The sequence below is a fragment of the Pseudomonas sp. B5(2017) genome (genome assembly GCF_002112825.1).
In the GTDB taxonomy this organism is placed as follows: domain Bacteria; phylum Pseudomonadota; class Gammaproteobacteria; order Pseudomonadales; family Pseudomonadaceae; genus Aquipseudomonas; species Aquipseudomonas putida_Z.
In genome coordinates, this window is sequence record NZ_NEIR01000009.1 from 114,944 (window position 1) to 172,614 (window position 57,671).

The 57,671-nt window shown below is 64.3% G+C and carries 42 protein-coding genes (2 of these 42 running past the window's edge); 16 read left to right on the plus strand and 26 right to left on the minus strand.

Going from position 1 to position 57,671, the window contains the following annotated elements:
* From CAG00_RS15315 to glgB, 3 genes are all read left to right on the plus strand, one after another.
* Positions 1-1,603 carry the 3' portion of an alpha-1,4-glucan--maltose-1-phosphate maltosyltransferase gene (locus CAG00_RS15315; RefSeq protein WP_085664649.1) on the plus strand. 416 nt of this gene lie to the left of the window's left edge, so 1,603 of the gene's 2,019 nt are visible here — the last part of the coding sequence; the start codon falls outside the window, past its left edge; it ends in the stop codon at positions 1,601-1,603.
* A 171-nt stretch (positions 1,604-1,774) separates the two neighbouring features.
* The gene (gene treS, locus CAG00_RS15320) at positions 1,775-5,092 is read left to right on the plus strand and encodes a maltose alpha-D-glucosyltransferase (RefSeq protein ID WP_085664650.1); all 3,318 of its coding nucleotides are present in this window, start codon (positions 1,775-1,777) and stop codon (positions 5,090-5,092) included.
* Positions 5,093-7,303, plus strand: a complete 2,211-nt coding sequence (gene glgB, locus CAG00_RS15325; protein ID WP_085664651.1) for a 1,4-alpha-glucan branching protein GlgB — start codon at positions 5,093-5,095, stop codon at positions 7,301-7,303. It begins immediately after the preceding gene.
* 117 nt (positions 7,304-7,420) lie between these two features.
* Here glgB and CAG00_RS15330 read toward each other — a convergent pair whose 3' ends face one another.
* The 8 genes from CAG00_RS15330 to glgA all read right to left on the minus strand — a co-directional run bounded on the left by CAG00_RS15330 (position 7,421) and on the right by glgA (position 20,510).
* Complete coding sequence (locus tag CAG00_RS15330; RefSeq protein WP_025339816.1) at positions 7,421-8,497, minus strand: autotransporter outer membrane beta-barrel domain-containing protein; 1,077 nt, start codon at positions 8,495-8,497, stop codon at positions 7,421-7,423.
* A 300-nt stretch (positions 8,498-8,797) separates the two neighbouring features.
* Entirely contained in the window at positions 8,798-9,607 is an 810-nt protein-coding gene (locus CAG00_RS15335) for an endonuclease/exonuclease/phosphatase family protein (protein WP_025339815.1), read from the minus strand.
* A gap of 179 nt (positions 9,608-9,786) precedes the next feature.
* Positions 9,787-11,940, minus strand: a complete 2,154-nt coding sequence (gene glgX / locus CAG00_RS15340) for a glycogen debranching protein GlgX (RefSeq protein ID WP_075045673.1) — start codon at positions 11,938-11,940, stop codon at positions 9,787-9,789.
* A gap of 153 nt (positions 11,941-12,093) precedes the next feature.
* A complete protein-coding gene (locus tag CAG00_RS15345) occupies positions 12,094-12,342 on the minus strand; it encodes a DUF2934 domain-containing protein (protein ID WP_085664652.1) in 249 nt (82 codons plus the stop codon).
* Positions 12,343-12,356: 14 nt separating this feature from the next.
* Positions 12,357-15,131 carry a malto-oligosyltrehalose synthase gene (locus CAG00_RS15350; protein WP_085664653.1) on the minus strand — a complete coding sequence of 925 codons (2,775 nt, stop codon included), beginning with the start codon at positions 15,129-15,131 and terminating at the stop codon, positions 12,357-12,359.
* On the minus strand, positions 15,128-17,197 hold the full coding sequence (gene malQ / locus CAG00_RS15355) for a 4-alpha-glucanotransferase (protein ID WP_085664654.1): 2,070 nt from the start codon (positions 17,195-17,197) through the stop codon (positions 15,128-15,130). The genes CAG00_RS15350 and malQ overlap by 4 nt, the downstream gene beginning before the upstream one ends.
* Positions 17,194-18,936 (minus strand): malto-oligosyltrehalose trehalohydrolase, encoded by a 1,743-nt coding sequence (treZ, locus tag CAG00_RS15360; RefSeq protein WP_085664655.1) that lies wholly within the window; start codon positions 18,934-18,936, stop codon positions 17,194-17,196. Before treZ ends, malQ begins: the two co-directional genes overlap by 4 nt.
* Before the next feature lie 14 nt (positions 18,937-18,950).
* Positions 18,951-20,510 carry a glycogen synthase GlgA gene (gene glgA / locus CAG00_RS15365; protein ID WP_075045668.1) on the minus strand — a complete coding sequence of 520 codons (1,560 nt, stop codon included), beginning with the start codon at positions 20,508-20,510 and terminating at the stop codon, positions 18,951-18,953.
* A 900-nt stretch (positions 20,511-21,410) separates the two neighbouring features.
* Here glgA and CAG00_RS15370 point away from each other — a divergent pair.
* From CAG00_RS15370 to CAG00_RS15390, 5 genes are read left to right on the plus strand one after another with little or no spacing between them, the layout of a single operon-like run.
* Positions 21,411-23,726: a type VI secretion system Vgr family protein gene (locus CAG00_RS15370; RefSeq protein ID WP_085664656.1), complete on the plus strand. Its 2,316-nt coding sequence runs from the start codon at positions 21,411-21,413 to the stop codon at positions 23,724-23,726.
* A complete protein-coding gene (locus CAG00_RS15375; RefSeq protein WP_176240888.1) occupies positions 23,723-25,126 on the plus strand; it encodes a hypothetical protein in 1,404 nt (467 codons plus the stop codon). Before CAG00_RS15370 ends, CAG00_RS15375 begins: the two co-directional genes overlap by 4 nt.
* 9 nt (positions 25,127-25,135) lie before the next feature.
* On the plus strand, positions 25,136-26,092 hold the full coding sequence (locus CAG00_RS15380) for a PoNi-like cognate immunity protein (protein WP_085664657.1): 957 nt from the start codon (positions 25,136-25,138) through the stop codon (positions 26,090-26,092).
* Between the two features lie 15 nt (positions 26,093-26,107).
* The gene (locus tag CAG00_RS15385) at positions 26,108-27,070 is read left to right on the plus strand and encodes a PoNe immunity protein domain-containing protein (protein ID WP_085664658.1); all 963 of its coding nucleotides are present in this window, start codon (positions 26,108-26,110) and stop codon (positions 27,068-27,070) included.
* A 54-nt stretch (positions 27,071-27,124) separates the two neighbouring features.
* Positions 27,125-27,382: a PAAR domain-containing protein gene (locus CAG00_RS15390; RefSeq protein ID WP_176240889.1), complete on the plus strand. Its 258-nt coding sequence runs from the start codon at positions 27,125-27,127 to the stop codon at positions 27,380-27,382.
* Positions 27,383-27,424: 42 nt separating this feature from the next.
* On the opposite strand, the gene CAG00_RS28810 is transcribed toward CAG00_RS15390, so the two are convergent.
* On the minus strand, positions 27,425-27,592 hold the full coding sequence (locus tag CAG00_RS28810) for a DUF6026 family protein (protein ID WP_003258397.1): 168 nt from the start codon (positions 27,590-27,592) through the stop codon (positions 27,425-27,427).
* A 152-nt stretch (positions 27,593-27,744) separates the two neighbouring features.
* Between CAG00_RS28810 and gnd the strand changes: the two genes are divergently transcribed.
* From gnd to CAG00_RS15410, 4 genes are all read left to right on the plus strand, one after another.
* Positions 27,745-28,779 carry a phosphogluconate dehydrogenase (NAD(+)-dependent, decarboxylating) gene (gene gnd / locus CAG00_RS15395; RefSeq protein ID WP_139832786.1) on the plus strand — a complete coding sequence of 345 codons (1,035 nt, stop codon included), beginning with the start codon at positions 27,745-27,747 and terminating at the stop codon, positions 28,777-28,779.
* Positions 28,776-30,281: a glucose-6-phosphate dehydrogenase gene (gene zwf, locus CAG00_RS15400; protein ID WP_085664661.1), complete on the plus strand. Its 1,506-nt coding sequence runs from the start codon at positions 28,776-28,778 to the stop codon at positions 30,279-30,281. Before gnd ends, zwf begins: the two co-directional genes overlap by 4 nt.
* A 145-nt stretch (positions 30,282-30,426) precedes the next feature.
* Entirely contained in the window at positions 30,427-32,241 is a 1,815-nt protein-coding gene (locus CAG00_RS15405; protein WP_085664662.1) for a glycoside hydrolase family 15 protein, read from the plus strand.
* A 218-nt stretch (positions 32,242-32,459) separates the two neighbouring features.
* Complete coding sequence (locus tag CAG00_RS15410) at positions 32,460-33,080, plus strand: TetR/AcrR family transcriptional regulator (protein ID WP_015270992.1); 621 nt, start codon at positions 32,460-32,462, stop codon at positions 33,078-33,080.
* Positions 33,081-33,227: 147 nt separating this feature from the next.
* Here CAG00_RS15410 and preA read toward each other — a convergent pair whose 3' ends face one another.
* From preA to hydA, 3 genes are all read right to left on the minus strand, one after another.
* Positions 33,228-34,502: an NAD-dependent dihydropyrimidine dehydrogenase subunit PreA gene (gene preA, locus CAG00_RS15415; protein WP_085664663.1), complete on the minus strand. Its 1,275-nt coding sequence runs from the start codon at positions 34,500-34,502 to the stop codon at positions 33,228-33,230.
* Positions 34,503-35,870, minus strand: coding sequence for an NAD(P)-dependent oxidoreductase (locus CAG00_RS15420; RefSeq protein ID WP_085664664.1), 1,368 nt, complete (start codon positions 35,868-35,870; stop codon positions 34,503-34,505).
* A 164-nt stretch (positions 35,871-36,034) separates the two neighbouring features.
* Positions 36,035-37,474, minus strand: a complete 1,440-nt coding sequence (hydA, locus tag CAG00_RS15425) for a dihydropyrimidinase (protein ID WP_063912606.1) — start codon at positions 37,472-37,474, stop codon at positions 36,035-36,037.
* Positions 37,475-37,816: 342 nt separating this feature from the next.
* Here hydA and CAG00_RS15430 point away from each other — a divergent pair, with 342 nt between their 5' ends.
* Entirely contained in the window at positions 37,817-39,307 is a 1,491-nt protein-coding gene (locus CAG00_RS15430; protein WP_025339793.1) for an NCS1 family nucleobase:cation symporter-1, read from the plus strand.
* A gap of 137 nt (positions 39,308-39,444) precedes the next feature.
* On the plus strand, positions 39,445-40,728 hold the full coding sequence (locus tag CAG00_RS15435) for a Zn-dependent hydrolase (protein ID WP_085664665.1): 1,284 nt from the start codon (positions 39,445-39,447) through the stop codon (positions 40,726-40,728).
* A gap of 44 nt (positions 40,729-40,772) precedes the next feature.
* Here CAG00_RS15435 and CAG00_RS15440 read toward each other — a convergent pair whose 3' ends face one another.
* The 4 genes from CAG00_RS15440 to nhaB form a co-directional block, all read right to left on the minus strand.
* The gene (locus CAG00_RS15440; protein ID WP_085664666.1) at positions 40,773-41,732 is read right to left on the minus strand and encodes a ribonuclease Z; all 960 of its coding nucleotides are present in this window, start codon (positions 41,730-41,732) and stop codon (positions 40,773-40,775) included.
* A 177-nt stretch (positions 41,733-41,909) separates the two neighbouring features.
* Complete coding sequence (locus CAG00_RS15445) at positions 41,910-42,455, minus strand: lipocalin family protein (protein WP_085664667.1); 546 nt, start codon at positions 42,453-42,455, stop codon at positions 41,910-41,912.
* Positions 42,456-42,535: 80 nt separating this feature from the next.
* Complete coding sequence (locus CAG00_RS15450) at positions 42,536-43,150, minus strand: dihydrofolate reductase family protein (protein ID WP_085664668.1); 615 nt, start codon at positions 43,148-43,150, stop codon at positions 42,536-42,538.
* Positions 43,151-43,352: 202 nt separating this feature from the next.
* Entirely contained in the window at positions 43,353-44,855 is a 1,503-nt protein-coding gene (nhaB, locus tag CAG00_RS15455; RefSeq protein ID WP_085664669.1) for a sodium/proton antiporter NhaB, read from the minus strand.
* A 150-nt stretch (positions 44,856-45,005) separates the two neighbouring features.
* Between nhaB and CAG00_RS15460 the strand changes: the two genes are divergently transcribed.
* Together CAG00_RS15460 and nudC are read left to right on the plus strand one after the other, a co-directional pair.
* Positions 45,006-45,818, plus strand: a complete 813-nt coding sequence (locus CAG00_RS15460; protein WP_039613165.1) for a crotonase/enoyl-CoA hydratase family protein — start codon at positions 45,006-45,008, stop codon at positions 45,816-45,818.
* A gap of 36 nt (positions 45,819-45,854) precedes the next feature.
* A complete protein-coding gene (gene nudC / locus CAG00_RS15465; protein WP_085664670.1) occupies positions 45,855-46,685 on the plus strand; it encodes an NAD(+) diphosphatase in 831 nt (276 codons plus the stop codon).
* Here nudC and CAG00_RS15470 read toward each other — a convergent pair.
* From CAG00_RS15470 to mnmA, 10 genes are all read right to left on the minus strand, one after another.
* On the minus strand, positions 46,653-47,432 hold the full coding sequence (locus CAG00_RS15470; protein WP_013973303.1) for a TSUP family transporter: 780 nt from the start codon (positions 47,430-47,432) through the stop codon (positions 46,653-46,655). The genes nudC and CAG00_RS15470 overlap by 33 nt on opposite strands.
* A gap of 130 nt (positions 47,433-47,562) precedes the next feature.
* The gene (locus tag CAG00_RS15475) at positions 47,563-48,387 is read right to left on the minus strand and encodes an RHS repeat-associated core domain-containing protein (RefSeq protein WP_256578998.1); all 825 of its coding nucleotides are present in this window, start codon (positions 48,385-48,387) and stop codon (positions 47,563-47,565) included.
* A 284-nt stretch (positions 48,388-48,671) separates the two neighbouring features.
* Complete coding sequence (locus tag CAG00_RS15480; protein ID WP_085664672.1) at positions 48,672-49,502, minus strand: alpha/beta fold hydrolase; 831 nt, start codon at positions 49,500-49,502, stop codon at positions 48,672-48,674.
* 239 nt (positions 49,503-49,741) lie between these two features.
* The gene (locus tag CAG00_RS15485) at positions 49,742-51,031 is read right to left on the minus strand and encodes an FAD-binding oxidoreductase (RefSeq protein WP_085664673.1); all 1,290 of its coding nucleotides are present in this window, start codon (positions 51,029-51,031) and stop codon (positions 49,742-49,744) included.
* A 234-nt stretch (positions 51,032-51,265) separates the two neighbouring features.
* Complete coding sequence (locus CAG00_RS15490; protein WP_085664674.1) at positions 51,266-53,209, minus strand: DNA topoisomerase III; 1,944 nt, start codon at positions 53,207-53,209, stop codon at positions 51,266-51,268.
* A 199-nt stretch (positions 53,210-53,408) separates the two neighbouring features.
* A complete protein-coding gene (locus CAG00_RS15495; protein ID WP_003258855.1) occupies positions 53,409-53,837 on the minus strand; it encodes a GNAT family N-acetyltransferase in 429 nt (142 codons plus the stop codon).
* On the minus strand, positions 53,830-54,996 hold the full coding sequence (locus CAG00_RS15500; protein ID WP_013973298.1) for a cupin domain-containing protein: 1,167 nt from the start codon (positions 54,994-54,996) through the stop codon (positions 53,830-53,832). Before CAG00_RS15500 ends, CAG00_RS15495 begins: the two co-directional genes overlap by 8 nt.
* 81 nt (positions 54,997-55,077) lie before the next feature.
* Positions 55,078-56,448 carry an adenylosuccinate lyase gene (gene purB / locus CAG00_RS15505; protein WP_013973297.1) on the minus strand — a complete coding sequence of 457 codons (1,371 nt, stop codon included), beginning with the start codon at positions 56,446-56,448 and terminating at the stop codon, positions 55,078-55,080.
* A 234-nt stretch (positions 56,449-56,682) separates the two neighbouring features.
* On the minus strand, positions 56,683-57,309 hold the full coding sequence (hflD, locus tag CAG00_RS15510; protein WP_015270973.1) for a high frequency lysogenization protein HflD: 627 nt from the start codon (positions 57,307-57,309) through the stop codon (positions 56,683-56,685).
* On the minus strand, positions 57,306-57,671 hold the 3' end of the coding sequence (gene mnmA, locus CAG00_RS15515; RefSeq protein WP_075045646.1) for a tRNA 2-thiouridine(34) synthase MnmA. It continues 759 nt past the right edge of the window; only the last 366 of its 1,125 coding nucleotides appear in the window; its start codon lies off the right edge, out of view; its stop codon occupies positions 57,306-57,308. The genes hflD and mnmA overlap by 4 nt, the downstream gene beginning before the upstream one ends.

Here is a 57,671-nt window from a genome sequence, read left to right on the forward strand (position 1 = left end):
GGAGCTGGAAGAAGGCCGATTGATGCTGGGCAAGGGCATCGAGCTGTGCAACGGTGCCTTGCGCGAGGAGCTCCAGGCCTTGCAGCAGCGCCTGCCCACGCTGAATGCCGATGACCAGGTGGCGCTGTTTCTCGACCCCGCCACCGCCCGCCTGATGAGCGATGCCGAACACCGCAGCTACCTGGCCCGCAGCCGTGAATTCCCCGTCGATGTCGACCGCCCGGCCGCGCAGTTCGCCAGCTGGTACGAGCTGTTCCCGCGCTCGATCACCGACAGCCCCGAGCGCCACGGTACCTTCAATGATGTGCACGAGCGCCTGCCGATGATCCGCGACATGGGCTTCGACGTGCTGTACTTCCCGCCCATCCACCCCATCGGCATGCAGCACCGCAAGGGCCGCAATAATGCCCTCACGGCAGAGCCCGGCGACCCGGGCAGCCCGTATGCCATCGGCAGCGCGGAAGGCGGCCACGAGGCGATTCACCCGCAGCTGGGCAGCCGCGACGACTTCCGCCGCCTGGTGGCCGCAGCGGCCGAGCATGGCCTGGAAATCGCCCTCGACTTCGCCATCCAGTGCTCCCAGGACCACCCCTGGCTCAAGCAGCACCCCGGCTGGTTCAGCTGGCGACCGGACGGCACCATCCGCTATGCCGAGAACCCACCGAAGAAGTACCAGGACATCGTCAACGTCGATTTCTATGCACCCGAGGCCGTGCCCTCGTTGTGGCTGGCCTTGCGCGACGTGGTGGTCGGCTGGGTCGAGGAGGGGGTGAAAACCTTCCGCGTCGACAACCCGCACACCAAGCCACTGCCGTTCTGGCAATGGCTGATCGCCAATGTGCGCAGCCGGCACCCCGAGGTCATCTTCCTCGCCGAAGCCTTCACCAAGCCGGCGATGATGGCCCGCCTGGGCAAGGTCGGTTACGCGCAGAGCTATACCTACTTCACCTGGCGCAACCACAAACAGGAACTGCGCGAGTACTTCGAGCAGCTCAACCAGCCGCCATGGAGCCAGTGCTACCGGCCCAACTTCTTCGTCAACACCCCCGACATCAACCCGTACTTCCTGCACACCTCCGGCCGTGCCGGCTTCCTCATCCGCGCGGCGCTGGCCACCATGGGTTCGGGGCTGTGGGGCATGTACTCGGGCTTCGAACTGTGCGAAGGCACACCGCTGCCGGGCAAGGAGGAGTACCTGGATTCGGAGAAGTACGAAATTCGCCCACGCGACTTCAGCCAGCCCGGCAACATCATTGCCGAGATCGCCCAGCTCAACCGTATCCGCCGGCAGAACCGCGCCTTGCAGACCCACCTGGGCGTGGCGTTCTTCAACTGCTGGAACGACAACATCCTGTACTTCGCCAAGCGCACGCCCGAGCGCGACAACTACATCCTGGTGGCAATCAGCCTCGACCCGCACAACGCCCAGGAGGCGCATTTCGAGCTGCCGCTGTGGGAGCTGGGGCTGGATGACAACGCCGAAACCCAGGGTGAAGATCTGATGAACGGCCATCGCTGGTCGTGGTACGGCAGGACCCAATGGATGCGCATCGAACCCTGGCATCTGCCGTTCGGTATCTGGCGCATCGAAAAGGCCCGTTAGCCAGGTACACGCCATCCCCTGTGGGAGCGGGCGTGCCCGCGAAGCAGGCGCCGCGGAGCATGGCACCGGCTTCGCCGGTGTTCGCGGGCACGCCCGCTCCCACAGGGGTCGTGTCAAGTCAGTTGCTTGTGCATCAGGGCCAGAGCAACCAGGAATTGAAAGGAGTCGCACATGGCCAAGCGTTCCCGCCCGGCAGCCTTCATCGACGACCCGCTGTGGTACAAGGACGCCGTCATCTACCAGCTGCACATCAAGTCGTTCTTCGATTCGAACAACGACGGCATCGGCGATTTCGCCGGCCTGATCAGCAAGCTCGACTACATTGCCGAGCTGGGCGTCAACACCCTGTGGCTGCTGCCGTTCTATCCCTCGCCACGCCGCGACGACGGCTACGACATCGCCGAATACAAGGCCGTGCACCCCGACTACGGCAACCTGGCCGATGCCCGCCGCTTCATCGCCGAGGCGCACAAACGCGGCCTGCGGGTAATCACCGAGCTGGTCATCAACCACACCAGCGACCAGCATCCCTGGTTCCAGCGCGCCCGCCATGCCAAGCGCGGCAGCAAGGCACGGGACTTCTACGTGTGGTCGGATGACGACCAGAAGTACGACGGCACGCGCATCATCTTCCTCGACACCGAGAAGTCCAACTGGACCTGGGACCCGGTCGCCGGCCAGTACTTCTGGCACCGCTTCTACTCGCACCAGCCCGACCTCAACTTCGACAACCCGCAAGTGCTCAAGGCTGTGATCGGGGTGATGCGCTTCTGGCTGGACCTGGGTGTCGATGGCCTGCGCCTGGACGCCATCCCCTACCTGATCGAGCGCGATGGCACCAACAACGAGAACCTTGCCGAAACCCACGACGTGCTCAAGGCGATCCGCGCCGAAATCGACGCCAACTACCCCGACCGCATGCTGCTGGCCGAGGCCAACCAATGGCCCGAGGACACCCGCCCGTACTTTGGCGAAGGCGAGGGCGACGAATGCCACATGGCCTTCCACTTCCCGTTGATGCCGCGCATGTACATGGCCCTGGCCATGGAAGACCGCTTCCCGATCACCGACATCCTGCGCCAGACCCCGGAAATCCCCGCCAACTGCCAATGGGCGATCTTCCTGCGCAACCACGATGAGCTGACCCTGGAAATGGTCACCGACCGCGAGCGCGACTACCTGTGGAACTACTACGCCGAAGACCGCCGCGCCCGCATCAACCTGGGCATCCGCCGCCGCCTGGCGCCGTTGCTGCAGCGTGACCGGCGGCGCATCGAACTGCTCACCAGCCTGCTGCTGTCGATGCCCGGCACGCCCACCCTGTACTACGGCGACGAACTGGGCATGGGCGACAACATCTACCTGGGCGACCGCGACGGTGTGCGCACGCCCATGCAATGGTCGCCGGACCGCAACGGCGGTTTCTCCCGCGCCGACCCGCAGCGCCTGGTGCTGCCGCCGATCATGGACCCGCTGTACGGCTACCAGACCGTCAACGTCGAAGCCCAGGCCAACGACCCGCACTCGCTGCTGAACTGGACCCGGCGCATGCTGGCGGTGCGCAAGCAGCAAAAGGCCTTCGGCCGCGGCAGCCTGCGCACCCTCACGCCGAACAACCGGCGCATCCTCGCCTACTTGCGCGAGTACACCGACGCCGATGGCAACACCGAAGTCATCCTGTGCGTGGCCAACGTTTCCCGCGCCGCCCAGGCGGCTGAACTGGAATTGTCACAATACGCCGACAAAGTACCGGTGGAGATGCTCGGCGGCAGCGCTTTCCCGCCAATCGGGCAACTGCCGTTCCTGCTGACCTTGCCACCCTACGCCTTCTACTGGTTCCTGCTGGCCAGCCACGATCGCATGCCCAGCTGGCACATCCAGGCCACCGAGGGGTTACCCGAATTGACCACACTGGTATTGCGCAAACGCCTGGAAGAACTGCTGGAGGCCCCCTCCAGCGATACCCTGCAAAGCGCCATCCTGCCGCAGTACCTGCCCAAGCGGCGCTGGTTCGCCGGCAAGGAAGGGCCGATCGACCAGGTGCGCCTGTGCTACGGCGTGCGTTTCGGCACATCGACCACACCGGTGCTGCTTAGTGAAATCGAAGTGCTCAGCGACGGTGTGGCCAACCGCTACCAACTGCCGTTCGGCCTGCTGCCCGAAGAGCAGATCAGTACCGCGTTGCCACAACAGCTGGCCCTGTCACGGGTGCGTCGTGCCCATCAGGTTGGCCTGATCACTGACGCCTTCGTCCTCGAGCCATTCATCCGCGCGGTGCTGCGTGCCTGTGAGGGCGGTATGCATCTGCCTTGTGGCAACGGCGAGGGCGAGCTGCGCTTCGAAAGCACGCAGCAACTGGTGGGCCTGGCGTTGAACGACGAAAGCAGCGTGCGCTACCTCAGCGCCGAGCAGTCCAACAGCTCGGTGGTGATCGGCGACCAGGTGGTGCTCAAGCTGATTCGCCGGGTCAACCCGGGTGTGCACCCAGAGCTGGAAATGAGTGCCTACCTGACCGCCGCAGGCTTTGCCAACATTTCGCCGCTGCTGGCCTGGGTCAGCCGGGTGGATGAGCAGGGTGCGCCACACTTGCTGATGATCGCCCAGGGCTACCTGAGCAACCAGGGCGACGCCTGGGCCTGGACCCAGAACACCCTGGAGCGGGCCATCCGCGACCAGATGGAACCTTCCAGCCTCGACGCCGATGCGCACACCGATGCACTGGCCGAACTCACCGGCTTTGCCGCCTTGCTCGGCCAGCGCCTGGGCGAGATGCATCTGCTGCTGGCTGCACCGACCAATGACGAGGCCTTTCAGCCGCGCCCGAGCGATGCCGACGACAGCGAACGCTGGAGTGCGCAGATCAGCGCCGAACTCACCCATGCCCTCGACCTGCTGGCCCAGCACCGCGACAGCCTCGACAGCGAAAGCCAGGCGCTGGTCGACGACTTGCAGCAACAGCGCGACGGCCTGGCCCAGCACATCGCCAACCTGACCCGCCAGGCCCAGGGCGGCCTGCTGATGCGCGTGCACGGCGACCTGCACCTGGGCCAGGTGTTGGTGGTGCAGGGCGACGCCTACCTCATCGATTTCGAAGGTGAACCGGCCCGGCCGCTGCAAGAGCGTCGGGCAAGACACAGCCCGTACAAGGATGTCAGCGGCGTGCTGCGATCCTTCGACTATGCTGCTGCCATGATCTTGCGCAGCGCGTCTGCGGTCGACCTTTCCGACCCGGCGCGCCAAGCCCGGCAACGGGTTGCCAGGCAGTACCTGCACCAATCGCGGCATGCCTTTGTCGAAGCCTATGGCCTGGCCACCGCGGCCATGCCCCACGCCTGGCAACAGGCCGAGGGCGAGCGTGCCGCACTGGAGCTGTTCTGCCTGGAAAAAGCTGCCTACGAAATCACATACGAAGCCGAGAACCGTCCGAGCTGGCTGGCCGTGCCTTTGCATGGCCTGCATGGACTGATCAGTACCTGGGGAGAGTCATAGATGAATGCAACCACGCGTGAAAACGGCGGCCTTCGGCAACGGGACCTCGACGCCCTGGCCCGCGCCGAGCACGCCGATCCATTTGCGGTACTCGGCCCCCATGGCGACGGCGCGGGCGGGCAGGTGGTCCGCACCTTCCTGCCCAATGCCCTGAATGTGCGCATCCTGGCCCGGCATGACGGGCGCATCCTCGCCGAAATGGAGCAGGGCAGCCTGCCGGGGCTGTTCACCGCGCACCTCGATGAGGCACACCCGTACCTGCTGCAGATCGGCTGGGCCGGTGGCGAGCAGATTACCGAAGACCCCTACAGCTTCGGCCCGCAACTGGGCGACATGGACCTGTACCTGTTTGCCGAAGGCAACCACCGCGACCTGTCCGGGCGCTTCGGCGCCCAGCCTATCCAGGTCGATGGTGTCGACGGCGTGTGTTTCTCGGTGTGGGCGCCGAACGCGCGGCGGGTGTCGGTGGTGGGTGACTTCAACAACTGGGATGGCCGCCGCCACCCCATGCGCCTGCGCCACAGCGCCGGGGTGTGGGAGCTGTTCGTGCCGCGCCTGGGCGTGGGCGAAACCTACAAGTTCGAGGTGCTGGGCAAGGACGGCATACTGCCCCTGAAGGCCGACCCGCTGGCGCGTGCCACCGAACTGCCGCCGAGCACCGCCTCCAAGGTAGCGGGGGCGCTCAGCCACGACTGGCAAGACCACGACTGGATGGCGCAACGCGCGCAGCGCCATGCCTACAGCGCGCCGCTGTCGATCTACGAGCTGCACCCGGGGTCGTGGCGCTGCGAACTGGACGAGGCGGGCGAGGTCGGGCGCTATTACAACTGGCGCGAGCTGGCCGAGCGCCTGGTGCCCTACGTTCAGGAGCTGGGCTTCACCCATATCGAACTGCTGCCGATCATGGAGCACCCGTTCGGCGGCTCCTGGGGCTACCAGCCGCTGTCGCTGTTCGCGCCCACCTCGCGCTACGGCAGCGCCGAGGACTTCGCCGCCTTCATCGACGCCTGCCACCAGGGCGGCATTGGCGTGCTGCTCGACTGGGTGCCAGCGCATTTCCCCACCGATGAACACGGCCTGGCGCGTTTCGACGGCACCGCCCTGTACGAATACGACAACCCCCTGGAGGGCTACCACCAGGACTGGAACACGTTGATCTACAACCTTGGCCGCAACGAAGTGCGCGGCTTCATGATGGCCTCGGCGCTGCACTGGCTGAAGCACTTCCACATCGATGGCCTGCGTGTCGATGCAGTGGCCTCGATGCTGTACCGCGACTATTCGCGCAAGGCCGGCGAATGGGTGCCCAACCGCCACGGCGGGCGCGAGAACCTGGAGGCCATCGACTTCATCCGCCACCTCAACGGCGTGGCGGCCCACGAGGCCCCGGGCGCGCTGATCATCGCCGAGGAATCCACCGCCTGGCCCGGCGTCAGCCAGCCGACCCAACAGGGCGGCCTGGGCTTTGCCTACAAGTGGAACATGGGCTGGATGCACGACACCTTGCATTACATCCAGAACGACCCGGTGCACCGCACCTATCACCACAACGAGATGAGCTTCGGGCTGATCTATGCCTATTCCGAGCACTTCATCCTGCCCATCTCCCACGACGAAGTGGTGCACGGCAAGCATTCGCTGATCGACAAGATGCCCGGCGACCGCTGGCAGAAGTTCGCCAACCTGCGTGCCTACCTCACCTTCATGTGGGCGCATCCGGGCAAGAAGCTGCTGTTCATGGGCTGCGAATTCGGCCAGTGGCGCGAGTGGGACCACGATGGCGAGCTGGACTGGTACCTGCTGCAGTACCCTGAGCACCAGGGCGTACAGCGCCTGGTCGGCGACCTCAACCGCCTGTACCGCGAGGTGCCGGCGTTGCACGAGCAGGATTGCCAGCCGCAGGGGTTCCAGTGGCTGATTGGTGACGATGCGCAGAACAGCGTGTATGCCTGGCTGCGCTGGAGCAGCAGTGGCGAGCCGGTACTGGTGGTGGCCAACTTCACCCCGGTGCCGCGCGAGGGGTATCGCATTGGCGTGCCGTTTGGTGAGCGCTGGCAGGAGCTGTTGAACAGTGACGCAGAGCTGTATGCCGGGTCCAATGTCGGCAACCTGGGGGTGGTGGAGAGTAACGAGATTGCCAGCCATGGCCAGCCGCAGTCGCTGGCCCTGAACCTGCCGCCGCTTGGGGTTCTGATAATGAAACCAGCCTGATGTGTTGCTTGTACTGGCCTCTTCGCGGGTAAACCCGCTCCCACAGGTATTGCACAAGCTTCAGACCCTGTGCGGTCCTTGTGGGAGCGGGTTCACCCGCGAAAGGGCCGAACCTGCCTACCACCGCATCCGCACCCCTAGGCTGCCAATCAACCCGTTCAGATCATTGTCGTCCACGTCACTGCTGTAATCGGCACTGACAAACAGCGCTACCGAGGGCGTCACCCGAGCCACCAGCCCCAACCCCAGTTCCACCGTGGTCGAGTAGCGCGAGCTGGAGATCTTGTCGACCTGGTCCAGCTTCACCTCATCGGCATTGCTGAAGTCATACCACACGTTGGTCCGCACATAGGGTTCGATCGGCATGCCGCGTACTTCATAACGCCCGGACAGCCTGGCGCCGACTCGGCCGCTCCAGCTCGGCTGGCTGTCGAAGGCCTGCAAGGTCTCTTCCTGCGCCCGGCTGCCGGGGAAGAACTGCTGGTTGATCAACTGCGCCTGCGGCTCGATCACCCAGCCGCCACCCAGGCCGATGGGGATGCCGCCTTCCAGCGAGAAGGTCATCGCGTGGCCGCTGTCGTCCAGTCGCTGGCCGTTCTCGCCACGGCCATTGACGTCGATGCGCGAACCCATGGCCACGGCATCCAGGTGCCAGCCCTGTTCATGGGTCATGCTCCAGTAAACCCCCAGGCTTTCACCGCTGAGGTTCACGGCGTTGCGTTGCTTGTCGCCCAACAGCCGGCGCATGCCGTTGAAGCTGGTCTGCAGGTTGTTTTGCCCCACGAAGATCCCCGCGCGGTGCACATTGCCCGCTGCAGTTTCACGCACGAACAGGTCCGGGCCGATCGTCAGTTGCTGGCTGGGTGCCTCCAGCTGGTCCGGGGGCTGCGCGCCACCGCGCGCGGTGGTGGGGAAGAACTGCGCCCACTGGCTGGCGACCAGGTCCGGTGCAGCCTGCCCGTGGCGCTCGCTCATCTTCTGCGAGAACGCATTCAAGGTACCGATACTCAAGCCACTGGCGCTGACCGGGTCGAGCGACAGCTGTGGTACTGCCGGCTGGTGCAGGAAACCGGGCGAGGCCGGGTCGTCCTGCAGTTCATACGCGATAGTTTCCACCGGGGTTGCCAGAAGCAGCGACGTGGAAACCGCGTAGAAAATGCTGTCGAAGCGCAAGAGGTTCGAGGTGCTTTTCATGGCGGATCTCCTTTGTTTTTGTGTTACAGCCCTAGGACCTGGCCTGTTGTCACGAGCTGTACGGCAAAAACAGTGGGCGACCCAAACCAGCACGCCAGGCTTTCGCCAGCGCGCACGAAGGCGCGAGCTAGAGGCCCGGCGCGAGATCTTTACTGCTTGATATGTTCAGCTAAGGAGAGGCCGCCGCTTGCGTCAAGAAAGTGTGAAGGAAGTGTTCAGGATCCGTGGTTTTGTTCAACGTGTTGATTCTTTTGATAAGTCTGCGAGGTATAGCGGGGTTCGCTATTTGTCGTGGCGTGGCTATGAAGAATGATTGCTAAGCCTGACTTCGACCGACAACGGCAGGTGGTCCGACAGGTGCGACCAAGGTTTGTGCCCCAGAATCCGCGGCCCATGGCTTTCGGCGTTGCGCAGGTAGACGCGGTCCAGGCGCAACAGCGGCAGCCGCGCAGGATAGGTGCGGGCCAGATGCCCATGGTGGCGCTCGAAGGCCTCGTGCAGGTCACGCTGCAGGCCCAGGGTGCGGTTGCCGTGGGATTTCCAGTCGTTGAAATCGCCGGCGATGATCACCGGGGCCTCGGCGGGCAAGGACTCGAGCAGCTTGCGCAGCAGTTGGAGTTGTTTCTGGCGATGGCTTTCCAGTAACGACAGGTGCACGCAGATGGCATGCACCTGGTGCTGGCCGGGCACATCGAGGATGCAGTGCAGCAGGCCACGTCGTTCGGGGCCGGTGATCGACACGTCGAGGTTGCGATGTTCGATGATCGGGTATTTGGACAGCAGCGCGTTGCCGTGGTGGCCGTCGGGGTAGACCGCGTTGCGGCCGTAGGCGAAGTCGCTCCACATGCTGTCGGCGAGGAACTCGTACTGCGAAGTCTGCGGCCAGCCGGGGTAGCGCGCGGCGTGGCGGTCGTGGCTGCCGAGCACTTCCTGGAGGAAGACGATGTCGGCCTGGGTGCTGCGCACCGCCTCGCGCAGTTCCGGCAGGATGAAGCGCCGGTTGAAGGCGGTGAAGCCCTTGTGGGTATTCACCGTCAGCACCTGCAGCCGCTTCACGGCCGGGGCCTGGTTGACACTGGCGAAACCTTTACTGCCGGCTTCGGGGTTCACGGTTACTCCTCGGTCAACGGGTTTGCGCGGATCCTTGTAGGAGCGGCCTTGTGTCGCGATCGGGCCGCGCAGCGGCCCCGTTTGTCAGCACCAAGGCAAGAATAGCTGGGGCCGCTGTGCGGCCCGATCGCGACACAAGGCCGCTCCTACACAAGGGACACATACCAGCGGGTTCAGGTTCACTCCTCATCACGCTGCAACACCATCAGCAGCAACGATCGCCCCTTCACCTCAAAGGTGCTGTCGAACTGCAGATGCTGCCCCTTGCGCAGCTCTGGCCGGTCGGTATCGACCAGGCAGCTCCAGTAATCCCCTTCGGGCACGGTCGGCAACTCGAACGGAACGATGTCATGGTGGGCATTGACGATCAGCAACACGGTGGCCTCGGCGCCTGGCCGGGCAATGCCGCTGACCTGGGCACGGCCATCGATCAGCATGCCCAGGCAACGCCCGTGCGGGTCTTCCCATTGCTCAACGCTCATCTCGTTGCCATCCGGTGCCAGCCAGGTCACGTCCTTGACGCCGATCGCCTCATTGTAGTCGCCCACCAGAAAGCGCGAGCGGCGCAATACCGGGTAGGCCAGGCGCAGGCGGGTCAGGCGCTTGACGAAGGCCAGCAGCTCTTCGCCTTCCTGGTCCAGGTCCCAGTTCACCCAGCCGATCTCGCTGTCCTGGCAATAGGCATTGTTGTTGCCGTGCTGGGTGCGGCTGAACTCGTCACCGGCGACGATCATCGGCGTGCCCTGGGCCAGCAGCAGGGTTGCGAAATAGTTGCGCATCTGGCGCATGCGCAGGGCATTCACGGCTGGGTCGTCGGTCGGCCCCTCGACACCGCAGTTCCACGACAGGTTGTTATCGGTGCCGTCCTGGTTGTTCTCGTCGTTGTCTTCGTTGTGCTTGTGGTTGTACGACACCAGGTCGCGCAAGGTGAAACCGTCGTGGGCGGTGACGAAGTTGACCGAGGCATAGGGGCGCCGGCCACGGTTGTTGAACATGTCCCCCGAGGCGGTCATGCGCGAGGCAAAGTCGGCCAGTTGGCCTTCGTCGCCTTTCCAGAAGGCGCGCACGGTGTCGCGGAAGCGGTCGTTCCACTCTGCCCAGCCCGGGGCGAAGTTGCCCACCTGGTAGCCGCCCGGGCCGCAGTCCCAGGGCTCGGCAATCAGCTTCACCTGGCTCAGCATCGGGTCCTGGCGGCAGGCGACGAGGAAGCCGTGGCGTTCGCTGTAGCCGTCGTGGTAGCGGCCAAGGATGGTCGCCAGGTCAAAGCGGAAGCCGTCCACGTGCATTTCGCCGGCCCAGTAGCGCAGCGAGTCGGTGACCAGCTGCAGCACGCAGGGGTGGCTTAGGTCCAGGGTGTTGCCGGTGCCGGAATCGTTGATGTAGTAACGCTTGTCGTCCGGCATCAGGCGGTAGTAGGAGGCGTTGTCGATACCGCGCATCGACAGCGTCGGGCCGCGCTCGTTGCCTTCGGCGGTGTGGTTGTAGACCACGTCGAGGATCACCTCCAGCCCGGCGTCGTGCAGGTGCGCGACCATTTCCTTGAATTCGGCGATCTTGCCGCTGGCCAGGTAGCGCGGGTGGGGGGCGAAGAAGGCGATGCTGTTGTAGCCCCAGTAGTTGTTCAGGCCCTTGTCCAGCAGGTGCTGGTCGTTGACGAAGGCGTGAATCGGCAGCAGCTCGATGCTGGAAACGCCCAATTCCTTGATGTGCTTGAGCAACTCGTCATTGGCCAGGCCGGCGAAGGTGCCGCGCAGTTCTTCCGGTACCGCCGGGTGGCGCATGCTGATGCCACGGGTGTGGGCCTCGTAGATGATCGTGCGCTCCCAGGGGATCAGCACGCGCTGGTCGCGGCCCCAGGTGAAGGCGGGGTCGATCACCTTGCACTTGGGCACGAACGGCGCGCTGTCGCGCTCGTCGAACGACAGGTCGCCGTCGGGGTGGCCGATGGTGTAGCCGAACAGTGCTTCGGACCATTGCAGGCTGCCGACCAGTTGCTTGGCATACGGGTCGATCAGCAGTTTGTTGGGGTTGAAGCGGTGGCCGTTCTCCGGCTCGTACGGGCCGTGCACGCGGTAGCCGTAGACCAGCCCTGGGTGCGCGTCGGGCAGGTAGCCGTGGTAGATCTCGTCGGTGTATTCGGGTAGCTCGATGCGTTCGATTTCGTGCTCGCCGGTGGAGTCGAACAGGCACAGCTCGACCTTGGTGGCGTTGGCCGAGAACAGGGCAAAGTTGACCCCAAGGCCATCCCAGGTGGCGCCGAGGGGGAAGGGCAGGCCTTCGCGGATACGCGACGGGGCGACCGAGCGGGTTTTCTTCGGGGTGCGGGGGCTCATGGCGGTCCTCTGTGGCCGTGGTGGTGGAGGGAGCTGCGTAGGCCTGTACCGGCCTCTTCGCGGGTGAACCCGCTCCTACAGGGATAGCGCCAGGCTTGAGTATGACGGTGTACCTGTGGGAGCGGGTTTACCCGCGAAGAGGCCGGTGCAGGCTCAACCGGCAGCCGGCTTTTTCACCGCCCGGGGTTTCTTCACAGCCACGGCCTTCTCAACCGGTTCAGCCGCTACCTTGGGCTTGGCCGGCGCCCGCTTGCGCGGCGCCGCCCTGGGTGCCAGCGCCTCGGCTTCGGCCAGCTTGCGCGCCATGTCCCAATGGCGCTCTTCCTGGCCGGCGGGCTTACCCTCAGATTCCCAGATCTGGTAGGCAAATTCGCGGATACGCTTTTCATCAACACTCATCATGACGCTCCTGATGCTCAAGATTGTTGTATCAGCAGGTTGACCGGAAACTCCGCCAGCACGGCGCTCAACATCAGCTCCTTGGAAGAGCTGACCGCAGCACTGGGGAAAAGTCCCGTCGAGTTGGCAGGCGACAAGGCAAACGGCAGGCTTACCCGGGTGTCGTCCCAGTTCTGTGCCGGGATCAGGGGTATCGGTGCACCTGCCAGCAGGGTACTGGCCAGGCGTGGCGCGATGATGACGGCCCGTTCGCCTTCGCCAAGGCGGGCGAACGCCACCACCTTGTCGGCATGCCGGCCATGCACGGTCAGCGGCAGGTAGGCGCCACGGCGGAACAGCTCGGCATGGGCCTGGCGGCAGTCCAGCACCCGGGCGATCAGCGCCTGCTTGAGGCGGCCGTCGCGCCAGTGTTCCAGCAGCTCGGCTACCGGCGTTGCATCGTCCAGGGTGCGACGCCGGCAAGCGTAGTCCACGGCGCGGCGGTTATCCGGGTCGACCAGGCTGAAATCCCAGTATTCGTTGCCCTGGTACAGGTCCGGCACGCCCGGCGTGGTCATGCGCAGCAGGGCCTGGACCAGGCCGTTGAGGGCACCGGGGCAGGCCAGCAGGTGGGCGGCATCGGCCAGCGATTTGCGCAGCTGCTGGTTCTCGCCGTCCAGCAGCAGGCCGTCGATGTAGCCGGCACAGGCGTTTTCATATGCTTCGTTCGGCGCGCTCCAGCTGCTGCGCAGCTTGGCCTCGCGCAGGGCCTTCTGCTGCCACTGGCGGATGCGTTCGGCGTACTGGAGCAGGGCGTTGTCATCGTGCAGGTCGAGGTCCAGCGGCCAACTGCCCAGCAAGGTCTGCAACAGCATCAGCTCGTCGCCGGGGCTGGGCGCCGGGCCGTCATCCAGTTGCGTGCGCAACGGCGTGGCCAGTTCGCGCCAGTGTTCCATGCGGCTGGCCAGCCACGGGCCGCGCTCGCTGAGCACGGCCAGGCGCGCACGGGTGTCTTCGCCGCGCTTGTGGTCATGGGTGGCGCTGGCCAGCAGGTTGTCGGGGAAATCGCGCAGGCGCCGCTGGGCCTCGTTGTGGAAGTGCTCGAGCGGGGCGCTGAAACGCTCGGCGTCGAAGCCCACATCGTTGCGCGACAGCAGCCGCGCGCTGCGGTAGAACGCGGTATCTTCCACGGCTTTGGCGGCACTGGGCGCGGTCAGTTGCTGGAAGCGCACGCAGGCGTGGCGCAGCTGCTTGCGCGCCCGGCCTGCTGGCAGGCGGCGCCAGGCTTGCCCGCCCAGCCATTGTTGCAGGTGCTCGAGCAGCGGCCAGTCTGCTTCGCCCAGGTCCTGCCGGGCATTGGCCAGGGCCTGCTGGAAAAACCCTTCGTCTTCTGCCGGGCGCCCGCAGGCATTGAAGTAGGTGCGGTACACCGGGTAATGCGCCACCAGCGCCTGCAAGGCGCGGCGGATCGCGCCAAGGGTCAGGTCGCGGGTCATCAGGTCGTTGCGCGCCACCTGCAACAGCGCCTGGGCCACCGACTCGCAGTCGCCGGCCAGGCTGGCATTGAGCACCAGGTGGCGGGCCTGACGCACTTCTTCGGGGAAGTCGGGGCGTTCGCTCACATTGGCCCACAGCTCGGTCAGCGCTGCTTCGCCCGCCGGGTCGTGCTGCAGCAGCGAAACCTGGTTCATGAATTCATAGCCGGTAGTGCCGTCGGTAAGCCAGTCGCGGTGCAGGTGCTCGTTGGCGCCGAGGATCTTCTCTACGTAGATCGGGAAATGCTCCAGGGCAGCGTTCAACGGCCGCCGTGCCAGCAGGCCATCGACCCGCCGGCGCAGCTTGCGGCAGTAGCCGCGCGGGTCTGCCAGGCCGTCGATATGGTCGATGCGCAGGCCGTCCACCAGGCCGCGCTCGATCAGTTCGAACAGCTTGGCGTGGGTGGCCTCGAACACCACCGCGCGTTCCACCCGCAGGCCGCCCAGCTCGTTGATGTCGAAGAAGCGCCGCCAGTTGATGTCGTCGGCGGCGGTACGCCAGCTGGCCAGACGGTAGGTCTGGCGCTCCAGTAGCAGGTGCAGGCGCTTGAAGCCATTCTCGCTACGGCTGTCGAACGCCACCAGGGCCGATTCGAGGTCGGCGCCTTCGCCTGCCAGGCGCGCCAGTTCGGCTTGCAGGGGCAGGGCGTCGGCCAGCGGCGTGGCCGATGCGTTCAACGCGGTGAAGCGTTCGGCCAGGGCCTTGAGCGCCGGCTCCGGGCTGAGGGCGAGAATCCAGCCATAGTCGACAGGGCAGATCGGGAAGCGGTGTTGGTAATGGGCGATTTGCAGCAGCCCATGGTGCTTGTCGAACTCAAGCGGTATCTCGCCATTCTTCAGTGCCACGCCATAGTCGCTGGCGAGGAACGGCAACAGCAACTGACCGGCCAGCAGCGGGTCGCTGGAGTGCCACTGGATGTCGAAGAATTCTGCATAGGGGCTGCGCCGGCCCCAGGCCAGCAGGCTCTGCCACCAGGGGTTGTCGGCACCGCCCACGGCCATGTGGTTGGACACCGTGTCGAGGATCAGCCCCATGCCGTGCTGGCGCAGGGCGGCAACCAGCCGTTGCAGCGCCGCTTCGCCGCCCAGCTCGGGGTTGACGCAGGTCGGGTCGACCACGTCGTAGCCGTGGCGCGAGCCGGCGCGGGCCCTGAGGATGGGCGAGGCATACAGGTGGCTGATACCCAACTGGGCGAAGTACGGCACCAGCGGCACGGCGTGATCGAGGGTGAAATCACTGTGAAACTGCAGGCGCAGGGTCGCGGTCAGCGCTTTCATCGGTCACGCTCCCAGGCTTGTTCGCGGGCCTGGGCCAGCAGTTCCAGGCGCCGTGCGGCGTCTTCGTCGTCGAGCAGTTCACGTACCGGCCGGGCGAAGCGTCGGCGCCAGTTGGGGTGGCCGGAGGTGGTGCCCGGCAGGTTGGGTTGCTCGTCGCAACCCAGCAGGTCTTCAAGCGGTACCAGCACCAGCGGTGCGCGGGTGTGGCCAACGTAGCGAATGGCGGCGTCGATCAGCGCATCGTTGTCCGGTAGCGTGCCGTAGTTGGCCTCCAGGGTGCGGCGCAGGCCGTCGTGCTCCTTTTGCCGCTCGTGGCGCCAGTGCAGTTCGGTGGCAGCATCGATCAGTTGCAGGCGGTGGCTCCAGTCGATGTCGCGGTTTTCCAGCCAGCCGGCCAGCGGCGCCAGGTCGTGGGTGCCGGTGGTGGCCAGGGCGTTGTCCGGCCAGTCGAGAATCGGCTTGAAATGGCCGGGCTGGGTCTGCTCGAAGGGCAGCACACGCATGCCCAGCACGGCCTTGGCCGCCAGTTGCTCGCGCAGGCCGTCCGGCACGGTGCCCAGGTCTTCGCCGAGGATGATTGCCTGGTGGCGCACCGACTCCAGCGCCAGCAGGCGCAGCAGGTCGTCCAGCGGGTAGTTGAGGTAGGCGCCTTCGCTGGGCTTGGCTCCCTGCGGGATCAGCCACAGCCGGCGCAGGCCCATGACATGGTCGATGCGCAGGCCGCCGGCGTGGGCGAGGTTGGCCCGCAGCATTTCGATGAAAGCGCGGTAGCCGTTGCGCTTGAGGCCTTCGGGCGAGAAGGCGCAGATGCTCCAGTCCTGGCCGGCACGGTTGAGGATGTCGGGCGGTGCGCCTACCTTCAGGCCTGCCAGCAGCTCGTCCTGGCGGCTCCAGGCCTGGCTGCCGGCACCGTCGGCGCCCACCGCCAGGTCAGCGATCAGGCCGACCGCCATGCCGTTGCCGCGCGCCGCTTCCTGGGCGCGTTGCAGGCCCCGTTCGGTCAGCCATTGGCAAAAGGCATGGAACTCGACCTTGGCCGGGTAGGCGTTGGCGAAGGCCTCCACTTCCGGGTGGTACGGGTCGTGCCAGGCCTTGGGCCAGTGGCGCCAGTCGGCGCCCAGGCCATGCTCCACGGCCTGGGCCTGCAGCACCTCGAAGCGGCAATGGTGCTCCAGGGCCTGGCCACCGGCTTCGCGGAAGCTGTCGAAATCCTTGCGTAGCGGGTGGTCGCCCTGGCTGAAGCCCTGATACAGGGCTTCGAGCAGGCGCAGGCGGGCGCTGGCGGCACGCGGCCAGTCGACCAGCGGGCCTTGCTCCAGGTCTTCCAGCTGTTGCTCCAGGCCGCAGGCTTCGATGGCCACGCGCACCTCCCGCTCGCCCAGCAGCGCGGCAGGGCTGGCGTAAAGGGTGTTGAGCAACAGGCGGCTGGAGGGCGAGTAGGGGCTGTAGTGCGTCTGGTCGATGGCCGACAAGGCGTGGATCGGGCTGATGGCCAAGGCATCGGCACCGCGCTCGGCGGCCGCGCGGGCCAGTTGTTCCAGGGCCAGGCAGTCGCCGTAGCCGCCATCGCCGGGGCGGCGCAAGCTGTACAGCTGCACCGCCAGGCCCCAGCAGCGCGGTGGCGGCTGCTGCACGCGGTCTTCAAGGCTGTGGCAGCGTGGCGGGGCCACAGCCACGGTGAAGCGGCGGCTGTCGATTTCCACCTGGTGGTAGCCGATGGGCAGCGCTCCGGGCAGGCGGGCCTGGTCGTCAAGGCTGAGGGTGAGGGCGCTGTGGTCCTCCAAGGTGCAGTGCGCGACGCTGGCGGCGCTGAAGTAGCGCGCCAATGCCAGTGGCTGGCCGAGGTCGGCGGTCAGCAGCGGTGGCAGGTGCTCACTGTCTTCGGCAGCGTCCACGGCGCGCAGGCTGGCGGCAATGGCGGCGTCATCGCTGGCCGGGTGGCCAAGGCCTTCAAGGATGTTGCGCAGTACCTCGTCGCTGACACGCTGGGGCCGGGCATTGGCGTCGATCCAGTCGCGGCTCAGCCCGACGCGGGTCGCCAGGCGGTGCAGGGCGGTTTCGCTCATGGGCGCTCCAGTGCAGGGGGAAGCAGGCTGACCACGCAGCTGTAGGCGGCCAGGTGGGTATCGGGGTGCCGGGTGTCGCTGCTGTCGAACAGGCGGTTGGCCGGCGCGGGCAACTCGACCCCCTGTGGGGTGGAGGCCAGGTTCAGGTCGATGCGCAGGGTGGTGCCATTGCCCAGGCACCAGCGTGCGGTCAGGGCCTTGTCGCCGTGTACTTCGGCGCCCAGCGCGCGGCTGCCGGGCAGGTGCGGGATCACATGGCGGCGGCGCAGTTCGAGCAGGTGCTGGTACAGGCCGTGCCAGCCGGCGATTACTTCCTTGCCTTGCGGGCGGGAGGCCTCGAAGGTCTGTTCGGCGTTGGGGTCGGGGATGCGTTGGCGTTGCTCGGGGTCGGCGAAGGCGGCGAAATGGGCGAACTCGCCGCGCCGGCCTTCGCGCACGGCGTCGGCCAGCTGGTCATGGAAGTCGGTGAAGAACAGGAACGGCCGGCAGCTGCCATCGTCGTCGCCCATGAACAGCAGCGGGATCATCGGTGCCAGCAGCAACAGCCCGGTGGCCGCCCGCAGCGCCTGCGGTGGGCACAGGCGGGTCAGGCGCTCGCCCAGGGCACGGTTGCCGACCTGGTCATGGTTCTGCAGAAACAGCACGAAGGCGCTGGGTGGCAAGTGCGCGCTGGGCTCGCCGCGGGGCGTGCCATGGCGGTTGGCCTGGCCCTGGAACACGAAACCTTCGGCAAGGCAGCGGGCCAGCTGGTCGATGGGGCGCTGCTGGTAGTCGGCGTAGTAGCCTTCGGTTTCGCCGGTGAGCAGCACATGCAGGGCATTGTGGCCGTCGTCGTTCCACTGGGCGTCGAAGCCTTGCTCCAGCAGGAAGGCCTGGTTGTGCTCGTTCTCCAGTACCAGCCATACGTGGCGGCCGGGTTCCACCGCAGCACGTACCCTTTGCGCCAGCTCGACCAGGAAGTCGGGCTGGTCGATGGCGTGCACGGCATCCAGGCGCAGGCCATCAAAGCGGTAGTCGCACAACCACATCAGGGCGTTCTGGATGAAGTACTCGCGCACCTGCGGGCGACGGAAGTCGATGGCTGCGCCCCAGGGGGTCTGCCGGTCTTCGCGGAAGAACGGGCTGGCGTACTGGTGCAGGTAATTGCCGTCGGGGCCGAAATGGTTGTACACCACATCGACCAGCACCATCAGCCCGTGGCCATGTGCCTGGTCGACCAGCGCACACAGCTGCTCGGGGCTGCCATAGGTGTTTTGCGGCGCATAGGGCAGCACGCCGTCGTAACCCCAGTTGCGCTCGCCAGGGAACTGCCCCAGCGGCATCAGCTCGACGGCGCTGATGCCCAGTTCGGCCAGGCGCGGCAGTTGCCGGGCGACCCCGGCGTAGCCGTCGAGCAGGCCGACATGCAGCTCCTGGATGACCGCTTCGTGCCAGGGCCGGCCTTGCCAGGGGTGTTGCCAGGCATAGCTGGCCACATCCACCACCTGGCTCGGCCCCTGCACGCCATCGGGCTGGTAGCGCGAGGCCGGGTCGGCCACCTGCAGTGCACCATCGATACGGTAGTGGTAACGGTCACCGGCCTGGCACGGGGCCACGCCGGTGAACCAGCCATCATCGTCGGGCAACAGCTCGATGGCCGGCTGCTGCTCCAGTTCCACGCTCACGCTGCGCGCATCCGGGGCCCAGAGGGCGAAGCGCGCCGACGTGGCGTCCAGCAGGTGTGCGCCATGTCTGTGCATCTTCGATTCCCCGTTCAGTAGTGGCTGTGCTGTGCCTGCTTGACCAAGTCTTCGTACAGGCGTGCGTAGGGTTCCACGGCCTGGCACCAGTTGAACGGTTGGGTCATCGACAGGCAGCGCATGGCGTTCAGCAGGTCCTTCTTGCCATATACATAGAAGGCGCGGCTGAGTGCCTGGCGATAGCTCTCGACGGTGGACTCGTTGAACAGGAAACCGGTGACGCCGCACTCGATGGTGTCGGCCAGGCCGCCGGTGTTGCGCGCCACCGGCAGCGAGCCGAAACGCTGCGCGTACATCTGGCTGAGGCCGCATGGCTCGTAGCGTGACGGCATCAGCAGGAAGTCGCTGCCGGCGAACATGCGCCGGGCATCGGTCTCGTTGAAGCCGATGCGTACGCCGATACGGCCCGGGTGGCGTAGCGCCAGTTCGCGCATGGCCTGCTCTTCTTCCGGCTCGCCACGGCCGATGATCGCGATCTGCCCGCCTTGCTCGACGATGTAGTCGGCCACACCCAGGGTCAGGTCCAGGCCTTTCTGGTAGACCAGGCGCGAAACCACGGCGAACAGCGGGCCTTCGGAGGGTTGCAGTTTGAACAGCTCGCGCACTTCCTGGGCATTGCGCGCCTTGCCTTCCCAGTCGTTGATGCTGAAGTTGTGCTGCAGGTGCTTGTCGGTGGCCGAGTCCCAGCTTTCGTCAATGCCATTGGGAATGCCGCCGAGCAGGCCTTGCTGGGCCTTGCTGGCGAGGAAGCCGTCCAGGCCGCAGCCGAATTCCGGGGTGGTGATTTCCCGGGCATAGGTGGCGCTGACCGTGGTGATGTGGCTGGCGTAGGCCAGGCCGGCCTTGAGGAACGAAAGCTTGCCGTAGAACTCCATGCCTTCCTGTTGCATGGCGTGCTCGGGGATCGCCAGTTCCGGGCTGCAACCGCGGCTGTACACGCCCTGGTAGGCCAGGTTGTGGATGGTGAACAGGGTTGGCGTACTCAGCCCGCGCCAGTGCATGTAGGCCGGAGCCAGGCCGGCGGGCCAGTCGTGGGCGTGCACCACTTCGGGCTTCCAGTGGATCCTGCCTTCGCCGGCGGCGATTTCGGCGGCGGCCAGGCCCAGGCGGGCGAAGCGGATGTGGTTGTCGGGCCAGTCGCGGCCGTTGTTGGCGCCATAGGGGGTGCCGTCGCGCTGGTACAGTTCGGGGCAGATCAGCACATAGATGACCAGGCCGTCGGCCATGTCCATGCGCCCGATCTTGCACGGCGGCAGGGCGGCGTGGCCACCCAGTTCACCGACGATGTGGATGGGGTTGTCGCTTTCCATCACCTGGCGGTAGCCGGGGATCAGTACCCGTACATCATGCAGGTGCGCCAGGGCACGGGGCAGGGCTGCAGACACGTCACCCAGGCCACCGGTTTTCACCAGGTCGGCGATTTCCGAGGTCACGAACAAAATCTTGCGCTTGTTGCGGTTGTGCTGGCGCTGGGCGCCGGGTGCCTTGCCTGTCGTGGCGAAGTCCGGGGTGAGCGGTTCGCGGTTGTCCGGGTTGAATGAATCTACGTGAGGCTCGACAGCGGCACTGATCATACTTCTCTCCGTCCCTATGCTTGGCCGGGTGCTGGCACCCGTGGCGATGTTTCGTGTTGGTTCTCTCTGATTCTGGATTCTGCGTAGTGCGTTCCATGCCCCAGGGTCGTGCGCGCAGGCACGGCGCGATCGGCATTCCGGCCGAAGGCGATTGCGCTGGTTGGGGTGTGTGGGCCGATGCTGGGAAGTCCCTTTGCGTTTGGCCTACTTAGTTCCTGACCTGCCCGCGTTCCGGAAAGTTCGACTTTTTTTCGTCACTCTTCCGTTGAGCAAATGGCGGGCCGAAACCCGAGTGTAGGAGAGAAAGAGATAAAAAGGTGACCCGCTGGTCACCATTGTCGTGCCGCGGAATAGACGCAAACGTTGGCGTTTGTGACCGGATGTGAATGCAGGGGCTGGAGCGGTGGATGGGGGGCAGACGGCATGCCCCAATTTCTGCCAGTCATGCACCTTTTTGGTGCGCTTGAGGGGTGCCAAGGTCATCGCCCTCCAACAGAATGGTGCATTTCGGAATCCAAGTGATTTCAGGATGAATGAAAGGGGCTGTTTCGCGAACTTTTCAGTAACTGTATTTATTATTTTCCTGGCTTGAATTTTGGGTGTTTCAGTGAGCGGACTCGCACGCGCAAAAGTTTGTAAGTTGATGCTTTAGGAAATTTCCTACGAAATCGTCAATGCATGAAACCCATCGTTCCTGTCATGGCGGGGCGGTACGGTTTAAGTTGCTCTTCAGTCACTGCCTCATCCTCACTGTCGTTATCGGTCAAGTCCGCCAATGCCACGGATCTAGCCGGCTTGAACGTTGGCGACGGGCAATTTTCATTCGACGTACTCATCTTGAAGAAAGCCAGGATGTGGTTGTTTTTTCGCCGGTAAACATGATGGCGGGTAGAGCAACTCATGAAACAGTCGGACTTTCGTTTCGGATTTCAGGCGCTCGCCGGGCGCACGGAGTTCGAAGTGGTTTCATTCAAGCTGGAAGAAGCTATCAGCCAGCCATTTGTGCTGAGCCTTGAACTTGTCAGCTACGACAGTGATGTCGACTTCGGCCAGGTGCTCGACAAACCTGCGCTATTCACCCTTTATTGCGCAGACCGGCCACTGCGTCATGTGCATGGCTTGGTCAGTGCCTTCAGCCAAGGTGAAACCGGCTTCTGTCGCACGCGCTACCACGCTGTGGTCGAGCCGCAACTGGCCCGTGCCCGCTTGCGTTCGAACTGGCGCATCTTCCAGCAGAAAACCGTGCCGCAGATTCTTGAACTGATGTTCAAGCGTCAGGGCATTGCCCGGTTTGAGCTCAATAGCAGCGCCGAACACCAGGTGCGTGAGTTTTGTGTCCAGGCAGGGGAAACCGACCTCGACTTCATCCATCGCCTTGCCGCTGAAGAGGGCTTCGTCTACCGCTTTGCGCACTGCGCCAGGCACCACACGCTGATCGTTACCGATCGCCTGCTATCGCTTGGGTTGCTCAGCCGGGGCACGCTAAAGACCGTAGATGAGGAGGCGCTTTGGCTGGATGAAGATGATCTCGGCCCCGACAAGGTGCTGTACCACGCCAGTAGCGGTGGCGACCAAGCCCGTGCCTGCCTGCGGCGTTTGCGCTACTGCGAGCAGGTTCGTACCGCGCAGCAGGTGCAGCGCGACTACACCTTCACCAACCCGGCCTATCGCCAGGAGCACAAGGCTCAGGCCAGCGGAATCACGCACCAGTCGCTGGACTACGAGTTTTTTGATTACCCGGGCCGCTACAAGCGCGATGCGGTCGGCAAGCCCTTCACTGAAACGCGGCTGACGGCCCTGCGCCATGACGCCCGCCTGGCCGAAGTACAGGGCGATGACGTGCGCCTGCAGCCAGGCCTGAGCTTCACCCTCGTCGGCCACCCGCGCGAAGACCTCAATGTGCACTGGCGCGTGATCAGCCTGTGCCACGAAGGTACGCAGTTCACCAGCCTGCAGGAAGAAGCCGCCGGCGCCGAACAAGGTACCTGCTATGTGAACGATGCGCTGCTGGTGCAAGGCATGGCCGAATGGCGCCCGGCACCCTTGGCCAAGCCGCGCATCGATGGCCCGCACATGGCCACCGTGGTCGGCCCGCCGGGCGAAGAGATTTTTTGCGACCAGTGGGGGCGGGTCAAGGTCAGCTTCCCCTGGGACCGTGAAAGCAGCAAAAACGAATTCAGTTCCTGCTGGGTGCGGGTGTCGCAAGGCTGGGCCGGTGGCAGTTGGGGTTCAATGGCCATTCCGCGTATTGGCCAGGATGTGATTGTTCACTACGTCAATGGCGACCCTGACCAGCCGATGATCACAGGGCGCACCTACTGCGGTGACCAGCTGCCGCCTTACGACCTGCCCGAACACAAGACCCGCATGACCATCAAGAGCCAGACCCATAAAGGCGATGGCTTCAACGAGTTGCGCTTCGAGGACGAACTGGGGCGCCAGGAAGTATTCATTCATGCCGAGCGCGACCAGAACAACGTCGTGAAACACAACGAAACCACGCTCATCGGCAATGATCGTAGCGAGCGCGTCGAGCATGACGAAGTGGTGCACATAGGTGGCAACCGCAGTGTCAAGGTCGGCGCCAGCAAGAGCGAAACGGTCGCCCTTGGCAAAGTCGAAAGCATAGGCCTGGGCAAGTCGTTGGCCGTTGGCGGGGCGTTGAGCGTGATGGTTGGCCTTGAGGCCAGCGAGCAGGTCGCGCAGGACAAGCGTGTGCAGGTCGGCGGGCAACTGCGGGTCGATGCCAATGACGATGTGTCGATCACCAGCCATCACGGCCATGTGCACATCGATAGCCGAACATCGCTGACCCTGAGTTGCGGCGGGGCCTTCATCAAACTGGGTGATGGCCGCATCGAAATCGGTTGCCCCGAGCCTCTGCTGTTGCATGCCATCGCCCAGGTAAAGGCGCCTGCACGTTACGGTGAGCCGCCTGCACCGTCGCAGGAGGAAATCGAGTTTCGCCTGGTGCATGCCGACGGTACGCCAATTGCGGGCACGGCCTACGTGGCGACGTTGTCCGATGGCACCCAGCGCCAGGGTATGGTCGACCAGAACGGCTATGCCCGCCTGGCTGGCGTTACCCCCGGTTGCAGCGCCCAGGTGCGCTACGAGGTTGGCCAAGGCTCGCTGCAGCTGACGACCGCAACCGAGCCGGATGCTGCCTTGCAGGCGTTGCTTGCCGGCTGCACCTCGGCAGGTGGCCAGTCATGAACTCCGCTGCTGACTGGCTGGATGAAGCGGTGGAAAGGGTGGCGGGCGGCTTTGGCTGGCTGCGTGACCTGGTGCTGGGCGAGTTTGCCGAGGAACGGCCACTGAGCGTGGTCATTGCCGACATGCTGCTGTCGTTGGTGCCTGGGGTGGTGATCGTGCTCAGCGCCCGTGACCTGGCCGCAGTGTGCCTGCGCTTGGGCAAGCGCTACACGGCGGATGACAGCCAGGCAACGGCGCAGCCGCCACAGTGGCAGGAGTGGGTGCTGCTGGTTGCCTGCCTGCTTACCTTGATCGCGCCGATCATCGGTGCCGTGGTGGGGGCGGTGGGTACCCCCGTGGGCTCGGTGGCAGGTGCATTGGTCGGCCAGGAAGCGGCAGCGTTTCTGCGAGGTCTGTGCCTGCTGCTTATTCGTGAAAGCCAGATCATCTTGCGGACCGTGGTTGCGTTTCTTGGCAAGTTCGCCCGCGGCAGCGTGGAGTTCTGGCTGCGCCAGGTCAGGTTCACGAGCTATGAAAAGGATTTGCTGGCCTATCTGAACCAGTTCTTGACCAAGGTCATCGCGGCAACGGCAAAGCTTCGCAGCTACCTGGGCAACTGGCCCTTCAACCAGGCGGCCGCGCACCTGTTGGTGCGGCTGCAGGCCATGGAAGCGCAGTTCTACGCGGTGCAGGTGCATGCAGTGCGGGAAATCCCACGGGCGTTGATGCAACTCGACGCCAGGCTGGCCAAGGTGCTGGAACAGGCCAGCGATCTGCCCGCGCAGGTTGCGCAGGCCGGGGTGCATGCGCCTAAGCCGGTGCACATGGCGATGAGTGGTGGGCGGGTGACTTCTGGCATTGGCATGCGTCCGCGTTACCTCGAGCGCCCCGAGGGTGCGCTCGGCCCGCCAGTGCCCACCTCTGCAGCAGCTGCCACGCATGGCGCCAATGTGCACGTGTTCGATCATTCCACGGCGACCCGGGCGCAGAAGGGCATTTATGGGGAGGTGGTCAGTGATCAGTACATGCTCGGCAAAGGCCATGAGAACCTGCTGTCGGCCGCTCGTGGGCCTCGCAGCCTGCAAATGAAACCTACCGGGCGCGGGCTGGATGGCGTCTATCGTAATGCCCATCCACCGCCGCCGTTCATCATTACCGAGACCAAGTATCGAACGGGGGGCGCGTTTTCGCCGGGTAGTTTGCCGGTTACAAAGGGGAGTAAGGGGTTTCCGAGTGCCAGGCAGATGAGTGATGCGTGGATTGAGCCGAGACTTGACTTGGAGCTTGGGAAAAAACAGGCGGAAGAAGTTGCATTCGCCGGATATGAACGTTGGTTAATGATCGTAGATGAAGGTGGTGTGGTAACGAAAATAGTCAAGCTCGACGAAAATGCTAAATTTATCGATGATGTGATCCAATAGGGGTGTGTAATGACTGGATTTGATCGGGTCAAGCGTGAGCCTTTTTTGCAAGAGGCAGCCTATCTCGATAGTGTTTCTTTTTGGAAGGAGAATTATGTAGAGCGCCAGGCTGAGTCTTTTCTCGAAATTGAGCGTCCCGAGTATGTAAATGTCAAGATGTTGAGCTGGAGGTGGTGCTTTCAATCTATGGAGTTGCTCATTGCTCTATATTCGGGAGGGGAACCCATTGAAGCGCTTGAGTTTTACGCGGATCACATGTTTTCCCAGTTTCAACGTCACAAGCAAGCTTATCCGAGTTTCAGCTTGAAACTGTGGGAGTCGGATGCCTATCAGTACACACTCTGGCTTCTATCGTTTGCAGTGCTGTTCAACAAGCCCGGGCGCATCAGGCAAATCGCAGGTTTTTTGAGTGAAGCCCCAGATGACGGTGAGGACATCCTGTTGCGGCAACTGTTTTCCCGTGTGGGGGTGACGATCCCCGGGAGTACGTTGATTCATGAGCGCCCCTACCATGAATTGCTCAATGCCGTAACTACCGAGAAGGATGAGCAGCAACAGGCAGTGCGTAGTTACCTGAAGCAGTGGTATCGCGGCATGCGCAACTGTTATTGGCATGACCGGCACAAGGCACGAAGCGATGCGGGTTTCTTCGGCTATTGGGCCTTTGAGGCAGGATTGGTCACTGTGTTGTGGGGCGTCGACGATACGCCCTATAGAGATCTTCCTTTCTACCCGAAGGATTTGGTAGACGATGCTCGCAAGCGTCAAGTTATCAAAAGCTTCCCTGAACAACTGCAAAGCGCGCCGTATTCGGATGCGCTTGCCAGGTCGGGCGAAATTTGCCCGCGCACGGGGGTGTGGGTATGTGATGAATGGGCGGTGGGGCCTCAGACATTCATGCAAGGTGTAGAGATGCCGAGCGAAAATGGGCGCTCTCTGGTTTGGCGCTTGGTGAAAGGCTTATAGCGTGCGGGAGGGCCAATGGGCCAGTTCGACAGCATCAAGCGCGACCCGTGGATGGTCGAGCAGCATTACCTGGCTTCGACGCGTGAAAAAGAGCAGGAATTCGCCGACCCTGACGCCCAGGCATTGCTGATCGGGCCAGCCGAGCACAGGCATCACTACCGTGGCCTTAGCCGCGACTGGGCACACATGGCACTGGAGCTGACAGTGCAGCGGTATTCCGGTGGCGAGCCGATGGAGTTGGTGGAGGCCTATGCAGACTATGCGTTTGCCCAGTTCGCCCGGCATTTTTCGGCGTACCCGGCAACCAGCGAGCAGTTGCGCCCGTGGGTGTCGGATGAATACCGGCTTGCCTTGTGGCTGCTGTCGCTGGCGGTGCTGTGCGGTTACCCCGAGCGTGTCGACCAGGTACTGGGCTGGCTGAACCAGGACGACGAGCGCAGCCCCGACCTGCTGCTGCATCGCCTGTTCCAGCGGCTTGGCAAGGCCTACCCAGGCACCTCATTGCTTCACCCCGAACCTTACGGCGCCTTGTTGGAGTGCCTCGACCTGAAAGGCCCCGCGCAGCATGACGCGCTCATGCACTATCTCGGGCAGTGGTACGCCAATGCGCACGGTTGCTACTGGCACGAGCGCCACACCCGGGCACGGAGTGACCACTTGGGTTATTGGGCCTTCGAGGCGGCACTGGTGGCGTTTTTATGGTCTGTGCAGGGTGATGCCCTGGAAAGCGCTCCCCGCTTTTACCCGCAGGCGCTCGTCGAAAGGGCGCATTACCGACGCCTGGGCAAGCAGTTCCGCGACCCGGAAACCGCCAGGCGCGAGGATGCCCCAGGCTGGCCTTCCGGCACGCCTTGCCCATGGCCAGGGTACTACGTCTGCGTCGAGCGCATGGTGGGCGAGCAGGTGTTCATGCACCAGGTACCGTTCCCTGAGATCGATGGCCAGGTCGTGCACTGGCGGCTGTCGAGAACGTTCTGATTGGCGCTGCCGGCATGCGTGCCTGGCGCCTCACATGATTCGGGAGTGGCAACAATGCCTGCCATCGTTCTGCTGGGTCACACTCACCACTGCCCATTGTGCGGCCCGACCAGCATCAGCAGCGGCTCCAGTCTGTTCTTCGTCAACGGCAGGGCAGCCGCCAGGGTTGGCGACAGGCTCGGGTGTGGGGCGGTGATTACCAGCGGCTCGGCACTGATGATGGATGATGGGCAGCCGCTTGCCAGGGTCGGCGATGCCACCAGTCATGGCGGTACCTTGGAAAATGGCGATAATAGCTGGCTGCTCGATTGAGCGATGTGGGAGCAGTTCGGCTCCCACAGGGGAGGGGCAAACTCAGAGGGTAACGGCTTTGCCGTCTGTGCGCGCCTGCGCCAGCAGCAGGTTCAGTTGGGCGACCTGCTGACGCAGCTGGTCACGTTCGTCCTTCAGTTTACGCAGCTCATCACGGCGCACGGAGACATAGAGGGTCTGGGTTGGGGTTGCAGGCATCAAGGTACCCATGAGCACACCTCGCGGTATTGGCTAGTGACAAGTCAAAGCGTAGACGCTTCACGCGGGCGCATTTTGAATTCTTTCGCAGGTCTTGGGAACTTTTTTGTTTATCGTGGTCTCGCCGTTCGTCGCTGAACCCTCGAGCGGTTCGCTGGACTAATCTGAAAAGCTGGATTGTGTTGTCATTTATTTCGAAAGGGGAGCATCGGCTCATGCAACTGGGAATCATCGGGCTGGGCCGCATGGGCGGCAATATCGCAAGGCGCCTGATGCGCGCCGGCCACCGCACCGTGGTACACGATCGCAACCGCGAGGCCATCACCAGCCTGGAGGGCGAGGGCGCCCAGGGTGCGCACGACCTCGGTGCGCTGGTACAGAAGCTGAAAGCACCGCGCGCGGTGTGGGTCATGCTGCCCGCTGGCGAGCCCACCGAGCAGACCATCGCCCAACTGGCCGAACTGCTGGAGCCGGGCGATGCGATCATCGATGGCGGCAACACCTTCTACAAGGACGACATGCGCCGCGCCGCCGAGCTGGCCAAGCGCGGGCTGCATTACCTGGATGTTGGCACCTCGGGTGGTGTGTGGGGCCTGGACCGTGGCTACTGCATGATGATCGGTGGCGAAAAGGACGTGTTCGAGCGTCTGGAGCCTCTGTTCAAGGCGCTGGCCCCGGGCGTGGGTGACATCCCGCGTACCCATGGCCGCAGCGGCGAGCACCAGCGTGCCGAACACGGCTACATCCACGCCGGCCCACCCGGTGCCGGGCACTACGTGAAAATGGTGCACAACGGCATCGAATACGGCCTGATGCAGGCCTATGCCGAAGGTTTCGACCTGCTGCGCAGCAAGGGCGGCAACGAACTGCCGGAAGACCAGCGTTTCGACCTGAACGTGGCCGAAATCGCCGAAGTGTGGCGGCGTGGCAGCGTGGTCACCTCGTGGCTGCTCGACCTCACCGCCGATGCGCTGGTGGCCGACCCGCAGCTGTCGCAGTTCAGTGGCTCGGTGTCCGACAGTGGTGAAGGCCGCTGGACCATCGACGCCGCCGTCGAGCAGGCGGTGCCGGTACCGGTGCTGTCCAGCGCGCTGTTCGCCCGCTTCCGCTCGCGCCAGCAGCAAGGCACCTATGGTGACAAGATTCTCTCGGCCATGCGCCTGGGCTTCGGTGGCCACGTCGAGAAAAAAGCCGAATGACCAAACAGAGCATTCCGGCCGCTCCGCCATGTACTCTGTTCCTGTTCGGCGCCAATGGCGACCTGGTCAAGCGCCTGCTGATGCCGGCGCTTTACAACCTCAGCCGTGACGGTCTGCTGGACCGCAACCTGCGTATCGTCGGTGTCGACCACAACCCGGCCACTGCCGAGGAATTCGCTGAGCGCCTGCATGCGTTCATGGTCGAGCGTGACAAAGGTGGCGAGGGCAGGGCCAAGTGCCTGGATGAGAAGCTGTGGGCACGCCTGGCCAAGCGCCTGGATTACCAGACCGGCGATTTCCTCGACCCGGCCACCTACCAGGCCCTCGCCAGGCGCATCGACACAACCCGCCACGGCAACGCCATCTTCTACCTGGCGACCTCGCCGCGCTTCTTCCCCGAAGTGGCGCAGCGCCTGGGGCAGGCCGGGCTGCTCGACGAATCGGCCGGCGGCTTTCGCCGGGTCGTGGTGGAAAAGCCCTTCGGCACCGACCTGGCCAGCGCCGAGGCGCTCAACGCCTGCCTGCTGAAGGTGATGGGCGAGCGGCAGATCTACCGCATCGACCATTACCTGGGCAAAGAGACGGTGCAGAACATCCTGGTCAGCCGGTTCTCCAACGGCTTGTTCGAATCGTTCTGGAACAACCACTACATCGACCATGTGCAGATCACCGCCGCGGAAACCGTCGGCGTCGAGACCCGTGGTGCGTTCTATGACAGCACCGGGGCGTTGCGCGACATGGTGCCCAACCACCTGTTCCAGTTGCTGGCGATGGTGGCCATGGAACCCCCGGCCGCGTTCGCCGCCGATGCCGTGCGCAGCGAAAAGGCCAAGGTGGTCGGCGCCATCCGCCCATGGTCGGCGAAGATGGCCCTGAAAAACTCCGTGCGTGGCCAGTACAGTGCCGGCAAGCAGGGGCGCAAGCAGTTGCCCGGCTACCGCCACGAGGCCAACGTCGCGGCGGATAGCCAGACCGAGACCTATGTGGCTCTGAAGGTGATGATCGACAACTGGCGCTGGGCCGGCGTGCCGTTCTACCTGCGCACTGGCAAGCGCATGAGCGTGCGTGATACCGAGATCGCCATCTGCTTCAAGCCGGCGCCTTATGCGCAGTTCCGCGAGTCGGAGCTGGAGCGGCCCAAGCCCAATTACCTGAAGATCCAGATCCAGCCCAACGAAGGCATGTGGTTCGACCTGCAGGCCAAGCGCCCCGGGCCGGAGCTGGTGATGGAGAACGTCGAGCTGGGCTTTGCCTACAAGGACTTCTTCAAGATGACCCCGGCGACCGGCTACGAGACGCTGATCTACGACTGCCTGACCGGTGACCAGACCCTGTTCCAGCGGGCTGACAACATCGAGAACGGCTGGCGCGCGGTGCAGCCGTTCCTCGATGCCTGGGCCCAGGGCGGCGAGGTGCATGAGTACCCGGCCGGTGAAGACGGGCCCGAGGCCGGCAATGAGTTGCTGGTGCGGGACAAGCGCGAGTGGCATCGGTTGGGGTGAGTTTTTTGTAGAGCCTGTGCCGGCCCTTTCGCGGGTAAACCCGCTCCCACAGGGATATCGATGGTTTCAAGGCCTGTGATGTACCTGTGGGAGCGGGTTTTACCCGCGAAGAGGCCAGCACAGGCAAACACACAAAGGAGCCCCAATGCCTGCCCACATCGAAGACTATGCCCTGCTGGGCAACTGCCGCAGCGCCGCCCTGGTCAGCCGCGATGGCTCGCTCGACTGGCTGTGCCTGCCACGCTTCGACGCCCCCGCGGTATTCGCCGCACTGCTGGGCAACGAGGAAAACGGCCGCTGGCGCCTGGCCCCCTGCGACCCGGTCGAACACAGCAGCCGCCAATACCTGGACGACACCCTGGTGCTGGAAACCACCTGGGTCACCGCCACCGGTCGCGCCCGTGTGCTCGACTTCATGCCGCTGGGCGAGGCCAACGCGCTGGTGCGCATCGTCGAGGGCCTCGCTGGCGAAACCAACTTCGAAATGGACCTGGTCATGCGCTTCGACTACGGCCGCAGCGTGCCCTGGGTGGAACGGCTCGACCCGCTGACCCTCAGCGCCGTCGCCGGCCCCGACCGGCTGATCCTGTGCAGCACCGTCCCCCCGCATGCCCGTGACCAGCACACCGTCGCGCGCTTTCGCGTTGGTGCGGGCGAACGTCAGGTGTTCAGCCTGCGCCACCAGCCCTCGCACCTGCCAGTGCAGCCCGGTTGTGATAGCGACGAAGCGCTGGCGCAGACCATCGACCAATGGCAGGCCTTCGCCGCCCGCTGCCCACAGGTGGGCCCATACTCCGCCCTGGTGCGCCGCTCGCTGCTGACCCTCAAGGCCATGACCTACGCGCCCACCGGCGGCATCGTTGCCGCCGTCACCACCTCACTGCCCGAGCGCATCGGCCACGAGCGCAACTGGGACTACCGCTTCTGTTGGCTGCGCGACGCGACCATGACCCTGCTGGCCTTCATGAACCTCGGCTACTTCGACGAAGCCCAGGCCTGGCGCGAATGGCTGTTGCGCTCGGTGGCCGGCAACCCCGAGCAGATGCAGATCATGTACGGCCTGGCCGGCGAGCGCGACCTGCAGGAATACACCTTGCCGTGGCTGGCCGGTTACGAGCACTCGCAACCGGTGCGGGTGGGCAATGCAGCGTCAGCGCAGATGCAGCTGGACATCTATGGCGAACTCGCCGATGCCATGACCCAGGCAATCAAGGGCGGCTTGCCCCGCCACCCGCGCAGCGCCGCCATCGCCCGCTCGATCCTGCCTTACGTCGAGCGCATCTGGCGCCAGCCGGACGAGGGCATCTGGGAGGTGCGCGGCGGCCGGCAGCAGTTCGTGCACTCCAAGGTCATGGCCTGGGTGGCCTTCGACCGTGCCGCGGGGCTGGCCGACACCACCGAGGAAGGCCGCGAGCGCGGGCGGCATTACCGCCAGGTAGCTGACGAGATTCGTCGTGAAGTGTGCGCGCAGGGCCTGGACCCCAGCGGCCGCTTTTTCGTCCAGGCCTATGGCTCGAGCGAGATGGACGCCAGTTTGTTGCACATCGCCCTGACCGGCTTCCTGCCGGCGGATGACCCACGCTTCTTGCGCACGCTCGAACAGGTCGAGCAGCGCCTGCTGAAAAACGGCCTGCTGCTGCGCTATGACAGTGACCGCTGCAGCGACGGCCTGACACCCGGGGAGGGCACCTTCCTGGTGTGTTCGTTCTGGCTGGCCGACGTGTATGTATTGCTGGGCCGCCAGGCACAAGCGCAGGCACTGTACGAACGCCTGACCGGCCTGTGCAACGACCTTGGCCTGCTGGCCGAACAGTACGACCCGGCGGGCCAGCGCATGCTCGGCAACTTCCCTCAGGCGTTCAGCCATATCGGCATCATCAACACCGCACTGAACCTGCACCGCGCACAGTGCCCGGTGCGTGATCGGGCTGCAAAGCAGCCCCGGCAATTCATGCAGTGAGGCTGAAATCCCGGGGGCGCTACGCACCCCTTTCGCGACACAAGGCCGCTCCTACAGGGATTGCGCTGGCTTGGAGTAAGCGGAGTAGACTAGGGCAAACCCCTTCGGCACGGAGCACACATGGGCATTCGCGGTACTGATCGGCAGATCGACAACATGGTGTTCATTTTCATCTACCCAGACGGTTATGAGCTGGCGGTGTGGACGGCCCAAGCCTGATGGCCAACCACAAGATCGAAATCCGCCGGCGCAATATCGAGAAGATTCTGCAGGCGGCGGAAAAGGTGTTCGCCGAGAAGGGCTACGGCGCCACCTCGATGGGTGATATCGCCGAGCAGGCCGAGTTGCCGCGTTCCAACCTGCATTATTACTTCAGCACCAAGGACGACCTGTTCCGCGCGGTGCTGCAGGACCTGCTGGATGTGTGGAAGCAGGACGCGCTGTGCTTCGAGAACTTCGACGACCCGCGCGTGGTGCTGACCAGTTACATCCGGGCGAAGATGGGCCACTCGCGCTCGCGGCCGCTGGGCTCGAAGATCTGGGCCGAAGAGATGCTGCATGGGGCGCCGGTGCTGGGAGTGAACCTGGATGAAAGTCTGGTGCCCTGGGCCAAGCTGAAGGAAGCCAAGATCCGCCGCTGGGTGGAGGAGGGGCGCATCCTGCCGGTGGAGCCGTCGGCGCTTTTGTACATGATCTGGGCCTCGACCCAGCACTATGCCGACTTTGGTTACCAGGTGACGTTGCTCAATGGCGGGGAGGCGTTGTCGGACATGGCCTTTGAAAATGCCGTACAGACGGTGACCAGCGTGATCTTGCGGGGGATTGGGCTGGAGCCTTGAGGTCGTTGTACGCTGAGCGATTGGGGCCGCTTTGCGGCCCTTCGCGGGCACGCCCGCTCCCACAGGTGTTTCGCTGCCCTCCCAAGCGGCGCGATCCCTGTGGGAGCGGGCGTGCCCGCGAAGGGCTGCAAGGCAGTCCCAATTGCCTCAACTGGCCTCGCGGTAGGGATTACGCGGGTCCTGCGTCCAGTTCAGGTACGGCTTGCCGGTATCCTGAGCCACCATCTCGATGCAGCTCTCCACCGGGCAGGTGATCTGGCACAGGTTGCAGCCCACGCATTCCTCCTCGATCACGCTGTAGGCATGCGTGCCGTCTGCCTTCAGCGTACTGGCAATCGCCTGGTGCGAAGTATCCTCACAGGCAATGTGGCAGCGCCCGCAGCCAATGCATGCTTGCTGGTCGATGTGCGCCACCGACTTGTAGTTCATGTCCAGGTACTTCCAGTCGGTGGTATGCCCCACCGCCTGGCCGCGGAACGCCTCGATGTTGCGGTGCCCGTGCTGGTCCATCCAGCGCGCCAGGCCGTCCTTCATGTCCTCGACGATGCGGAAGCCGTGCAGCATCGCTGCCGTGCACACCTGCACGGCGCCACTGCCCAGGGCCATGAACTCGGCTGCGTCACGCCAGCTGCCGATGCCGCCAATGCCGCAGATCGGCAAGCCGCGCGTTTGCGGGTCGCGGGCGATTTCCGCCACCATGTTCAGGGCAATCGGTTTCACCGCCGAACCGCAGTAGCCGCCATGGGTGCTCTGGTCGCCAACGATGGGGTGGGCGACCATGCGATCGAGGTCGACGCTGGTGATCGAGTTGATGGTATTGATCAGCGACACTGCATCGGCCCCACCACGGTGCGCGGCGCGCGCCGACTGGCGGATGTCGGTGATGTTCGGCGTGAGTTTGACGATCACTGGCAGCGAGCAGTACGTCTTGCACCAGCGGGTGACCATCTCCACGTACTCCGGCACCTGGCCGACCGCAGCACCCATGCCGCGCTCCGGCATGCCGTGCGGGCAGCCGAAGTTCAGTTCGATGCCATCGGCCCCGGTGGCTTCCACCAGCGGCAGGATGAACTTCCACGAGTCTTCCACGCACGGCACCATCAGCGACACGATCAGCGCGCGGTCGGGCCAGTCCTTCTTCACCTGGGTGATTTCGCGCAGGTTGATGTCCAGCGAGCGGTCGGTGATCAGCTCGATGTTGTTGATGCCCTGCACCTGGCGGTTGGGGCCGTAATGCGCCGAGTAGCGCGACGACACGTTGACTGCCGCCGGGTCTTCGCCCAGGGTTTTCCACACTACGCCACCCCAGCCGGCCTCGAAGGCGCGGACCACGTTGTAGGCCTTGTCGGTTGGCGGTGCGGAGGCCAGCCAGAAGGGGTTGGGTGCCTTGATGCCGGCAAATTCGATGGACAGGTCGGCCATTTACGCAGCCTCCACGTTGAGCATGAGTTGGGCATGGATGGCTTCGGCGGCCAGCTTGCCGTGTTGCACCGCCTGGACGGTAAGGTCCTGGCCCAGGGCGGTACAGTCGCCGCCGGCATATACGCCCGGCAGGCTGGTTTGCATCCTTTCGTCGACGCGGATGCGCTCGCCGTCGCGAGCCAGTTGTGCGGCCACCGGGTCGCCGAGGCTGGCGTCGTCGAAGCGTTGGCCGATGGCCTTGAAGATGGCATCGGCGGCCAGTTCGAAGGTTTCGCCGGTGTCGCGCAGGCGGCCGTCTGCCAGCTCGGTGCGGGCAAAGCGCATGCCGCGCACCTTGCCGCTGTCGTCCAGCAGCACGGCATCGGGGCGGGCCCAGGTGTGCAGGCGTACCTGGTTGGCCTTGGCGATGTCCTGCTCGTGGCCGGTGGCACCCATGTCGGCATGGCCACGGCGGTACACCAGGTTGACGTCACGGGCACCCAGGCGGCTCATCTGCACGGCCATGTCGATGGCGGTGTTGCCGGCGCCGATCACCAGGCAGCGGTCGGCCAGGGGCAGCTGGCTCAGGTCGTCGGCCTGGCGCAGTTCGCGGATGTATGCGGTGGCGGCGAGCAGGCCGGGGGCCTCTTCATCCGGCAGGCCGAGCTGGCGCACGGCATTCAGGCCCAGGCCGAGGAACACTGCGTCGTACTGATCGCGCAGTTCGCCCAGGCCGAGGTTGCTGCCCAGGCGCTGGCCATGGCGGATCTCGATGCCGCCTATGCCGAGCAGGAATTCCACTTCACGCTGGGCGTAGTCGTCCACCAGCTTGTAGCGGGCGATGCCGTACTCGTTGAGGCCACCGGCCTTGTCGCTGGCCTCGAACACCACCACATCATGCCCGTGCATGGCCAGGCGGTGGGCGCACGACAGCCCGGCGGGGCCGGCACCCACTACGGCGATGCGCTTGCCAGTGGCCGGCGAGCGCTGGAACGGGTGCTCGGTGAACTGGGCGTTGTCCAGGGCATAGCGCTGCAGCTGGCCGATCAGCACCGGTGCGCATTCCTGCGCGTTGTTGCGCACGCACGCTTGCTGGCAAAGGATTTCGGTGGGGCAGACGCGGGCGCAACTGCCGCCGAGGATGTTGGCCGAGAGGATGCGCTCGGCGGCGCCTTGCAGGTTTTCGTCGCTGATGCGGTGGATGAACGACGGGATGTCGATGTCGCTGGGGCAAGCGTTGACGCAAGGGGCGTCATAGCAATACAGGCAGCGTGCGCTTTCGACTGCAGCCTGGCGGGCGGTGAGGGGTGGGGCCAGGTCGCTGAAGCGCTCGGCCAGCTGGTCGGCGCCGGCCCGTGGGCGCGGCAAGTGGTTCAGGGCGTCGATCACGGTTGTAGCCTCTCTATTTTTATGGATGCAGGCGACAAGCATTGCGGTGGTTTCTGGGGCCGCTGCGCGCCCCATCGCGACACAAGGCCGCTCCTACAAGGAACCGCGCACTCCTGTAGGAGCGGCCTTGCGTCGCGATGGGCTGCGCAGCAGCCCCAATGGCTTCAGCGCTGGACGGGCGTCGGCCGCTGCACTTCGGCCCTGCGCCCCAGCACCTCGTACACCGACGGATACGCCGGCCGTTCCACATACCGGCCCGCGCCTTTTTCCGCACGCAGGTCGCCATCGGCCCAGAGCACCTTGCCCTGGCTGATGGTATGGCTGGGGATGCCGCGCACGGTACGGCCTTCGAAGATGTTGAAGTCCACCTGCTGGTGGTGGGTCTTGGCCGAAATGGTACGCGTGCCTTGCGGGTCCCACAGCACCAGGTCGGCGTCGGCACCAACACGAATGGCACCTTTGCGCGGGAACAGGTTGAAGATTTTCGCGGTGTTGGTGGAGGTCAGCGCGACGAACTCATGCATCGACAGGCGCCCGCTGTTCACCCCGGCATCCCACAGCACCGCCATGCGGTCCTCGATGCCGGCAGTGCCGTTGGGGATACGGCTGAAGTCGTCGCGGCCCATGGCTTTCTGCTCGGCGCAGAAGCAGCAATGGTCGGTGGCGGTGGTGTGCAGGTTGCCCGACTGCAGCCCGCGCCACAGCGCCTCCTGGTGTTCGCGCGGGCGGAACGGTGGGCTCATCACGTAGCCTGCGGCGGTGGCCCAGTCCGGGTCGCGGTAGACGCTGTCATCCAGCAGCAGATGGCCGGGCAGGACTTCGCCGTACACCGGCTGGCCCTTGCCCCTGGCATAGGCGATTTCGTCCAGCGCTTCGCGGCTGGAAACATGCACCAGGTACAGTGGCGTGCCCAGGGTCTCGGCAATGCGGATGGCGCGGCTGGCCGCCTCGCCCTCGACCTGGGAGGGGCGTGACAGCGGGTGGGCTTCCGGCCCGGTCAGGCCTTGGGCCAGCAGTTTTTTCTGCAGGTGGTACACCAGTTCGCCGTTCTCGGCATGCACGGTGGGCACCGCACCCAGTTGCAGGCAGCGCTCGAAGCTGGCCACCAGGGTGTCGTCGGCGGCCATGATCGCATTCTTGTAGGCCATGAAGTGCTTGAAGCTGTTTACCCCATGTTTGGCCACCAGTTCGCCCATTTCTTCGGCCACCTGCTCGCTCCACCAGGTGATGGCGACATGGAAGCCGTAGTCGCTGGCGCTTTTCTGCGCCCAGCCGCGCCAGGTGTGGAAGGCCTCCAGCAACGACTGCTGCGGGTTGGGGATGACGAAGTCGATGATCGAGGTGGTACCACCGGCCAGGCCCGCGGCGGTGCCGCTGAAGAAGTCCTCGCTGGCCACGGTGCCCATGAACGGCAGTTGCATGTGGGTATGCGGGTCGATGCCGCCGGGCATCAGGTACTGGCCGCTGCCGTCGAGGATCTCGCAGTCGGTGGGCGGTTCGAGGTTTTGCCCGATGGCGCGGATCAGGCCATCGGCACACAGGACATCGGCGGGGTAACTCTCTTCGTGGGTGACCACGGTGGCGCCACGGATCAACAGGGACATGCCGTTTTCCTCGCAGGCTGACCGGTCTGGGCCGGTTCTTGGAATTGTCTTGATGCAGGGCGTGCAGGGCGGTTAATCCTGTCAGACCTGACAAGATTGGAGGCTAGATGCAGATACGGTATTCAGCAAGAAAATTTTCCCATTAATTTTGTGGTTTTTAACTCATTGAAATTAAGGAGATTATCTGTTTTGCGGTGCTGACTACGGGGCTTTTTGAAACGTTGACTGACTTGACAAGATGAAAATCTGGTCGAGATTTTCAAGCACATAAAGCGTGTGTACTCCGGCCATCGCATCAACCCGATGGGCAAACAACTACAAGAACATCTGGAGAAGGCCCCCATGCAGCAGAGCAGATCGGAAGTGGTCGAGCAGGATGGCCTGTTCGAGCTGTCCGAGGGCAGCGATGTCCTCGACAGCCCGCGCTACAACCACGACATCGCCCCGACCAAGGTGCACCAGCGCACCTGGAACAAATGGCACATCACCGCCCTGTGGGTGGGCATGTCCATCTGCGTGCCCACCTACACCCTCGGCGGCGTGCTCACCGCCTACTTCGGCCTCAGCGTGGGCGAGGCCTTGCTGGCGATTTTGCTGGCCAACCTGATCGTGCTGATCCCGCTCACCCTCAACGCCTTCCCTGGCACCAAGTACGGCATTCCGTTCCCGGTGCTGCTGCGTTCGTCGTTCGGCATCCTCGGCTCCAACGTGCCATGCCTGATCCGGGCAGTGGTCGCCTGTGGCTGGTTCGGCATCCAGACCATGTTCGGCGGCCTGGCCATCCACCTGTTCCTGGGCTCGGTGTTCGACGGCTGGAAAGCTTTGGGCGGCACCGGCGAGGTGATCGGCTTCATGATCTTCTGGTGCCTGAACCTGTGGGTGGTGCTGCGCGGCGCCGAGTCGATCAAGTGGCTCGAAACGCTTTCGGCACCGCTGCTGGTGGCGGTCGGCGTCGGCCTGCTGTTCTGGGCCTTGCCGCACATGTCGATGACCGAACTGCTGGCCCAGCCGCCCAAGCGCCCGGAAGGGGCGAACATGCTCGGCTACTTCTGCGCCGGGCTTACCGCCATGGTCGGTTTCTGGGCCACGCTGTCGCTGAACATCCCCGACTTCAGCCGCTACGCCCGCAGCCAGAAGGACCAGATTCTCGGGCAGATCTTCGGCTTGCCGCTGACCATGTTCCTGTTCGCCGCGCTGGGCGTGGTACTCACCGCTGCTTCGGCATCGCTGGTTGGCGAGACCGTGTCCGACCCGGTCAGCCTGATCGGCAAGATCCACAGCCCGTTCTGGGTGGCCCTGGCCATGGCGCTGATCGTGATCGCCACGCTGTCGACCAACACCGCAGCGAACATCGTGTCGCCGACCAACGACTTCCAGAACATCGCCCCACGCCTGATCGGGCGCAGCCGCGCGGTGTGGCTGACCGGCTTCATCGGCCTGGCGCTGATGGGCCATGAGCTGCTGAAGAAGCTGGGCTGGATCGTCTCCGACCTGAGCCTGGAGAGCGTGTACTCCAACTGGCTGCTGGGCTATTCCAGCCTGCTGGGGCCGATCGCCGGGATCATGGTGGTGGACTACTTCCTGATCCGCCGGCAGAAGCTGGACCTGGCCGGGCTGTACCGCGACGACGTGTACCCGGCATGGAACTGGGCCGGTTTTGCCGCCTTTGCGTTGCCGGTCGCGCTGACCGTGATGGCCATTGGCAACAGCAGTTTCAGCTGGTTCTACGACTACGGCTGGTTCACCGGTTCGCTGCTGGGCGGGGCGCTGTATTACCTCTTCGCCGGCGTGGTCGCGCGCAGCCCGGCGCGGGTGGCCAAGCCCTTGCCGTGAGACCGCGCTGGCTTCTTCGCGGGTAAACCCGCTCCCACAGGTACAGCGCAGGTCCTGAGGCCAACGCTGTACCTGTGGGAGCGGGTTTACCCGCGAAGAGGCCGGCACAGACAACAAAAATGCCTGAGGAAAATCCCATGACCCCAGCCCAACATGTACTGCAATCCACCCAGCACCACATCGACAGCACCCGCCTGTGGCAGTCCCTGATGGACCTGGCCCGTCTCGGTGCCACCGCCAAGGGCGGCGTTTGCCGCCTGGCCCTGACCGACCTCGACCGCCAGGCCCGCGACCTGTTCGTGCAGTGGTGCGAGGCCGCCGGTTGCACGGTCAGCATCGACGCCGTCGGCAACATCTTCGCCCGTCGCCCGGGGCGTAACCCCAAGCTGCCCCCGGTGATGACCGGCAGCCATATCGACACCCAGCCCACAGGTGGCAAGTTCGACGGCTGCTTCGGAGTGATGGCTGGGCTGGAGGTGCTCCGCACCCTCAACGACCTGGGCATCGAAACCGAAGCACCGCTGGAAGTGGTGGTGTGGACCAACGAAGAAGGTTCGCGCTTTGCGCCGTGCATGATGGGTTCCGGGGTGTTCGCCAGCAAGTTCACCCTGGAGGAAACCCTGGCCAAGCGCGACGCTCAGGGTGTCAGCGTTGGCGAGGCGTTGAACGCCATCGGCTACGCCGGCCCGCGCGCCGTATCAGGCCACCCGGTGGGTGCCTACTTCGAAGCGCATATCGAGCAGGGCCCGATCCTCGAAGATCAGCGCAAGACCATCGGCGTGGTGCTGGGCGCGCTGGGCCAGAAGTGGTTCGACCTGACCCTGCGCGGTGTCGAGGCCCATGCCGGCCCTACGCCTATGCACCTGCGCAAGGACGCCCTGGTCGGCGCGGCGGCGGTGGTGGAGGCAGTCAACCGCACCGCCCTCGGCCACCAGCCCCATGCCTGTGGCACGGTGGGTTGCCTGCAGGCCTACCCGGGCTCGCGCAACGTGATCCCGGGCGAGGTGCGCATGACCCTGGATTTCCGTCATCTGGAGGGTGAGCAGCTGAATGCGATGATTGCCGATGTGCGCGCGGTGATCGAGGCGACCTGTGCCCGGCATGGCCTGAGCCACGAACTGGTACCCACGGCCGATTTCCCGGCGTTGTACTTCGACAAGGCCTGTGTCGAAGCCGTGCGCCAATCGGCGCAGGCGCTGGGCCTGCCGCACATGGACATCGTCAGCGGCGCGGGGCACGACGCGATCTTCCTGGCCGAACTGGGGCCGGCGGGGATGATTTTCGTGCCGTGCGAGAACGGTATCAGCCATAACGAGATCGAGAACGCCACGCCCGAGGACCTGGCCGCGGGCTGCGCGGTGTTGCTGCGCGCGATGCTGGCGGCGTCGGAGGCGATTGCCAGTGGGCGGTTGGCGGCATAGTGGAGCGGCTGGTTGTGGAGGGCTTCGCATGTGCTCGCCACAATTCATCCCGCGGGCTCAAGACAGCCATCGCGCCCGATGTGATAGCGCTGCAGGTCCTGCGCCAGGGTCAGCTGCCCGCTGTAGTGGGCGAGGGCTTCGTCGCGCACATTGTCGATGCTCGGGCTGCGCCGTGGGTCGTTCTGGTAGCGGGCGCTGAAATGCGTCAGCACCAGGTTGCGCACGCCCGCAGTTTCGGCAAAGCGCGCCACCGCAGCCGCGGTGCTGTGGCCGAAGGTTACCCCCGTGCGCTCTACCACCGCCTGGGTGAACGTGGCTTCGTGCACCAGCACGTCCGCGCCCTTGGTGACGTCGGCCAACAATTCGGGGTTGTCGTTGTCGCCGCACACGATCACTCGCCGCGGCGGGCGCGAAGGGCGCAGGCAATCCTTGCCGTGCAGCCGCCGCCCGCCATGCTGCACCGTCAAACCCTTGGCCAGCTCGCCCCACAGCGGGCCGCGGGGGATACCTTCGGCTTCCAGGCGCGGGATGTTCAGTCGCGGTTCGGGGTTGAGCTCGGTGAACACGAAGCCGACGCTCGGCACCCGGTGCGACAGCTGCACGCTAGTCACTTCCAGGGCGTCACTGTGCCATTCCACCAGCTCCTCCACGGCCAGCAGGCGCAGTTCGAACGGCAGGAAGGTATCGCTGGCCACCAGCCCCTGGCGCACCCAGTCGTGCAGGGCGGCGGGCAGGACAAGGTCCAGCGGCTGGGTGCGCCCGCTCATGCCGGCGCTGGCCAGCAGGCCCGGCAGGCCGAAGCAATGGTCGCCGTGCACGTGGGTGATGAAGATAGCGCGCAAGTCGCGGATCGACAGCGGCGTATGCAGCAGCCGGTGCTGGGTGCCTTCGCCGCAGTCGACCAGATACCAGTGGCTGCCACTGGCTTCGATCACTGCGGTGGCGCTGACGTTGCGTGCCTTGGTCGGCACGCCGGCGGAGGTGCCCAGGAACAGCAAATCCATGGTCTGGCTCCTTGTTTCAGTCCAGCAGTGACGTCAGCACCAGCGGGCGGATGGGTGTCGGACGGATAAGGGGTGCAGGTAGCGGAGTGGTACTCAACGGGCTCGTTCCTTCGAGGTGGTAAGGGCGCACACCTTAGCCGGTTTGCCGCATGTCGTCGATGGCCCGCCAGGTCTTGCCTACTCGGCCTGCCGCCAGATCAGCTTGCTGGTGTCATAGCCTTGCTCCCGGGCAATCGTCAGCAGTTGCTCGCGCAGCTGGTCGGTGACCGCGGGCGTGCGCGAAAGCAGCCACAGGTATTCGCGGTTCGGGTGGCCGACCAAGGCTACGCGGTAGTCCTGGTCGTGGTACAGCACCCAGTACTCGCCCTTGGTCAGGCCGGGCGCGAGGCGGCTGAACCAGTTGTCGAAGCGCACCCAGAGCTTGTCGGTGCTGCCCGGTTGCTGGGCTTCGGCGATGCCCTTGGCCTGGTTCCACTGGCCGTCCGTTTCCTGGCAGCGGTTGGTCACGTCGAGGCGGCCGTCCTCTCGCAGGCCATAGTGCGCTTCGGACTGCACGCAGTTGCGCTGGAAGAACATCGGCAGCCGCGCGAGTTCGTACCAGGTGCCCTGGTAACGTTGCAGGTCGACCTGCTGGGTGCGCGGCGGCGCCGGGTGATCGTTGCCGGCGCAGCCGAGCAGGGCCAGGGTCATGCAGCAAAACAGCAGCGTGGTGCGTAGCGCCATGGTGAACCTCCTTGATACGGACGGGGCTTACCTGTGTTTCGATGCGAGCGAGAGGCAAAAGTTGTACGCAATCGTGCCTTTCAGAACGAACCGGTCTGCACTTCGCCGGCACGCACGTAACGGGCGATGACCACGCCCTTGGGCGAAACCTGCGAGTGCTGCAGGGTGAAGGCCGCCGCTGCAGCATCGTCCCCGAACAGTCGCTTGCCGTGGCCGAGCAGCAACGGGTGGATCAGCAGTTGCAGTTCATCGACCAGGCCCGCCGCCAGCAGTTGCTGCACCACATCGCTGCTGCCCTGGGTCAGCAGGTTGGCGCCGTCCTGTTGTTTCAGGGCGCGGACCGTTGCTGTGATGTCTTCGCCCAGAGCATGGCTGTTGTGCCAGTCGAGGGTTGCGGGAGTGTGGGTGGCCACGTGCTTGGGCACGCTGTTGAACAGGTTGGCGATGGAGAAGTCTTCCGAGCTGTCTTTTACCTTTGGCCAGTAGCCGGCGAAGATGTCGTAGGTGCGCCGGCCCAGCAGCAACTCGAAGGGCTGGCTGAACAGGGCCTGCATGGCCTGGCCGAAGACTTCCTCGGCGTAGGGCACGATCCAGCCGCCGTAGGTGAAGCCGCCGCTGGTGTCTTCCTGCGGGCCACCGGGGGCCTGCATGACACCGTCGAGGCTGATGAAGGCGGCTACGATGAGTTTGCGCATGGGGACTCTCCTGTTGGCAGCCGGGGTGGCTGGGGGCATGGGATAGTCGAATGGCAGGCAGCAGAATCGACAGGGCCTTGTGCTTTGTCTGCACTGGCCCTATCGCCGGCAAGCCAGCTCCCACAGGTGCACCACAGTCCTTGAGTGCAGCGTAAAACCTGTGGGAGCTGGCTTGCCGGCGATAGGGCCGGTACAAGCTACATCACAGCCAGTAGGTCACCGCCCACCACCCCAGCCCACCCATCACTACGGTATAGGGCAAGGCCATCCACACCATTCGCCCATACGACAGCCGGATCAGCGGCGCGATTGCCGAAGTCAGCAGGAACAGGAACGCCGCCTGCCCATTCGGCGTCGCCACGCTCGGCAGGTTGGTGCCGGTGTTGATCGCCACCGCGAGCGTCTCGAAATGCTCGCGGCTCATGCCGCCATTGAGGAACGCCTGCTTCACCTCGGTGATGTAGATGGTGGCAACGAACACGTTGTCGCTGATCGCCGACAGCAGGCCGTTGGCCAGGTACAGCATGCCCGGTTGCTGCTCGGCCGGCAGCGCCAGCACCCAGGCAATCAACGGGCTGAACAATTGCTGCTGATGAATCACCGCCACCACGGCGAAGAACACCACCAGCAATGCGGTGAACGGCATGGCGTCCTGAAAGGCACGGCCCAGGCGGTGTTCGTCGGTAATGCCGGTGAATGCCGTGATCAGCACGATCACCATCAGGCCGATCAGGCCGACCTCGGCGACGTGCAGCCCCAGGCAGACGATCAGGATCAGTGCGGCGAACCCTTGCACCCACAGCGCGATGCGCTGGGCAGTGGTGCGTGCAGCATCGTCCTCGGCAGCGTAGGCGGCCAGTACCTGACGCACCGGCTCGGGCATCAACGTGCCGTAGCCGAACAGGCGCAACTTCTCCAGCAGCACGCAGGTCAGCAAGCCGGCGCCCAGCACCGGCAGCGACACCGGTGCCACCTTCAGGAAGAAATCGGCGAAGTGCCAGCCCATCTCATGGCCGATCAGCAGGTTCTGCGGCTCGCCCACCAGCGTGCACACGCCGCCCAGGGCGGTACCCACCGCGCCATGCATCAGCAGGCTGCGCAGGAAGGCGCGGAACTGGTCGAGGTCTTCACGGTGCAACTGTGCGACCTGCTGGTCGCTGTCCAGCGCACTGTCTTCGCGCGGGTTGGCCCCGGAGGCGACGCGGTGGTACACCGCATAGAAACCGACCGCGGCGCTGATGATCACGGCGGTCACGGTCAACGCATCGAGAAACGCCGAGAGGAATGCCGACAGCACGCAGAACAGCAACGCCAGGATCGCCTTCGAACGCACCCCCAGCAGGATGCGCGAGAACAGGAACAGCAGCAGTTCCTTCATGAAGTGGATGCCCGCGACCATGAACATCAGCAGCAGGATCACCGGGAAGTTGTGCTGCAGCTCTTCGTACAGGGCTTGCGGGGTGGTCATCTGCAACAGCAGGGCTTCGACCAGCAGCAGGCCGCCAGGCATCAGCGGGTAGCACTTCAGGGCCATGCCCAGGGTGAAGATGAATTCGAGCACCAGTGCCCAGCCGGCAGCGACCGGGCCTACGGTCACCAGCAGCAGCGGGTTGAGCGTCAGGAACAGGCAGATGACTGCCTTGTACCAAAGCGGCGACTGGCCCAGAAAGCTGTGGGCGAGGGCGCCGGTCAGGGAGCGCGACATGAATTTGTATCCTTATGATTCGGCGATGGCGCACGGTGCCGGATCAGCGCGTCTTAGGCAAGGCGTACAGTCCCGTTTTTGGCACAAGTGCGGTCATCGGGGTGGGTTACCATCCGTGCCATGAACCCTTCACCCGCAGGAGTGCCGCCCGTGACCGAGTACAGCGCATTCAAGGTCGAACTGACCAACAGCATCGCCCACGTTCAGATCAACCGCCCGGACAAGCGCAATGCGATGAACGCGGCCTTCTGGGAGGAGATCATCGACATCTTCCGGTGGGTCGACGACACCGACGCGGTGCGGGCGGTGGTGATCAGCGGAGCCGGCAAGCATTTTTCCGCTGGTATCGACCTGATGATGCTGGCTTCGCTGGCCGGGCAGATGGGCAAGGACGTCGGCCGTAACGCACGCTTCCTGCGCAGCACCATCCTGCGCCTGCAGGCGTCGTTCAATGCCGTGGACAAATGCCGCAAGCCGGTGCTGGCCGCGGTGCAGGGTTACTGCATTGGCGGCGCCATCGATCTGATCTCGGCCTGCGACATGCGCTACTGCAGCAGCGACGCGCAGTTCTCGATCAAGGAAATCGACATGGGCATGGCCGCCGATGTCGGCACACTGCAACGTTTGCCTCGTATCATCGGTGACGGCATGATGCGTGAGCTGGCTTTCACCGGGCGCAATGTCGAGGCCGAAGAGGCGCTGCGCATCGGCCTGGTCAACCGGGTCTATGATGATCAGGCCGCGCTGATGGACGGGGTCTTTGCCATCGCCGGCGAGATTGCCGCAAAATCGCCGATCGCCGTGGCCGGCACCAAGGAAATGCTCAGCTACATGCGTGACCATCGCATCGACGATGGCCTGGAGTACATCGCCACCTGGAACGCCGCGATGCTGCAGTCCGAAGACCTGCGCGTGGCGGTGGCGGCGCACATGAGCAAACAGAAACCGACGTTCGCCGACTGATCAGGCCGGGGGACGCGCAGTAAGGGAACCCCCGACATGTCAGCACGCTGGACTACCGCAGTACTCGACCCGCAGATCACCGGGGGGCTGGCCGTGGCCCGCAGCCCGGAAGGGTTCCTGGTGGACGACAACGGCGCGCTGTTCCCTCGCGACTGGCTCAAGCGCCAGGACCTCGACGTGCTGTGCGAGCACGGCATCGGCCACTTCGACGGCCAGCCGGTGTTCCTGCTGGAGCTGCGCAGCGCCACCAACGTGCCCGGCTGCGCCTGGCGCGGCCTGCGCGCGTTCATGCTCGAGGGTGACTTCGACACCTACAAAGTACTGGGCTATGCCGCGCAGATCGGCACCTGGGCCCGCGAGCACCGTTTCTGCGGCAGTTGCGGCCAGGCAATGACGCAGATCCGCTGGGAACGGGCAATGTACTGCCAGCCTTGCGACCTGCGCAGCTACCCGCGCATTTCGCCGAGCATGATCGTGCTGGTGACCCGTGGCGACGAAATCCTGCTGGCGCGTTCGCCACGCTTCGTCACCGGGGTGTACAGCACACTGGCAGGCTTTGCCGAGCCGGGCGAGTCGGCCGAGGACTGCCTGGTGCGTGAGGTGCGTGAGGAAGTGGCGGTGGAAGTCAGGAACATCCAGTACGTCGGCAGCCAGTGCTGGCCGTTTCCGCATTCGATGATGCTGGGCTTCCATGCCGAGTATGCCGGCGGCGATATCGTCATGCAGCCGGACGAGATCGAGGATGCCAAGTGGTTCAGCGTCCACGACCTGCCGCCGCTGCCGGCCGGGCGGTCGATTGCCCGGTATCTGATCGACCTTTATGTAGCCAGACGCTTAGGCTTGGCCGAACCAGTGCTGCCACGCTAGGCGCACGGTCAATGCCAGCACCACGGTGATGAACACCGGGCGGATGAACTTGCTGCCGCCACTGATCGCCGTGCGTGCGCCGAAGAAGGCGCCGACCATCACCGACAGGCCCATGCACAGGCCGACGATGTAGTCCACCTGCCCGGAAATGATGAATACCGTCAGCGCTGCGATGTTGCTGACGAAGTTCATGCTGCGTGCCACGCCGCTGGCACGGACCAGGTCGATGGGGTAGAGCAGCAGGGTGCTGACCGTCCAGAACGCCCCGGTACCCGGGCCGGCCACGCCGTCATAGAAGCCTAGGGTGAAGCCTTGCGGCACTTGCCACTTTTTCCTGATCGGCGCATCGGCATCCAGCGGCGCCTTGGGCGTGCCGCCGAACAGCAGGTAGACGCCACAGGCGAAGACGATCACCGGCAGCATCTTGTTCAGCCATTCGGCCGGCATGTAGTGGGCGATCACTGCACCGAGCAAAGCACCGACCAAGGTGGCGAACAATGCCGGGCGCCATTGCGCCGGGTGGAACAGCTTGCGCCTGTAGTAGGTGAAGCCGGCGGTGGCCGAGCCGAAGGTAGAGCTGAGCTTGTTGGTGCCCAGTACCAGGTGTGGCGGCATGCCGGCGGTGAGTAGCGCCGGGGTGGTGAGCAGGCCGCCACCGCCGGCGATGGCATCGATGAAGCCGGCGACGAAGGCGACCAGGGCCAGGATCAGCAGGGTGAGGGGTTCTACGGTGAGTTCGAAGGGCATGGGGGCTTCAAGCTGAAGGGCAGGCTGGGTAGGGAGCGCAAATGAGAGGTAATGATAAAGGCAAAAGCGCACACTTGACAGTCTATATTATTGACTCAGGTCCACCCATTCTCTTCGACTAAATTCAGGCTCAGCTTTCAAATGTTTCCCATCCTTTTCGGATTTGATCGATGGCTGCTTGCGAAGTAGATGATGAAGGTGTGAAATGTTTTAGCCGTTCCTCATATTTATGCAGGTCTAACGTCAGGCCTGAGTAATTGAGAAAGTCTTCGAAATCCAGATATTTTTCCATGTCAATGTTTTCGCTGTCTAAAGGCAGGGCGTCTTCGCGCTTCCAAAGGCGCAGGTTTCTGAAGGCCGTTTGTTTGTGTTTTTCAAGTGAGGTTTCTATTTTTGGGATCAGGGCGATGGCCTTATAATGCTTACGGGTTACACCCGGCGCGCCAATCACATGCCCGTATTTGGCGTTCAGTTCAGGGCTTGAAGCAAGCGCCGCGTTAGCTTCATCACGGTAGTCGGGCTTTTTAAATCGTGCCTTTGCAGCGGTGTACATTTTTTTTGTTCTGGTTTTCGTGGCTCGCCACATGTGACCAGAGGCATCGTCCCGGTTGATGGGGTCCCCCATGCAATAGGCGTAGGCATTAAGGGTGCGGCTTCCGAAGGGGCTCAGGCTATCGGCCGAAAAAAAACGCATTATGCACGGGCTGAACGCGCGGTACCCGTTCCCAAGGAGGTAACACTTTGTGAAGCGATCATAGCGCTGCCCGGTGAATCCCAAGATGCAGTGCATCTGACTGTGCCCATAAGCGGTATAGATGATATCTTTACAGTTGTTGCGATTTGCGTTAACGATGGAGCGCTGTGCGTTTGATGCCATTAGCATTGTTTTGGCAGAACGCTCCGCCAACGGTATGTCATCCGCTGAAAGTAACGTTACGTCTAGACCGCTGCTCATCTCCGAGGACAGTTGGCCACTCTTGTAGAATAAATACTTCCGGTTCGATGGCATGATCAGGCTGCTTGCGGGTGGAATATTTAATTGAGACTAATCTCGGATAAAAGGGGCAGATGCACAACTGGTAAAATTGTCAGTTGCTTATATTGACTGGACAGGGGTATGACAGTAGCGGCCTTTTCGCGGGCACGCCCGCTCCTACAGGAACATCACAGTATTCAGGACCTGTGCAGTACTTGTAGGAGCGGGCGTGCCCGCGAAAAGGCTGGGACAAGCTGATCACATCAGCTACGGATAAACGCCAGCAAATCCGCATTGATCACATCGGCATGGGTGGTCGGCATGCCATGCGGGTAGCCCTTGTAAGTCTTCAGCGTGCCATTGGGCAGCAGTTTCGCCGACAGCACCCCGGAGTTCTCATACGGCACGATCTGATCATCATCGCCGTGCATCACCAGCACCGGTTGCTGGATGCCCTTCAGGTCTTCGGTGAAGTCGGTCTGGGAAAACGCCACGATGCCATCGTAATGAGCCTTGGCACTGCCAATCATGCCTTGGCGCCACCAGTTGCCGATGATGCCTTCGCTGGCTTCTGCACCGGGGCGGTTGTAGCCGTAGAACGGCCCGGCCGGCACATCCCGGTAGAACTGCGCACGGTTGCTGGCAACCTGGGCCTGGAAGCCGTCGAACACCGATTTGGGCAGGCCACCGGGATTAGCGGGCGTCTGCACCATCAGTGGCGGTACGGCGGCGATCAGCACGGCCTTGGCCACCTTGTCTTCAGGGTGCCGGGCCATGTAGCGCACCACTTCACCGCCACCGGTCGAGTGGCCGACATGCACGGCGCCCTGGATGCCCAGGTGAGCGACGACCGCCGCCACATCGTCGGCGTAGTGGTCCATGTCGTGGCCGTCCCATACCTGGCTGGAGCGGCCATGGCCGCGACGGTCGTGGGCGACCACGCGGTAACCATGGGCGAGGAAGTACAACAGCTGGGCATCCCAGTCGTCGGCGCTGAGCGGCCAGCCGTGGTGGAAGTGGATGACCGGTGCGTCACGCGGGCCCCAGTCCTTGAAGAAGATCTGTACGCCGTCCTTCGTGGTTACATAGCTCATGGTCGGGTCTCCTGTGTGCAGGAAGCGAAGGGAGCTATTGAGAATAGGAGGTATTTTGCCTGGTGCTGGAATTTGTGGGGCACTCCCGGCTCTGCTCGGTCCCCTGTAGGAGCGGCCTTGTGTCGCGAAAGGGCTGCAAGGCAGCCCCGGCAATGTGTGCATCTGTGCTGAAACCCTGGGGCTGCTTTGCAGCCCTTTCGCGACACAAGGCCGCTCCTACAACGGGCCGTGTCAACCGATCAGACGCGGTCGCGCATCCGGTACCAGGCCTTGGCCGCAGCTTCCAGCGGTGCTGCCAGCAGGTCTCCGCCGGGGAAGCGGCCGTTGTTGATGCCTTGGTACAGCGTCAGCAGGTCGTCGTCGCCAAGAATGGCATCGCTGACCGCCCGCGCCGCCGCCAGTGTTGGTAGCACGCCATGGCCAGAGAAACCCTGCAGCCAGTAGCGCTGGCCCTCGCGACCGACATCCGGGGTGCGCTGGATGCTGCAGTCGATATGGCCGCCCCAGGCATAGTCGATGGCCACCCCGGCCAGCTGCGGGAACACCCGCTCCAGGTAGGGGCGGGTGGCGCTGGCAACATCTTTGGGAATACCGCCCAGGTAGGTGCAGCCGCCGCCGAACAGCAGGCGATGGTCCGGGGTGAGGCGGAAATAGTCGGGCACGAACTGGTTGTCGATCACGCAACTGTTGCGCGGCAGTAGCGATTGGGCGAAGTCGGCATCCAGCGGTGCGGTGGCTACCTGATAGGAGCCAACCGGCAACAGGCGGCGCGACAGGTTGCGGTCGAGGCGATCGATGTAGGCGTTGCAGGCCAGCACCAGCACCTGGCAACGTACTTCGCCGCGGTCGGTACGGGCCACATAGCCGTCGCCGGCTTTCTGGTAGTCGAGCACCTGGCTCTGTTCGTAGATCCGCCCGCCAGCCGCCTCGATGGTGCTGGCCAGGCCCTGGGCCAGCTTCAGCGGGTTGAGGTGGGCGCCTTTGGCGTCGTATAGCGCGGCCTGGTAGCGCGGGCTGTCGATCCATTGCGGCAGCTCGTCGCGGCCGATCAGGCGCAGGGCGTCGTAGCCCCATTTGTGTTCGGCCTCGTGCAGGGCTTCTTCCAGCATCTTCACCCGGCGCGGCAGCACGGCGGTCCACAGGCTGCCCTGCCGGTAGTCGATGTCGAAGCCATGGCGCTCGGGCAGTTCGCGCATTTCATCGGCGGCGCAGCACATGCTGGCCCACAGGCGTCGGGTGCGTTCGACGCCCAGGGCCTTTTCCAGCGGCGGCATGTCGCATGACCACCCGAGCAGTGCCTGGCCGCCGTTGCGGCCGGACGCGGCCCAGGCCACGCGGCTGGCTTCCAGCAGCGTTACGCGCTTGCCGGCCTGGGTCAGGCGCAAGGCGGTGTGCAGGCCGCTGAAGCCGGCGCCAATGATCAGGACTTCGGTGTCGTGGCTGCCTTGCAGGGTAGGGTGCAGGGGAATGCTGGCGGGGTAGGTCTGGGCGTAGTAGCTGGCGACGTGCTGGGCGGATTGTTTGAACATGCAGGGGGCTCATGAAAATTATTGTGTTTATTTTCATGAAAATTTAGCATGTAAATTTCATGTCGCCAATGCATTGGCCGGGTTTGTGGTTTACCTCGGGTTGTTGTGTTGCCTGTCCTGGCCCTTTCGCGGGTAAACCCGCTCCCACAGAGTCATCACCGGTCTCGAGGTTGGTGCTGTAAATGTGGGAGCGGGTTCACCCGCGAAGGGGCCTGACCTGAAAGTGCAAAATCTTCAGGTTGTCGCCTTTTTTCGAGGCTGTCTTGGCTTGCCTGCGGCCGCTTTGCCCTTCCCGCCACCCCGACGCTTCTTCTTCCACGGCGGCGCAGCCCCGGCTGCCGGCCCGCTGATGGTCATGCGCATGCCGCTGCACCGTTCGACCAGCTTGCCCATCCATGCCGACTGCCGGGCGACGAACTCCTCCAGCGTCATCTCGCCACTCTGCACCATGTCCAGCGCCTGCTCCCAGATAGCCGTGGTGCCTGGGTCGGCGATGGCGCGTGGCACGGCGTCGATCAGGCTGAAGGCCGCAGGGGTGGCGGACAGCGCCTTGCCGTTCTTCACCAGGTAGCCGCGGTCAAGCAGGCCCTGGATGATGCTGGCGCGGGTGGCTTCGGTGCCGATACCGGTGGTTTCCTTGAGCTTCTGCTTCAACCGCGGGTCGTCCACCAGCTTGGCCACGTTCTTCATTGCCTTGATCAGGTCGCCTTCGGTAAACGGCTTGGGCGGCTGGGTCCACAGGTCTTTCAGTTGCAGGCCCTGCACTGTGCAGTCCTGGCCTTCGCGCAGCGCCGGCAGCACCTGGGCCGGTGGTGCCTCGCGCCCCTTGGACGGGGTCAGCGCCTCGGGCAGCGCACGGCGCCAGCCTGGTTCGACGATCTGCTTGCCTACGGCACGCAGGGCATGGCCGGCGCAGTCGAAGTCGGCCTGGGTACGGTCGTACTCGTGGTTGGGCAGGAACTGCGCCAGGTAGCGGGCGCGGATCAGGGTGTACACCGCCTTGTGCTTGGCCGGCAGGCGCGACGGGTCGCTGGCGGCGGCAGTGGGGATGATGCCGTGGTGGGCGCTGACCTTGGCGTCGTTCCACGCCCGTGAACGGCGTTGCGGCTCCAGGTAGGGCTGCAGCGGCGCCAGGCTGGCATCGACCCGTTGCAGGGCGGCGAGGATGGCTGGCGCTTCGGCGTGCTGGCTTTGCGGCAGGTAGCCGCAGTCGCTGCGCGGGTAGGTGATCAGCTTATGGGTTTCGTACAGGGCCTGGGCGATGTCGAGGGTTTCCTGGGCGCCGAGGCCGAACTTTTTCGAGCACAGCTCCTGCAGGGTGCCAAGGTCGAAGGGCAGGGGTGCCGCTTCACGCACGCGCTCGGTGGTCACCTTCACGGCCCGGGCAGTACCCGCATTGCCGATGTCGGCGGCCGCCTGCTGCGCCAGGGCCTGGTTCAGGCAGCGGCCCTGGTCGTCGCAGGCGTCCTCGGGGGCGCGCCACTGGGCGTTGAAGCCAAAGCCTGCGTGTTCGAGCTGCACGTCGATGGCCCAGAACGGTACCGGCACGAAGTCGGCGATGCTGCGGTCGCGGTCGACCACCAGGCGCAAGGTGGGCGTTTGCACCCGGCCCACCGGCAGCACGCCCTGATAGCCCGACTGGCGGCCCAGCAGGGTGAACAGCCGGCTCATGTTCATGCCGATCAGCCAGTCTGCGCGCGAACGGCCCAGCGCCGAGTGGTACAGGTTGAAGGTTTCGTGGCCCGGCAGCAGCCGCGCCAGGGCCTTGCGAATGGACGCGTCATCCAGTGCCGACAGCCACAGGCGCTGCACCGGGCCGCGGTAGCGGCAATGCTCGACGAGTTCGCGGGCGATCATTTCGCCTTCGCGGTCGGCGTCGGTGGCGATTACCAGTTCGCGCGCTTCGCCGAGCAGGCGCTTGACTGCCTTGAACTGGCTGGCGGTCTTGGGCTTGACCAGCATCTTCCACTTTTCCGGGATGATCGGCAGGTCGGCCAGGTTCCAGCGCTTGTAGCGTTCGTCGTAGCTGTCGGGCGGGGCGGTTTCCAGCAGGTGGCCGATGCACCAGGTCACGCAGACGTCAGTGCCTTGCCAGCAGCCATCGCCCTTGCGGTTGGCGCCGAGCACTTTGGCGATGTCTTTTGCCTGAGAGGGTTTTTCGCAGAGGAACAGGCGCATGGCCGGGGACGCTTCATCGGGGGTGATGGGCGATAGGATGCGCAAGCGAGGGCGCGGAGGCAAGTTTTATCTGGATGGATGTACAGGTTTTTTTGTCAGAGGGGATGTCTTGGCTGTGCCGGCCTCTTCGCGGGTGAACCCGCTCCCACAGGCCCCCACAATTTTCAGAATTTGTGGGGGCCTGTGGGAAGGTCGTGGATCAGGCGCGCGAGTCGCGCACCATGTCCACGTGCGGGATGCCGGCTTCGAGGAACTCTTCGCTGACTACGCGAAAGCCCAGCCGTTCGTAGAACGGCGTGGCGTGCACCTGGGCGCTGAGCATCTGCTGCTTCAGGTCACGGTTCTGCGCTTCGACAATCACCGCGTTCATCAGCGCGTCACCCACCTTCAGCCCGCGCCAGTCCTTCAGCACCGAGACCCGGCCGATGGTGCCGTCAGGCAGCAGGCGCGCGGTGCCGATCGGGTAGTCGCCTTCCAGGGCCAGGAAGTGCGCGGCGGTCGGGTCGTCCGAGTCCCACTCCAGCTCCGGCGGCACGTGCTGTTCGGCAATGAACACCGCTTCGCGGATGCGGCGGATGTCGGCGTTGTCCTTGTGCCAGTCGGCGAGGCGCACACGAATCTTATTCATTGGCGAATCCCAGGCTTCCTTGTTTGACCAGCTGCTGTACCAGCATAAGGCCATCTTCATCCTGCAGCCATTCGCCCAGGTTGTCGATGTGCAGGGCGTCGGCCGCGCAAACCAGCTTCAGCAGCTCGCGCAGTTTGCCCGGCAGCGGGCAGCTGCGGCCGCTGGCGAACAGCAGCAGGTCTTCTTCGAACTCCGACCAGGCCAGGCGCGCGCTCGGGTTGCGGATCAGGATGGCGCCTTGTTCCAGGGCATCGATCAGCTCTTCCTCGGACAGCTCTTCACCGACGATCTGCTCGGGGTAGCGTGGCTCGGTCATGAACTGGCCGAACCAGGTCAGCAGCAGGTCCTTGTCGCCCATGTGCTTGTCGAGCAGCGCCTTGAGGCGGTCGAGGGCGTCGTGCTGGATCTGGTGCGGGTCGCTGACCGGCTGGGCATCGGCGTCGCTGTAGCGTTCTTCGTCGGGCAGGAACTGGCCGAGGAAATCGGTGAAGTGGGTCAGCACTTCGGCGGCGCTTGGCGCGCGGAAGCCTACCGAGTAGGTCAGGCAGTCGTCCACGGCCACGCCGTAGTGGGCCAGGCGTGGTGGCAGGTAGAGCATGTCGCCCGGCTCCAGGGTCCACTCATCGCTCTGCTCGAAGTCGGCGAGGATGCGCAGGTCGGCGTGCTCCAGCAGCGAGCTGTCGCTGCTGCACATCTGGCCGATTTTCCAGTTGCGCTGGCCGTGGCCCTGCAGCAGGAACACGTCGTAGTTGTCGAAGTGCGGGCCGACGCTGCCACCGGGGGCGGCGAAGCTGATCATCACGTCATCGATGCGCCAGCTGGGCAGGAAGCGGAAGTTTTCCAGCAGTTCGGCTACTTCCGGGACGAACTGGTCCACGGCCTGCACCAGCAGGGTCCAGTCCTTTTCCGGCAGCTCGGCAAAGGTATCTTCGGTGAACGGGCCGCGGCGCAGCTCCCACGGGTGCGCGCCGTGCTCGAGCACGATACGCGACTCTACTTCCTCTTCCAGGGCCAGGCCGGCCAGCTCGTCGGGGTCGATCGGGCTGATGAAGTCCGGGAAGGCCTGGCGCACCAGCAGCGGCTTCTTCTGCCAGTAGTCGCGCATGAATTCGCGGGCCGAGATGCCGCCCAGCAGCTGCAGTGGAGTATCAGGATTCATGTTCAACCTATTGAAAAAATGTAATTTTCGTTCGGGAATAAAAACGCCCGGCCAGGCCGGGCGTTGAACGCGACGGTCAGCTTAGATGCGTTTGGCCTGTGCTGCCGCGTTGCCGATGTAGGTAGCAGGGGTCAGCTGCTTGAGCTCGGCCTTGGCTTCGGCTGGCATGTCCAGGCCGTCGATGAAGGTCAGCAGCGCTTCCGGGGTGATGCCCTTGCCACGGGTCAGCTCTTTGAGCTTCTCGTAGGGGTTTTCGATGTTGAAGCGGCGCATCACGGTCTGGATCGGCTCGGCCAGGACTTCCCAGCAGGCGTCCAGGTCGGCGGCGATGCGGGCTTCGTTGACTTCCAGCTTGCCGATGCCTTTCAGGCTGGCTTCGTAGGCGATGACGCTGTGGGCAAAGCCCACGCCCAGGTTGCGCAGCACGGTGGAGTCGGTCAGGTCACGCTGCCAGCGCGAGATCGGCAGCTTGCTGGCCAGGTGCTGGAACAGCGCGTTGGCGATACCCAGGTTGCCTTCGGAGTTTTCGAAGTCGATCGGGTTGACCTTGTGCGGCATGGTCGACGAGCCGATTTCGCCGGCAACGGTCTTCTGCTTGAAGTAGCCCAGCGAAATGTAGCCCCACACATCGCGGTCGAAGTCGATCAGGATGGTGTTGAAGCGGGCAATGGCGTCGAACAGCTCGGCGATGTAGTCGTGCGGCTCGATCTGGGTTGTGTACGGGTTGAACTGCAGGCCCAGCTCGTCTTCGATGAAGGCGCGGGCGTTCTGCTCCCAGTCGATCTGCGAGTAGGCCGACAGGTGGGCGTTGTAGTTGCCCACGGCACCGTTGATCTTGCCCAGCAGCGGTACGGCGGCAACCTGGGCGATCTGGCGCTCCAGGCGGTACACGACGTTGGCCAGTTCCTTGCCCAGGGTGGTCGGCGAAGCCGGCTGGCCGTGGGTGCGTGACAGCATCGGCACGTCGGCGTGGGCGTGGGCCAGGGCGCGGATGGCGTCGGCGATCTGGCGCATCAGCGGCAGCAGCACTTCGTCACGGCCGGCGCGCAGCATCAGGGCGTGGGACAGGTTGTTGATGTCCTCGCTGGTGCAGGCGAAGTGGATGAACTCGCTGACCTTGGCCAGCTCAGGCAGCTTGGCGGCCTGCTCCTTGAGGAGGTATTCGATCGCCTTGACGTCGTGGTTGGTGGTGCGCTCGATTTCCTTGACGCGTTCGGCGTGCTCGAGCTTGAAGTCGGTGGCCAGGCTGTCCAGCAGGGCGTTGGCTTCGGCGGAGAACGCCGGCACTTCGCCGATCTGCGGGTGGGCGGCCAGGCGCTGCAGCCAGCGCACTTCGACCAGGGCGCGGAAACGGATCAGGCCGAATTCACTGAAAATGGGGCGCAAGGCCTGGGTTTTGCCGGCATAACGGCCGTCTACAGGGGAAACCGCAGTGAGCGAAGAAAGCTGCATGGGGTGTTCTCGGACAGTCAGGCTTTTGGAAGGGCGCATATCATACATGAAAAATGCGCTCAGGTCGGGTGGCTGACCAAAGGTCGGGCCATAAATCAGCTGTGCATTGTGCATTGCCTGTTCTGGCCCTATCGCCGGCAAGCCAGCTCCCACGGTACTGCACCGGTCTTGAGCACAGTGCATATCCTGTGGGAGCTGGCTTGTCGGCGATGAGGCCGGAACTGTCAGCCCCTGTCAGGAGGGGCTGCGCATCATGTCGTACAGTTCGTTCAACAGCTTGCGCCGGCTGAATACCAGCTGCCAGCGGTGCCCGCCCAGCTGGCGCCACAGGCGTGCGGCGCGGATGCCGGCCAGCAGCAGGGCGCGGATCTTCGAGGCGTTGCTGGCCTGCTGCAGGAAGCGCATGTCGCCATGTACCTGGATGCGCTGGCGCAAGGTGCTCAGGGTGTCCTGGTACAAGGCTCCACTGGAAGCAATGACGTTTTCATGAACCAGGCCGAAATGCTCGGCCTGGGACTGGATTTGCGGCAGGCGGTTGCCGATGGTGTCGAGCAGGTCGCCGCGCTTGTTCAACTGGCGCTCCAGGCCCAGCATCGACAGGGCGTAGCGCAGCGGCTCGCGCTGCAGGCTGCTGGGGTCGCGCTCCAGCGCGCCGACCAGCGCGCGATAGCCGTCGCGCAGGTTCAGGTCGTCACCGCCGAACACCTCCAGGGTGTCCTTGGGGTCACGGACCAGCAGGCTGCCCAGCATGCAGCCGATGTTGGCCTCGCTGGCCTGGCCGGTGCGGGCAATGCGGTCGACCAGTACAGCGGCCTGGAACACACCGCCCAACGCAATCAGCTGCTCCTGCAGGTTGCTCATGCGCGCGGGCTCCACGGCTCGGCGGCTTCGATCACGCCGCCACCCAGGCACACTTCGCCGTCGTAGAACACCACCGACTGGCCCGGGGTAACGGCACGTTGCGGTTCGTCGAACACCGCACGGTAACCGCTTTCGGTCAGTTCCAGGGTGCACTGCTGGTCGCTCTGGCGGTAGCGCACCTTGGCGGTGAGCTGGCGCGGGCTGCCGAGGTCGACCGGGTTGACCCAGAAAATTTCCGAAGCGAGCAGGGCGCGGGAGAACAGCCACGGGTGTTCATTGCCCTGGCCGACCACCAGCACGTTGCGGGTCAGGTCCTTGTGCAGCACGTACCACGGCTCGTCACCGGCGTCCTTCAGGCCGCC

Excerpts from the sequence above, each read along its gene's own strand:
- CAG00_RS15445 (WP_085664667.1), bottom strand. The coding sequence starts at position 42,455 with ATGGCGCTACGCACCACGCTGCTGTTTTGCTGCATGACCCTGGCCCTG.
- malQ (WP_085664654.1), bottom strand. The coding sequence starts at position 17,197 with ATGAGCGAAACCGCCCTGCACCGCCTGGCGACCCGCGTCGGGCTGAGC.
- CAG00_RS15500 (WP_013973298.1), bottom strand. The coding sequence starts at position 54,996 with ATGAATCCTGATACTCCACTGCAGCTGCTGGGCGGCATCTCGGCCCGC.
- CAG00_RS15370 (WP_085664656.1), top strand. The coding sequence starts at position 21,411 with ATGAAACAGTCGGACTTTCGTTTCGGATTTCAGGCGCTCGCCGGGCGC.
- CAG00_RS15470 (WP_013973303.1), bottom strand. The coding sequence starts at position 47,432 with ATGCCCTTCGAACTCACCGTAGAACCCCTCACCCTGCTGATCCTGGCC.
- CAG00_RS15385 (WP_085664658.1), top strand. The coding sequence starts at position 26,108 with ATGGGCCAGTTCGACAGCATCAAGCGCGACCCGTGGATGGTCGAGCAG.
- treZ (WP_085664655.1), bottom strand. The coding sequence starts at position 18,936 with ATGCACAGACATGGCGCACACCTGCTGGACGCCACGTCGGCGCGCTTC.
- CAG00_RS15380 (WP_085664657.1), top strand. The coding sequence starts at position 25,136 with ATGACTGGATTTGATCGGGTCAAGCGTGAGCCTTTTTTGCAAGAGGCA.
- CAG00_RS15410 (WP_015270992.1), top strand. The coding sequence starts at position 32,460 with ATGGCCAACCACAAGATCGAAATCCGCCGGCGCAATATCGAGAAGATT.
- purB (WP_013973297.1), bottom strand. The coding sequence starts at position 56,448 with ATGCAGCTTTCTTCGCTCACTGCGGTTTCCCCTGTAGACGGCCGTTAT.
- CAG00_RS15390 (WP_176240889.1), top strand. The coding sequence starts at position 27,125 with ATGCCTGCCATCGTTCTGCTGGGTCACACTCACCACTGCCCATTGTGC.
- CAG00_RS15330 (WP_025339816.1), bottom strand. The coding sequence starts at position 8,497 with ATGAAAAGCACCTCGAACCTCTTGCGCTTCGACAGCATTTTCTACGCG.
- CAG00_RS15375 (WP_176240888.1), top strand. The coding sequence starts at position 23,723 with ATGAACTCCGCTGCTGACTGGCTGGATGAAGCGGTGGAAAGGGTGGCG.
- CAG00_RS15450 (WP_085664668.1), bottom strand. The coding sequence starts at position 43,150 with ATGCGCAAACTCATCGTAGCCGCCTTCATCAGCCTCGACGGTGTCATG.
- glgB (WP_085664651.1), top strand. The coding sequence starts at position 5,093 with ATGAATGCAACCACGCGTGAAAACGGCGGCCTTCGGCAACGGGACCTC.
- CAG00_RS15490 (WP_085664674.1), bottom strand. The coding sequence starts at position 53,209 with ATGCGCCTGTTCCTCTGCGAAAAACCCTCTCAGGCAAAAGACATCGCC.
- hflD (WP_015270973.1), bottom strand. The coding sequence starts at position 57,309 with ATGAGCAACCTGCAGGAGCAGCTGATTGCGTTGGGCGGTGTGTTCCAG.
- treS (WP_085664650.1), top strand. The coding sequence starts at position 1,775 with ATGGCCAAGCGTTCCCGCCCGGCAGCCTTCATCGACGACCCGCTGTGG.
- preA (WP_085664663.1), bottom strand. The coding sequence starts at position 34,502 with ATGGCCGACCTGTCCATCGAATTTGCCGGCATCAAGGCACCCAACCCC.
- hydA (WP_063912606.1), bottom strand. The coding sequence starts at position 37,474 with ATGTCCCTGTTGATCCGTGGCGCCACCGTGGTCACCCACGAAGAGAGT.
- CAG00_RS15495 (WP_003258855.1), bottom strand. The coding sequence starts at position 53,837 with ATGAATAAGATTCGTGTGCGCCTCGCCGACTGGCACAAGGACAACGCC.
- nhaB (WP_085664669.1), bottom strand. The coding sequence starts at position 44,855 with ATGTCGCGCTCCCTGACCGGCGCCCTCGCCCACAGCTTTCTGGGCCAG.
- CAG00_RS15480 (WP_085664672.1), bottom strand. The coding sequence starts at position 49,502 with ATGAGCTATGTAACCACGAAGGACGGCGTACAGATCTTCTTCAAGGAC.
- CAG00_RS15485 (WP_085664673.1), bottom strand. The coding sequence starts at position 51,031 with ATGTTCAAACAATCCGCCCAGCACGTCGCCAGCTACTACGCCCAGACC.
- glgA (WP_075045668.1), bottom strand. The coding sequence starts at position 20,510 with ATGATCAGTGCCGCTGTCGAGCCTCACGTAGATTCATTCAACCCGGAC.
- CAG00_RS15475 (WP_256578998.1), bottom strand. The coding sequence starts at position 48,387 with ATGAGCAGCGGTCTAGACGTAACGTTACTTTCAGCGGATGACATACCG.
- zwf (WP_085664661.1), top strand. The coding sequence starts at position 28,776 with ATGACCAAACAGAGCATTCCGGCCGCTCCGCCATGTACTCTGTTCCTG.
- glgX (WP_075045673.1), bottom strand. The coding sequence starts at position 11,940 with ATGAGCCCCCGCACCCCGAAGAAAACCCGCTCGGTCGCCCCGTCGCGT.
- CAG00_RS15405 (WP_085664662.1), top strand. The coding sequence starts at position 30,427 with ATGCCTGCCCACATCGAAGACTATGCCCTGCTGGGCAACTGCCGCAGC.
- CAG00_RS15350 (WP_085664653.1), bottom strand. The coding sequence starts at position 15,131 with ATGAAAGCGCTGACCGCGACCCTGCGCCTGCAGTTTCACAGTGATTTC.
- CAG00_RS15345 (WP_085664652.1), bottom strand. The coding sequence starts at position 12,342 with ATGATGAGTGTTGATGAAAAGCGTATCCGCGAATTTGCCTACCAGATC.
- nudC (WP_085664670.1), top strand. The coding sequence starts at position 45,855 with ATGTCAGCACGCTGGACTACCGCAGTACTCGACCCGCAGATCACCGGG.
- CAG00_RS15440 (WP_085664666.1), bottom strand. The coding sequence starts at position 41,732 with ATGGATTTGCTGTTCCTGGGCACCTCCGCCGGCGTGCCGACCAAGGCA.
- CAG00_RS15430 (WP_025339793.1), top strand. The coding sequence starts at position 37,817 with ATGCAGCAGAGCAGATCGGAAGTGGTCGAGCAGGATGGCCTGTTCGAG.
- CAG00_RS15435 (WP_085664665.1), top strand. The coding sequence starts at position 39,445 with ATGACCCCAGCCCAACATGTACTGCAATCCACCCAGCACCACATCGAC.
- CAG00_RS28810 (WP_003258397.1), bottom strand. The coding sequence starts at position 27,592 with ATGGGTACCTTGATGCCTGCAACCCCAACCCAGACCCTCTATGTCTCC.